Annotated in this window: 52 protein-coding genes and 1 pseudogene (2 of these 53 cut by a window edge); 40 read left to right on the top strand and 13 right to left on the bottom strand. The window is 65.8% G+C overall.

Translation table 11 applies throughout. From position 1 onward, the window contains the following. From yidC to metK, 19 genes are all read left to right on the top strand, one after another. Positions 1-1,098, top strand: the 3' portion of a protein-coding gene (gene yidC / locus C725_RS08975) for a membrane protein insertase YidC (RefSeq protein WP_008602124.1). 618 nt of this gene lie to the left of the window's left edge; only the last 1,098 of its 1,716 coding nucleotides appear in the window; the start codon falls outside the window, past its left edge; the stop codon is at positions 1,096-1,098. Further along, positions 1,099-1,791 carry a ribosome biogenesis GTP-binding protein YihA/YsxC gene (gene yihA, locus C725_RS08970; protein WP_008602122.1) on the top strand — a complete coding sequence of 231 codons (693 nt, stop codon included), beginning with the start codon at positions 1,099-1,101 and terminating at the stop codon, positions 1,789-1,791. Positions 1,792-1,804: 13 nt separating this feature from the next. Then, the gene (locus C725_RS08965) at positions 1,805-2,491 is read left to right on the top strand and encodes a glutathione S-transferase family protein (RefSeq protein ID WP_008602120.1); all 687 of its coding nucleotides are present in this window, start codon (positions 1,805-1,807) and stop codon (positions 2,489-2,491) included. Between the two features lie 65 nt (positions 2,492-2,556). Next, positions 2,557-3,504 carry a DUF2333 family protein gene (locus C725_RS08960; protein WP_008602118.1) on the top strand — a complete coding sequence of 316 codons (948 nt, stop codon included), beginning with the start codon at positions 2,557-2,559 and terminating at the stop codon, positions 3,502-3,504. Beyond that, the gene (locus tag C725_RS08955; protein WP_008602115.1) at positions 3,501-4,079 is read left to right on the top strand and encodes a universal stress protein; all 579 of its coding nucleotides are present in this window, start codon (positions 3,501-3,503) and stop codon (positions 4,077-4,079) included. The genes C725_RS08960 and C725_RS08955 overlap by 4 nt, the downstream gene beginning before the upstream one ends. A gap of 59 nt (positions 4,080-4,138) precedes the next feature. After that, positions 4,139-4,699, top strand: coding sequence for a NifU family protein (locus C725_RS08950; protein WP_008602112.1), 561 nt, complete (start codon positions 4,139-4,141; stop codon positions 4,697-4,699). 104 nt (positions 4,700-4,803) lie between these two features. Next, the gene (locus C725_RS08945) at positions 4,804-5,406 is read left to right on the top strand and encodes a malonic semialdehyde reductase (RefSeq protein WP_008602110.1); all 603 of its coding nucleotides are present in this window, start codon (positions 4,804-4,806) and stop codon (positions 5,404-5,406) included. A gap of 18 nt (positions 5,407-5,424) precedes the next feature. Next, positions 5,425-6,024: a tRNA (adenosine(37)-N6)-threonylcarbamoyltransferase complex dimerization subunit type 1 TsaB gene (tsaB, locus tag C725_RS08940; RefSeq protein WP_008602108.1), complete on the top strand. Its 600-nt coding sequence runs from the start codon at positions 5,425-5,427 to the stop codon at positions 6,022-6,024. Next, entirely contained in the window at positions 6,021-6,503 is a 483-nt protein-coding gene (locus C725_RS08935; protein WP_008602107.1) for a GNAT family N-acetyltransferase, read from the top strand. The genes tsaB and C725_RS08935 overlap by 4 nt, the downstream gene beginning before the upstream one ends. A gap of 82 nt (positions 6,504-6,585) precedes the next feature. Continuing rightward, on the top strand, positions 6,586-7,005 hold the full coding sequence (locus C725_RS08930) for a Ros/MucR family transcriptional regulator (protein WP_008602105.1): 420 nt from the start codon (positions 6,586-6,588) through the stop codon (positions 7,003-7,005). A gap of 166 nt (positions 7,006-7,171) precedes the next feature. Next, positions 7,172-7,594 carry a Fur family transcriptional regulator gene (locus tag C725_RS08925; RefSeq protein WP_008602103.1) on the top strand — a complete coding sequence of 141 codons (423 nt, stop codon included), beginning with the start codon at positions 7,172-7,174 and terminating at the stop codon, positions 7,592-7,594. A 185-nt stretch (positions 7,595-7,779) separates the two neighbouring features. After that, positions 7,780-8,403: a lysophospholipid acyltransferase family protein gene (locus C725_RS08920; RefSeq protein WP_160165721.1), complete on the top strand. Its 624-nt coding sequence runs from the start codon at positions 7,780-7,782 to the stop codon at positions 8,401-8,403. A 78-nt stretch (positions 8,404-8,481) separates the two neighbouring features. Continuing rightward, positions 8,482-9,783, top strand: a complete 1,302-nt coding sequence (gene miaB / locus C725_RS08915; protein ID WP_051051299.1) for a tRNA (N6-isopentenyl adenosine(37)-C2)-methylthiotransferase MiaB — start codon at positions 8,482-8,484, stop codon at positions 9,781-9,783. Positions 9,784-9,799: 16 nt separating this feature from the next. Continuing rightward, entirely contained in the window at positions 9,800-10,804 is a 1,005-nt protein-coding gene (locus C725_RS08910) for a PhoH family protein (protein WP_008602098.1), read from the top strand. After that, positions 10,797-11,327 carry an rRNA maturation RNase YbeY gene (gene ybeY, locus C725_RS08905; protein ID WP_008602096.1) on the top strand — a complete coding sequence of 177 codons (531 nt, stop codon included), beginning with the start codon at positions 10,797-10,799 and terminating at the stop codon, positions 11,325-11,327. The genes C725_RS08910 and ybeY overlap by 8 nt, the downstream gene beginning before the upstream one ends. A gap of 2 nt (positions 11,328-11,329) precedes the next feature. Beyond that, positions 11,330-12,205, top strand: a complete 876-nt coding sequence (locus C725_RS08900; protein WP_008602094.1) for a hemolysin family protein — start codon at positions 11,330-11,332, stop codon at positions 12,203-12,205. Next, positions 12,202-13,725 carry an apolipoprotein N-acyltransferase gene (lnt, locus tag C725_RS08895; protein WP_008602091.1) on the top strand — a complete coding sequence of 508 codons (1,524 nt, stop codon included), beginning with the start codon at positions 12,202-12,204 and terminating at the stop codon, positions 13,723-13,725. Before C725_RS08900 ends, lnt begins: the two co-directional genes overlap by 4 nt. A gap of 114 nt (positions 13,726-13,839) precedes the next feature. Then, positions 13,840-14,184, top strand: coding sequence for a helix-turn-helix domain-containing protein (locus C725_RS08890; protein WP_078056223.1), 345 nt, complete (start codon positions 13,840-13,842; stop codon positions 14,182-14,184). Between the two features lie 105 nt (positions 14,185-14,289). Next, positions 14,290-15,507 (top strand): methionine adenosyltransferase, encoded by a 1,218-nt coding sequence (gene metK / locus C725_RS08885; protein ID WP_008602086.1) that lies wholly within the window; start codon positions 14,290-14,292, stop codon positions 15,505-15,507. 147 nt (positions 15,508-15,654) lie between these two features. Here metK and C725_RS08880 read toward each other — a convergent pair whose 3' ends face one another. Then, a complete protein-coding gene (locus C725_RS08880) occupies positions 15,655-16,824 on the bottom strand; it encodes a GGDEF domain-containing protein (protein ID WP_008602084.1) in 1,170 nt (389 codons plus the stop codon). A 237-nt stretch (positions 16,825-17,061) separates the two neighbouring features. Between C725_RS08880 and trmB the strand changes: the two genes are divergently transcribed. After that, the gene (gene trmB, locus C725_RS08875; protein WP_008602082.1) at positions 17,062-17,757 is read left to right on the top strand and encodes a tRNA (guanosine(46)-N7)-methyltransferase TrmB; all 696 of its coding nucleotides are present in this window, start codon (positions 17,062-17,064) and stop codon (positions 17,755-17,757) included. 498 nt (positions 17,758-18,255) lie between these two features. Here the strand turns inward: trmB and C725_RS08870 are convergent, their stop codons facing one another. Continuing rightward, entirely contained in the window at positions 18,256-19,503 is a 1,248-nt protein-coding gene (locus tag C725_RS08870) for a PQQ-dependent sugar dehydrogenase (protein WP_008602080.1), read from the bottom strand. Positions 19,504-19,735: 232 nt separating this feature from the next. Between C725_RS08870 and rimP the strand changes: the two genes are divergently transcribed. The 12 genes and pseudogenes from rimP to C725_RS08815 all read left to right on the top strand — a co-directional run bounded on the left by rimP (position 19,736) and on the right by C725_RS08815 (position 33,720). After that, positions 19,736-20,251, top strand: a complete 516-nt coding sequence (gene rimP / locus C725_RS08865; protein ID WP_008602079.1) for a ribosome maturation factor RimP — start codon at positions 19,736-19,738, stop codon at positions 20,249-20,251. 16 nt (positions 20,252-20,267) lie between these two features. Further along, positions 20,268-21,887, top strand: a complete 1,620-nt coding sequence (gene nusA / locus C725_RS08860) for a transcription termination factor NusA (protein WP_008602077.1) — start codon at positions 20,268-20,270, stop codon at positions 21,885-21,887. Continuing rightward, on the top strand, positions 21,868-22,551 hold the full coding sequence (locus C725_RS08855) for a DUF448 domain-containing protein (RefSeq protein WP_008602075.1): 684 nt from the start codon (positions 21,868-21,870) through the stop codon (positions 22,549-22,551). The genes nusA and C725_RS08855 overlap by 20 nt, the downstream gene beginning before the upstream one ends. An 8-nt stretch (positions 22,552-22,559) precedes the next feature. After that, positions 22,560-25,286, top strand: coding sequence for a translation initiation factor IF-2 (gene infB / locus C725_RS08850; RefSeq protein ID WP_008602073.1), 2,727 nt, complete (start codon positions 22,560-22,562; stop codon positions 25,284-25,286). Between the two features lie 137 nt (positions 25,287-25,423). Continuing rightward, complete coding sequence (rbfA, locus tag C725_RS08845) at positions 25,424-25,843, top strand: 30S ribosome-binding factor RbfA (protein WP_008602071.1); 420 nt, start codon at positions 25,424-25,426, stop codon at positions 25,841-25,843. A gap of 37 nt (positions 25,844-25,880) precedes the next feature. After that, positions 25,881-26,150 (top strand): AbrB/MazE/SpoVT family DNA-binding domain-containing protein, encoded by a 270-nt coding sequence (locus C725_RS08840; protein ID WP_008602068.1) that lies wholly within the window; start codon positions 25,881-25,883, stop codon positions 26,148-26,150. Continuing rightward, a complete protein-coding gene (locus tag C725_RS08835) occupies positions 26,113-26,547 on the top strand; it encodes a type II toxin-antitoxin system VapC family toxin (RefSeq protein ID WP_008602065.1) in 435 nt (144 codons plus the stop codon). The genes C725_RS08840 and C725_RS08835 overlap by 38 nt, the downstream gene beginning before the upstream one ends. Positions 26,548-26,553: 6 nt before the next feature. Next, positions 26,554-27,018: pseudogene (gene truB / locus C725_RS15385) on the top strand (tRNA pseudouridine(55) synthase TruB); the annotation flags it as partial. Positions 27,019-27,285: 267 nt separating this feature from the next. Continuing rightward, positions 27,286-27,849, top strand: a complete 564-nt coding sequence (locus tag C725_RS16840; protein ID WP_078056232.1) for a hypothetical protein — start codon at positions 27,286-27,288, stop codon at positions 27,847-27,849. A 15-nt stretch (positions 27,850-27,864) separates the two neighbouring features. Further along, positions 27,865-28,134, top strand: coding sequence for a 30S ribosomal protein S15 (gene rpsO / locus C725_RS08825; RefSeq protein ID WP_008602061.1), 270 nt, complete (start codon positions 27,865-27,867; stop codon positions 28,132-28,134). A gap of 173 nt (positions 28,135-28,307) precedes the next feature. Beyond that, the gene (gene pnp / locus C725_RS08820) at positions 28,308-30,647 is read left to right on the top strand and encodes a polyribonucleotide nucleotidyltransferase (protein ID WP_038282578.1); all 2,340 of its coding nucleotides are present in this window, start codon (positions 28,308-28,310) and stop codon (positions 30,645-30,647) included. 244 nt (positions 30,648-30,891) lie between these two features. After that, positions 30,892-33,720 carry a TonB-dependent receptor gene (locus C725_RS08815; protein ID WP_008602058.1) on the top strand — a complete coding sequence of 943 codons (2,829 nt, stop codon included), beginning with the start codon at positions 30,892-30,894 and terminating at the stop codon, positions 33,718-33,720. 630 nt (positions 33,721-34,350) lie between these two features. On the opposite strand, the gene C725_RS08805 is transcribed toward C725_RS08815, so the two are convergent. From C725_RS08805 to C725_RS08790, 4 genes are all read right to left on the bottom strand, one after another. Next, a complete protein-coding gene (locus C725_RS08805; protein ID WP_008602052.1) occupies positions 34,351-34,554 on the bottom strand; it encodes a cold-shock protein in 204 nt (67 codons plus the stop codon). A 175-nt stretch (positions 34,555-34,729) separates the two neighbouring features. Beyond that, a complete protein-coding gene (locus C725_RS15380; protein ID WP_008602050.1) occupies positions 34,730-36,034 on the bottom strand; it encodes a GAF domain-containing sensor histidine kinase in 1,305 nt (434 codons plus the stop codon). Positions 36,035-36,100: 66 nt separating this feature from the next. Further along, on the bottom strand, positions 36,101-36,898 hold the full coding sequence (locus C725_RS08795) for an enoyl-CoA hydratase-related protein (protein ID WP_008602048.1): 798 nt from the start codon (positions 36,896-36,898) through the stop codon (positions 36,101-36,103). Then, the gene (locus C725_RS08790) at positions 36,895-37,752 is read right to left on the bottom strand and encodes an HpcH/HpaI aldolase/citrate lyase family protein (RefSeq protein ID WP_008602046.1); all 858 of its coding nucleotides are present in this window, start codon (positions 37,750-37,752) and stop codon (positions 36,895-36,897) included. The genes C725_RS08795 and C725_RS08790 overlap by 4 nt, the downstream gene beginning before the upstream one ends. A gap of 127 nt (positions 37,753-37,879) precedes the next feature. On the opposite strand from C725_RS08790, the gene C725_RS08785 reads away from it, so the two are divergent. The 3 genes from C725_RS08785 (at position 37,880) to C725_RS08775 (ending at position 40,084) form a co-directional block, all read left to right on the top strand. Then, complete coding sequence (locus C725_RS08785) at positions 37,880-38,857, top strand: NAD(P)H-dependent flavin oxidoreductase (RefSeq protein ID WP_008602045.1); 978 nt, start codon at positions 37,880-37,882, stop codon at positions 38,855-38,857. Between the two features lie 94 nt (positions 38,858-38,951). Continuing rightward, positions 38,952-39,674, top strand: coding sequence for a DUF1499 domain-containing protein (locus tag C725_RS08780; RefSeq protein ID WP_008602044.1), 723 nt, complete (start codon positions 38,952-38,954; stop codon positions 39,672-39,674). Next, positions 39,674-40,084, top strand: coding sequence for a DUF1499 domain-containing protein (locus tag C725_RS08775; protein ID WP_008602043.1), 411 nt, complete (start codon positions 39,674-39,676; stop codon positions 40,082-40,084). The genes C725_RS08780 and C725_RS08775 overlap by 1 nt, the downstream gene beginning before the upstream one ends. On the opposite strand, the gene C725_RS08770 is transcribed toward C725_RS08775, so the two are convergent. After that, on the bottom strand, positions 40,081-40,536 hold the full coding sequence (locus C725_RS08770; RefSeq protein ID WP_008602041.1) for a winged helix-turn-helix transcriptional regulator: 456 nt from the start codon (positions 40,534-40,536) through the stop codon (positions 40,081-40,083). The genes C725_RS08775 and C725_RS08770 overlap by 4 nt on opposite strands. Before the next feature lie 125 nt (positions 40,537-40,661). Between C725_RS08770 and C725_RS08765 the strand changes: the two genes are divergently transcribed. Together C725_RS08765 and C725_RS15375 are read left to right on the top strand one after the other, a co-directional pair. Beyond that, positions 40,662-41,411: an SDR family oxidoreductase gene (locus tag C725_RS08765; RefSeq protein WP_008602039.1), complete on the top strand. Its 750-nt coding sequence runs from the start codon at positions 40,662-40,664 to the stop codon at positions 41,409-41,411. 69 nt (positions 41,412-41,480) lie between these two features. Next, a complete protein-coding gene (locus C725_RS15375; protein ID WP_008602037.1) occupies positions 41,481-42,734 on the top strand; it encodes a phospholipase A in 1,254 nt (417 codons plus the stop codon). 29 nt (positions 42,735-42,763) lie between these two features. Here the strand turns inward: C725_RS15375 and C725_RS16410 are convergent, their stop codons facing one another. After that, positions 42,764-42,913: a hypothetical protein gene (locus C725_RS16410; protein WP_008602034.1), complete on the bottom strand. Its 150-nt coding sequence runs from the start codon at positions 42,911-42,913 to the stop codon at positions 42,764-42,766. 79 nt (positions 42,914-42,992) lie between these two features. After that, positions 42,993-45,137 (bottom strand): methylmalonyl-CoA mutase, encoded by a 2,145-nt coding sequence (scpA, locus tag C725_RS08755; protein ID WP_038282577.1) that lies wholly within the window; start codon positions 45,135-45,137, stop codon positions 42,993-42,995. Between the two features lie 156 nt (positions 45,138-45,293). Between scpA and C725_RS08750 the strand changes: the two genes are divergently transcribed. From C725_RS08750 to C725_RS08740, 3 genes are all read left to right on the top strand, one after another. Then, positions 45,294-47,534 (top strand): autotransporter assembly complex protein TamA, encoded by a 2,241-nt coding sequence (locus tag C725_RS08750; RefSeq protein ID WP_008602028.1) that lies wholly within the window; start codon positions 45,294-45,296, stop codon positions 47,532-47,534. Then, positions 47,534-51,748 carry a translocation/assembly module TamB domain-containing protein gene (locus C725_RS08745; RefSeq protein WP_008602027.1) on the top strand — a complete coding sequence of 1,405 codons (4,215 nt, stop codon included), beginning with the start codon at positions 47,534-47,536 and terminating at the stop codon, positions 51,746-51,748. Before C725_RS08750 ends, C725_RS08745 begins: the two co-directional genes overlap by 1 nt. 216 nt (positions 51,749-51,964) lie before the next feature. Next, entirely contained in the window at positions 51,965-53,176 is a 1,212-nt protein-coding gene (locus C725_RS08740; RefSeq protein WP_008602025.1) for a GGDEF domain-containing protein, read from the top strand. 31 nt (positions 53,177-53,207) lie between these two features. On the opposite strand, the gene C725_RS08735 is transcribed toward C725_RS08740, so the two are convergent. The 4 genes from C725_RS08735 to C725_RS08720 form a co-directional block, all read right to left on the bottom strand. Beyond that, the gene (locus C725_RS08735) at positions 53,208-54,152 is read right to left on the bottom strand and encodes a D-2-hydroxyacid dehydrogenase (RefSeq protein WP_008602022.1); all 945 of its coding nucleotides are present in this window, start codon (positions 54,150-54,152) and stop codon (positions 53,208-53,210) included. A gap of 56 nt (positions 54,153-54,208) precedes the next feature. After that, on the bottom strand, positions 54,209-55,345 hold the full coding sequence (locus C725_RS08730; RefSeq protein ID WP_008602021.1) for an acyl-CoA dehydrogenase family protein: 1,137 nt from the start codon (positions 55,343-55,345) through the stop codon (positions 54,209-54,211). A gap of 154 nt (positions 55,346-55,499) precedes the next feature. After that, positions 55,500-56,684, bottom strand: a complete 1,185-nt coding sequence (locus tag C725_RS08725; protein WP_008602018.1) for an acyl-CoA dehydrogenase family protein — start codon at positions 56,682-56,684, stop codon at positions 55,500-55,502. Positions 56,685-56,742: 58 nt separating this feature from the next. Next, positions 56,743-57,671: the 3' portion of an amidase family protein gene (locus tag C725_RS08720; protein WP_008602016.1), read on the bottom strand. It continues 394 nt past the right edge of the window; the window shows 929 of its 1,323 coding nt (coding positions 395-1,323); its start codon lies off the right edge, out of view; it ends in the stop codon at positions 56,743-56,745.

Below are 57,671 nucleotides of genomic sequence, written 5' to 3'. Positions count from 1 at the left end.
ACCGGCCCCAACCAGGACAGCTGGACGGCCCATGTGGGACCCATCAGTTCGTCCGGCGGCGAGACGAACTATGATCTCGGCTATGACGATCTGGTTGACGAGGGCGGCCGCGCATCCGCCGACGCCAATGATGGCTGGCTGGGCTTTACCGACACCTATTGGCTGTCGGCGTTGATCGCGCCGGAGGGGCAGAGCGTAAACTCCGCCTTCCGCACGGGCCGCACGAGCGACAGCTTCGAGGCCACGATGCAGGGGGAACCGCTCGCGGTTGCGCCGAACAGCGCACAGACCAGCAGTCTTCGAATTTACGCAGGCGCCAAGGAAATCGGCGTCCTGGAGAACTACGATGACAAGGTGGGCATCAACGGCCTGGAGGGCGCGGTCGACTGGGGCTGGTTCCGCGTGATCGCAAAGCCGATCTACCACCTTCTCAGCTGGCTTTACGGCTTTGCGGGTAATTTCGGCGTGGCTATCATCCTGCTCGTCGTGATCATCCGCATCGTGCTGTTCCCGATCGCCAACAAGCAATATGAATCGATGGCGAAGATGCGCCGCCTGCAACCGAAGATGAAGGCGCTGCAGGAGCGCCACAAGGACGACAAGCAGCGGCTGCAGCAGGAGATGATGAAGCTGTACCGGGAGGAGAAGGCGAACCCGATCGCCGGCTGTCTGCCCATGCTGCTGCAGATCCCGATCTTCTACGCGCTTTACAAGACGCTGCTGCTGTCCATCGACATCCGGCACAAACCCTTCGTCCTGTGGATCAAGGACCTGTCGGCGCCCGACCCTCTGACGCCGGTCAACCTGTTCGGCTTTTTGCCGTTCGATCCGCCGGGCTTCCTTGCCATCGGCGTCCTCCCCATCCTTCTGGGCATCACCATGTGGCTGACCATGCGCATGAATCCGACGCCGATGGACGAAGTGCAGAAGAAGGTCTTCGGAATCATGCCCTGGGTGTTCATGTTCATCATGGCGCCCTTTGCCGCAGGGCTGCAGCTTTACTGGACGATCAACAACATCTTCTCCATCGGGCAGCAGTGGATTCTCCTGAAGAAATATCCGCGCGAACCGGAGCCCGAAGCGGCAAAGGCGAAGTAAATGGCCGCTGAACAGGATGGGCAGTCCGGGGGTGATTCGACGAGCGGCGGGCCAGCGGGTGTTTCCGCCGGGGCGGCGCGCTATGCCCGCGACCTGTTCAAGTCGGGCGCCCATTTTTCCATGTCCGTCGGCCATCTGGATCAGTTGCCGGAAGACGGCGTCCCCGAGATCGCCTTTGCCGGCAGGTCCAATGTCGGCAAATCTTCCCTGCTGAATGCCCTGTGCGCCCAGCACGGCCTTGCCCGCACGTCGAACACGCCAGGCCGGACGCAGCTTTTGAACCTGTTCCCGGTTGGAAAACCGCCCGAGCTGCGGCTGGTCGACATGCCCGGTTACGGCTTTGCGAAGGCGCCGAAGAAGGTCGTCGACCAGTGGAAACGCCTCGTCTTCGATTATCTGCGCGGCCGTCCGACGCTACGCCGGGTCATGCTGCTCATCGACGTGCGCCGCGGCATCAAGGACGTGGACCTGGACGTCATGGCGATGCTGGACGAAGCGGCCGTGACCTACCAGATCGTCCTGACCAAGGGCGACAAGGTGAAGCAGACCGGCGCCGCATGGAACGTGGCAGAGGCCGGGCGGCAGATCGCTCGGCGTCCAGCGGCGTTTCCGCTTGTACTGGCAACCAGCGCGGAAAAGAACGAGGGTCTCGACGAACTGCGCGTTGCCATGCTGGATGCGGCGCGCGCCTGAAAGGAGCGCAGCCATGACAGCCCTATTGAAAATCGTCCTCGGGAATCGCCGCTATTCCAGTTGGAGCCTGCGCGGTTGGCTGGCCGTGAAGCAATCCGGTCAGGACTTCGAGGAGGTCGTCATCCCTATGGATACGCCGGAATGGCGGGAGAAGAAGACCGATCCGGCGCTGATGCCGTCCGGCAAGGTCCCGAGCTTGTGGTCTGGCGGGATCGCTGTCTGGGAAAGTCTCGCAATCATCGACTGGCTAGCCGACCGTCACGGCCAAGCCGCCTATTGGCCCACGGACGATGCCGCCCGCGCCTTCGCCCGGTCGATGGCCGCCGAAATGCATGCCGGCTTCACAGCCCTGCGCAGCCAATGCCCAATGGACGTCTGCGCCCGTTACGAGGGGTTTCGGTTCGAGGAGGCAACACGCGCCGACATCGATCGGATTGTGACCCTCTGGACCGAGGCCCGTGACCGCTTCGGCGCCGGTGGTCCCTATCTTTTCGGAGCGTTCGGCGCCGCCGACATGATGTTCGCGCCTGTCGTCATGCGGTTCGTCACCTATGGCGCGAAGCTGAGCGGCACAGCCGCTAGCTACATGAACGCCATGACCGCGCATCCCTGGATGGTGGAATGGTGCGCGGCGGCAGAAGCCGAACCGGCAAGCTGGCGCATCGGCAAATATGAGGACAAGGCCCGCGAATATCTGTGACAGGCGCCACGCGCTTGGACATCGAACGCCTTTTCCCGGCCGGGCAAGCTGATAAGACATAGCGCATGGCGGTACTGACGAGTCTGAGGAACAGGATCCGCGGCGGCACCGGCAATGCCGGTAAGGGCGCTGCGAACCTGAAACGGCGCACCTTGGTCGGCGCGCCCCTGTGGGCGACCGTTTTGGTCGCAATCGCGATCCTCACAGTGCTTTACTGGGGACTTCTTGGCTGGCTCATGAGCGATACCAGCGTAGACTTGTCCCTGCGACCCACGCCGGAGGCGCTGCCGCCGGGGGGAAGCGTGACCGCCGCCTATGCCGCGACGCTAACGGAAGAACAGCTGGGACGTGGCGGCTGGACGCCGAATGACAGTATTCTCGCGCCCACCGCGCTCCTGAACGAGATGCCGGCATTTCAGGAGGGGACGATCAGCGTCGTCGCCGCAACCGTGCAGGCGCTTGCCGACATCACCAGCAACAGCGACCTTGCTGACGCGGCGGAGGATTATGCCGTCGAACCCGCTCGCGGATTCTTCAACAGCAGTTTTCCATTCATCGGTGGCAGCGCGGGCGCGCATTACCGCAGCGGAGCCGAGACGCTGATCGCCTATAACAACGAACTTGCGACATCGGAGCGCGAGCACCCGCAGGGTGCCCGGCAGGCCCGCGCGCTTCTTGAGGCGGTATCGGATGCAATGCGTCCAGCCATGGACCAGATCGATCTGCGCATTCGCGGAGAGGAATCCGGCGCCAGCACCGCTGAACTGCACGCGCGTGTCCGCGGAGAGGCCTATGCCGCCGCCCTGATGCTGCGCGGCATCCGCAGCGATTTCGATCCTGTCCTGCGCGAACAGCAATTGGGCTCGGCCATCGTGGAGGCGATCGAGCAATTGGACCGTGTCGCGGAGACAGATCCGCTGATCGTCAGCGAAAGCGACCTGACCAGCCAGGGTTATTTTCTTCGGTCCGCGCAGGAGTCGATCGCGCGCATGTCCGCGGGTCTGGCGGGATGAGCCTGCCTGAACCGGACGCGCCGATCCCGCGTGGCAGCGACAATCCGGCGGAATGGACCCCGGATGCCCGCGGCCCCGGCTATCTGCTGATCGTCGACGGCAGCGAGGAAGCAGACCGCGCCCTTCGCTATGCTGCACGGCGGGCCAAGGCCATCGGCGGTCAGATCACGCTCCTCTACGTCATGGCGCAGGCGGAGTTCGTGCAATGGGGCGGCGTACAGGACATGATCCGTGCCGAAAAGCAAGACGCCGCCGAAGCAGCGCTCGCCCGCGCGGCGGATCAGGTCGTGAAGCTGTCTGGTATCATGCCTTCCCTCATCGTGCGTGAGGGTAAGCTGACCGAAGAAATTTCCGCCGTCATTGCAGAGGACGACCATCTCTCGGCCATCGTTCTCGGTGCCGCATCGAAGGGCGCGCCCGGCCCGTTGGTATCGCACTTCACGGGCGAGCGGGCGGGTGGGCTGCCTCTCGTGGTCATCATCGTGCCCGGAGCGCTGGCGGACAATGCGATTGACCGTCTGACGGGCGGCGAAGAGCCGGACACCGAACCGGACGCCGGCCCCGATTCAGTGTAATTCCCAAACGGCCCGGCAGTCCTCTTGATTGCTGCGCGGCACGGCCTCACATCGGTGCCATGCACATCCAGACTCAGACGACGCCCAATCCCGCCACGCTGATGTTCCGGCCCGGCCGCAGCGTCAGTCCGGAGGGAACCCATGACTTCGATACGCCGGAAGCGGCGGAGGCCTCGCCCCTCGCATCCGCGCTTTTCGCCCTCGGCGACGTGACCGGCGTCTTTTACGGCGAAGATTTCGTGTCCGTGACGAAGGATCCTTCAGGCGGGGACTGGAGCGCCCTTAAGCCCGACGTGATGAGCCTGATCGTCGATCATTTCGCGAGCGGCGCGCCGCTGTTCTTCGCGGGCGCGCCAGACACCGCGCCGCAGATCGACGAGAATGAGGAGGACGCCGATATCCGCCGACAGATCACGGAACTGCTCGACGACCGCGTGCGACCGGCGGTCGCGGGCGACGGCGGCGATATCGTCTTCCATGGTTTCAAGGAGGGTGTGGTCTATCTGCGCATGCAGGGGGCCTGCGCCGGCTGTCCGTCTTCGACCGCCACGCTGAAGAATGGGATCGAAAACCTGCTGCGTTACTACGTGCCGGAGGTGGAGGAAGTGCGAGCGGTCTAGCCGGCCGCACGACTTGTCCCGCGGGGGCCCCTGTGCCTTGCCGTTGTCCGGCGGCATCTGATAGCCGCCTGCCCCAAAGCCAAGGAAACGCAGGAGCCTAACCCATGTCCGCAAAGATCAACCATCTTCTCAGCGACCGTGACCTCGATCTGGTCTTTCGCGAAGCGCGCAGCTATTCGAGTTGGAGCGACAAGCCCGTTTCGAGGGTGGAGTTGGAAGCGATCTACGATCTGATGCGGATGGGGCCGACCTCCGCGAACTGCAGCCCCGCGCGCATCATCTTCTGCCAGTCGACCGATGCGCGCGAGAAACTGGCGGCCTGTGTCGATGCAGGCAATGTCGAGAAGGTACGCGCTGCACCCGTCACGGCTATCGTGGGCATGGACATGGAATTTTATGAGAAGCTTCCGCAACTGTTCCCGCACGCCGATGCGCGAAGCTGGTTTGCCGGAAATAGCGCCAAGATCGAGGAAACCGCGTTTCGCAATTCCTCCCTGCAAGGCGCATATATGATAATTGCAGCGCGCGCCGTCGGTCTCGATTGTGGCCCCATGTCAGGCTTTGACAAGGCGAAAGTCGACGCGGAGTTCTTTGGGGGAACCAGCGTCGAAACGAATTTCCTCTGCTCTCTCGGCCACGGTACACAGGAAAAGCTGTTCCCGCGCAGTCCGCGTCTGTCCTTCGAGGATGCGTGCGACATTCTCTAACGGCGGGATAGGCATTCCATGCTGCTGGCGATTGGAACCGCTCACCGTGCCTGCTCGCTGGCACTGATCGACGGAGAGCGGTGCGTCCGCAACGTGCACGAGTTGATCGGGCGGGGTCATGCCGAACGGCTCGTCCCGATGATCGCCGACCTGATGGACGGCCGCCGCGCCCACGGCATCCTCGTGGAGATCGGTCCGGGCAGCTTCACCGGAATACGCGTGGGCATTGCCGCCGCACGGGCACTGGCGCTCGCTTGGCGCGTTCCCGTCCATGGAATGAGCTCGATGCACCTTCTTGCAGCGCGTGCCTACGCCTCAGACCCTGCGCTCGGTCCGCTAACGGTCCTTCTGGACGGCGGCCGCGGGGAGGTGTTCCGACAAGACTTCGAGGACGGACGAGACTGCGGCGATGCCGTAGCGGTGACCGCCACGGATGTAAAAATCACGCGCGGGGCCGTCATCGGAACGGGCGCGTCGCTCGTGCCCGAGCTGGCGGCGCCAAAACTGGGCGAAGGACCGCCCGATGCCGCAGACGCACGGCTTCTTCGCCCCGAAGAGCGCGATCTGCCGCCCACCCCCCTCTACGTTCGCGCGCCCGACGCAAAGCGGCCGGGATGAACCTCAGCTTTCGGATGGCCGAACCGGATGATGTCGAGCTTCTCGATGCGCTCGCGCGCATGGCTTTCGATCCGCGCTTTGGCGAAGGCTGGTCCGGTGCACAGATCGTCGCCACGCTGATGCAACCGCGAAGTTGGGGCGAAATTGCTTTTCTCGACGACGATGCCGCTGGCTTTTCGCTTCTGCGGGCTGTTGCCGACGAGGTCGAACTTCTTCTGGTTGCGGTCAGTCCCGAAGCGCGCTCACAAGGCATTGGAAAGGCATTGCTGGGACGTGCGGGCCACGACGCCCTTCGCGCCGGGGGCCGGATTATGCATTTGGAAATGCGGGAAAACAATGAGGGCGCGCGACAACTTTACGAATATTTCTCCTTTTCTGCCGTGGGTCGGCGACGGGCCTATTATTGCGGCGGGAATGGAGAACGATTTGATGCCATCACGATGCAATCTTCATTGCCGCTAAAATATGCCGCAAATTAGGTTGAGTTTTATACTTGCCTCGCCCATATGAACGCCAACCCGTCATTAGTATATCGAATAAATTACCTCTCCAGGAGCACTCATGGACGACGACGCAAACCTTCACGAAGATATTATGGGCCTGACGGCAGAGATCGTATCCGCACATGTCGGCAACAATACGGTCGCCGTTTCCGATGTACCGGCGCTGATCGAGCAGATTTACAATACTCTGTCCCGCCTTGGCCCTGAAGCGGAAGAAGACAATACGCAGGAACCAGCGGTTTCGGTGCGCGCGTCGGTAAAGCCGGACTATATTGTCTGCTTGGAGGACGGCAAGAAGCTGAAAATGCTGAAGCGTCACCTGATGACGCACTATAACATGTCGCCGGATGAGTATCGTCGGAAGTGGAATCTGCCTGCCGACTATCCGATGGTCGCGCCGAACTATGCCAAGCAGCGCCGGGAACTCGCCAAGAAGATTGGCCTCGGCACCAAGCGGACGCGCGGGCGCGACAAATAAGGCTTTTGCGGAATCCGGAACGGGACGGGGACGGGCTTTGCTCATTTCCCCGCTCCCTGGCGCAAAGACCTGCCAGATGGTCTTGTGCGCACGATGGGCAGGTCGATAATAGAATGTTCATGCATATCGACATCCCTTCACTAGACCTCACCCGCGCGGTGGCCGTATGACAACCAAGATCGATATTGAGGCGCTGTGCGCCGAACGCGGCCTTCGCATCACGGAGCAGCGGCGCGTTATTGCCCGCGTTCTGTCTCAGGCCGACGATCATCCTGACGTGGAGGAACTCTACCGCCGCGCGTCAGCTATCGATGAAAAGATCTCGATCGCGACGGTATACCGCACCGTCCGGCTGTTCGAGGAGGCCGGCATTCTGGAACGGCACGATTTCCGCGACGGCCGCGCCCGCTACGAACCGACGCCGGAAGAGCATCACGATCATCTGATCGACGTCGAATCGGGAGAGGTCGTCGAGTTCCATGACGAGGAACTCGAGGAACTGCAGATGCGTATCGCTGAAAAGCTGGGCTTTGACCTCGTCGATCACCGTATGGAGCTTTACGGCCGGCGCCGGAAGCCGAAGTCCTGACGGCACGCGATCCGCACATTTCCGCTCATGCGGAACGGATACCCTGGGGGCGGGTCCTGTTTTGGAGCGCGCTGGCGCTTGTGCTGGTTCCCTTCAACATGCTGGCACTTCGCCTCCGCCCTGATCACCAGCCCCGCATTCCGATGCGTTTTCATGCGCTGATGTGTCATGCAGCCGGGATCAATGTGCACGTTCATGGGCGTCCGGCGACCGGAACCACGCTCTACGTGGTGAACCATTTAAGTTGGGCCGACATTCTTGTGCTTGGCCGCCTTCTTCGCGCGCGGTTTCTCGCAAAGTCCGAACTTGGCGATAGCAGTGCTCTGGCGTTCTTCTGCGCGCAGCAACGTACGCTGTTCGTTGATCGGCGCGATTCCCGCGGCGTCCGCGATCAGGAGAACCTGCTGACGCGCACGCTTGAAGCTGGCGATGCAATTGTAATCTTCCCAGAATCGACCACGGGCGACGGTCGGAAGCAACACTCCTTCAAGACGCCGCTTTTCGCCGGGATAACGGACGGAAGCCTTCGGGGCGTCGCCGTGCAGCCCGTCAGCCTTGCCTATACCCGCGTCCGGTCCATGCCGGCGCAGCGGTCGCGCTGGCCCTATCTCTGCTGGATGGGCGACTATGGCATCGGGGAAAGCGTACTCGCCTTCCTGCGGCTGCGGGCGGTAAGAGCCGACGTCGTCTTCCACGAGCCCGTGGATCCCGTGAACTTCGCCGGTCGCAAGGCTCTCGCGGCGCATTGCGAGCGGGCGGTACACAGGGGTTACAGGGCAGCGATGCGGCAGTATGTTCAGCCGCAATGATCGAATCGAACCTGAACCGCGCCGTCCGCTGACGTGACCCAGCCGAAAACCTACTTCGTGCGCAGCTATGGCTGCCAGATGAATGTGTACGATGCCGAGCGTATGGAAGAACTGCTCGGCGCGGACGGCATGACACGCGCCGAGAGCCAGGACGATGCCGACCTGGTCGTTCTGAATACCTGCCATATCCGCGAGAAGGCCGCCGAAAAGGTCTACTCCGAGATCGGCCGCATTAGAAAGAAGGGCGAGAAATCCGGCCGCAAGGCGATGGTGGCTGTCGCGGGCTGCGTCGCACAAGCGGAGGGCGAGGAGATCGCACGCCGCGCGCCGAGCGTCGATGTGATCGTCGGCCCGCAGGCCTATCACCGCCTGCCCGCGATGACGCGCACTGCCGCCGCCGGCACACGCGCGGTGGATACCGACCTGCCGACCCTGGCAAAGTTCAAGGCCCTCGGCACGGCGCGACGCGCCCGCCCGTCCAGCTTCCTCACCATTCAGGAGGGATGCGACAAGTTCTGCACCTACTGTGTGGTGCCGTACACGCGCGGCGCGGAAGTATCCCGCCCAGCGGACATTCTCCTCGAGGAAGCGCGCAAGCTGGCGGATGGCGGCGCGCGCGAGATCGTCCTTCTCGGCCAGAACGTGAATGCCTACCGCGACGAGCATGGCGTCGGCTTCGGGGATCTGATCGGCCGCGTTGCCGCGATCCACGGCATTGAGCGCATTCGCTATACCACCAGCCATCCGGCCGACATGACGGACGAACTCATCGCCGCGCATGGCGAGATCCAGGCGCTCATGCCCTATCTGCACCTGCCGGTTCAGTCGGGAAGCGACCGGGTGCTGAAGGCGATGAATCGTTCGCATACGGCAGAGAGCTACAGCGACACCATCGCGGCGCTGCGCAGGGTTCGTCCGGATATCGCCATCTCCGGCGACTTCATCGTCGGCTTCCCGGGCGAAACCGAAGCCGAGTTCGAGGAGACGTTGAAGATCGTGGACGCGACGCGCTACGCACAGGCCTACAGCTTTAAATATTCTCCGCGCCCCGGTACACCCGCCGCCACCATGGATACGCAGATCGCGGAATTGGTGAAGGCGGAGCGTCTGGAACGCCTGCAATCCGCGCTGAATGCACAGCAGATTCGCTTCAACCAGAACAGCGTCGGCCTGTGCGTCAACGTCCTGATCGAACGGCCTGGCAAGCGCGAAGGCCAGGTGGTCGGCAAGTCGCCCTGGCTGCAGTCGGTGCATTTCGATGCCGAGGGCGCCGCCATCGGAGATATCGTTGCCGTCGAGATCGAATCCGCCGGACCGAACTCGCTGGCCGGACGAAGACGAATGAGCGATGATAGGACAGGGAGAGGACAGGTCGCATGAGGGGAGACGCCCAGGCATGAAGCGCAAGGCGGCCGATGCGGCCCCGACGCCCGCGGACCGCGTCCGCCTCAGCGTGCAATTCGACCGGCCGGACCTCCTCGGTCCGTTGTTCGGACAATATGATCAGAATCTGATCGCGATCGAAAATCGTCTCGGAGTCTATATCGCCGCGCGCGGAGACCGCGTCACGATCGAGGGGCGCGCTGATGCCGCCGCACGGGCCCGGGACGTGCTGACCGAGCTTCACGAACAGTTGATGCGCGGCGGCGATATCGGGCCGGGCGAGGTCGATACCGCCATCGCCATGGGCGACGAGCCAATCCTGGATGGCCTGGAGATGGTCGACGAAAAACAGAAACGTCCCTCCATCGTCATTCGCACGCGCCGCAAGACCATTGCCCCGCGCACGCCGCGACAGCTTCATTATATGCAGGCGCTGTCGTCGGAGGAGATCATCTTCGCCCTCGGTCCGGCCGGCACCGGCAAGACCTATCTTGCCGTCGCCCAGGCCGTCAGCCAGCTTATCACCGGCTCCGTCGATCGCCTGATCCTCTCCCGACCGGCAGTGGAGGCCGGAGAGCGTCTCGGCTTTCTTCCGGGCGACATGCGCGAGAAGGTCGATCCCTATCTGCGGCCGCTCTACGACGCGCTTTACGACATGCTGCCGTCCGAACAGGTGGAACGCCGCATCGCATCGGGCGAGATCGAGATTGCCCCGCTCGCCTTCATGCGCGGCCGCACGCTGGCGAATGCCTTCGTCATTCTGGACGAGGCGCAGAACACCACGCCGCAGCAGATGAAGATGTTCCTGACCCGCTTCGGGGAGAATAGCCGCATGGTCATCTGCGGCGATCCCAAGCAGGTCGACCTGCCCGATCCCGGTCGTTCGGGCCTTGCGGATGCGGTAAACCGGCTTGACGGCATCGACGGCATCGCGACCGTGCGGTTCGGAACGGCCGACGTCGTCCGCGCCGCCATCGTCGCGCGCATCGTGCATGCCTATGAGGGCGGCGATGCTTAACGTCGAAACCAGCATCGAGGGCGACAGTTGGCCCGACATAGACTGGCGCGCGCTGGCTGAAACGGCAGCGCGCGCCGCCCTTCTCGCCAGTCCCTACCCGCACCTCGTCGAAGGTGCGCAGTGCTGCGAAATCTCCGTGAAACTGTCCGGGGATGAGGAGGTGCACGCCCTCAACCGGCAGTATCGCGGCAAGGACAAGCCGACCAACGTCCTCAGCTTCCCGGCCGTGCAGCGGGATTTGCTGCCGGCGATGACGAACTCCGACGATGGAGAGGTGCTGCTCGGCGACCTGATCCTGTCCTTCGATACCTGCGCTCGGGAGGCGCAGGAAAAGGCGGTGCCGCTTCGCGACCATGCCACACACCTGATCGTTCACGGGGTGCTGCATCTCGTCGGCTACGATCATGAGGAGGACGCGGAAGCGATCGAGATGGAGCGGCTGGAAACCGCGATATTGTCCGGACTCGGGATCGATGATCCCTATCAAAGACACGATGACGACGACCGGGATGCGAACGACTGACCATGGCTAGCCAGCCCGACAATCAATTCCGTCCGCTGATGCGCGTCATGAAAACGCTGCTGTTCGGACGCGGCGACGCCTCTCTGCGCGACGCGATCGAGGAAGCGCTCGAAGAACACGAAGGCGACACGGAGGAATCCTCCGTTGCCGGCGATCTCAGCGGTGCGGAGCGGCTGATGCTGCGCAATCTTCTGAACTTCGGTGAGCGCAAGGCCGGCGACATCATGGTGCCGCGCGGCGACATCATTGCCTTCGCGGCGGGCGGCAGCTTTCCCGATCTGGTCGCGGCGTTCGCCGAGGCAGGCCACAGCCGCATGCCGGTTTTCTCCACCGAACTGGATCGGATCCTGGGGATGATCCACGTGAAGGACGTCTACAATGTCCTGGCAGAGGAGGGCCGGGCCGCCGACCCGTCGCTCGAATCGCTGCTGCGGCCCGTTCTGTTCGTGCCCTATGCAATGCGGGTCCTGGATCTTCTCGCCCGCATGCGCGCAGGGCGCACCCACATGGCGATTGTGGTCGACGAATATGGCGGCACGGACGGGCTCGTCACGGTCGAGGACATCGTAGAGGAAATCGTCGGCGATATCGAGGATGAGCATGATGAGCCCGAGGATGAGCCGATTCATGCCCTGCCCGGTGGCCGCTACGAGGCCGATGCGCGCCTCGACATCGAGGCGCTGGAAGAAAGGCTCGACACCAATTTCACCGAAGCCGTTGACGGCGAGATCGATACCGTAGGCGGACTGCTCTTCATGATTGCCGGACAGGTGCTGCCGGTCGGAGAATCCATCGACCACCCCGCCGGCTGGCGCTTCGAGGTTCTTGCCGGGGACGAGCGGCGTGTCGAACGCGTCCGCGTCATTCCGGTCGAGTGACGGGTTTCTTCGACGCGGTTCCCCCGCGCTACGTGAAACCGATCGTCTTTGCCGCCGGGATCGCTGGCGGCTTTGCGTTCGCACCCTGGAACCTCTGGCCGCTGATGCTGCTGTCGCTGGGTGCGATGCTCCTGTTCGTGGAGAACGCGGAATCGCGAAAGCGCGCCTTCGGCATCGGCTGGTGGTGGGGTCTCGGGAATTTCCTGGTCGGTCAGTACTGGATCGCCCACGCCTTCCAGTATCAGGCGAACATGCCGGCATGGACCGGTATCCCGGCCGTCATACTCCTGTCGATGATCATGGCGCTTTACCCGGGCATTTCTGCGGCGGTGGCCGTGCGTTTCGGCAAGAGCCCAGCGGCGCGCGGGCTGGCATTCGCCGGTACGTGGATGCTGACGGAATGGCTGCGGGGCTATCTGTTCAGCGGATTCGGCTGGAATCCGCTGGGCGTCGTATCGCTGCCCATGGCCGGTCTCGCGCAGCTTGCAGCGGCCATTGGCGCGCTGGGCCTTTCCGGTATCCTCGCACTGGCGGCCTTTGGTCTTGCCCAGGCAGCGTATCGCCGCTGGAGGCTTGCGGCGGCACTGCTCCTTCCGACCGTCGCCGGCGCCCTCCTTCCGCTTGTGCTGACCGGACCCACGAAGCTGACGCAGACACGTCTCGATATCGTTCAGGCGAATATCGGACAGGACGTGAAGTACGGACCGGGCGCCGTCGAGGAAGCCGTACGCCGTTATGCCGCCCTTTCGCCATTGCCGGATGGATCGCCGCGCCTCCTCATTTGGCCGGAGGCCGCAATCGACGACGTGCTCGACGAGCGTCCAGCCCTGCGCGCCGATGTCGCACGCGCGCTGATCGGACCTCAGGATCTGATGCTCGTCGGCGCGATCAAAGCCATCCGGGCGAACGACGGCCGGGTCGAGGGCGCCTATAACAGTCTTTACGTCCTGGGGCCCGAGGGGGAGATTCGTGGCCGCTACGACAAACGAATACTCGTTCCCTATGGCGAGTATCTGCCCGCCCGTCCTCTCCTGTCGCTTATCGGCATTGCACGCCTCGTACCGGGGGCCATAGATTTCATTCCCGGCACCGGTCCGAAGACGCTCGATCTCGGCGCCTTCCCCGATGCTGGCGCGCTGATCTGCTACGAAGTCGTGTATCCGGAGGCGGCGGGCGACGTGGTGCGGCCGGGCTGGCTTCTCAACGTCTCGAACGACGCCTGGTTTTCCGACGGCGGGGCTTGGATGCATTTGGCGCAGGCGCGCATGCGCAGCATCGAGCAGGGCCTGCCCATGGCGCGGGCCACACCGACCGGCGTCAGCGCCATCATCGATCCCTGGGGCCGCGTGCTGCAGATGATCGGCCGGGGCGAGGCCGCGCATATGCGCGTAGCGCTGCCCGCGCCGCGGCCGGAGACGCTTTTCGCTAGGATCGGCACGCCGCTTCCCATCGGCCTGGCACTGTTGATGCTTGGCGCAGCGCTGCTGCTGCCCCGTCGGCGGGATGCAGAAATTCATTGATACCCTGATCGCCCGCCCACCGAAATCCGTTTCGGATGCATGTGATCGCCGAAACGCCCCTAGCCGACGCCCGCCGGCAATGACCCGCTCTCCCCGCGGCGGGTTGGCGCACGCATCGGACGGCGCCGGCGGCAGCTCGGCCTCAGCCAGACGGAACTCAGTGCGCGGATCGGCGTCTCGCACTCGCAGATCAGCAAATGCGAGGCCGGAACGAACGCCGTGCCCATGCTGCGCCTGTCGGCCATCGCCGGGGCGCTCCGCACATCTTCCGACACATTGATGGCTGCTTCGTCCGGCAGTCCGCCGTTCAGGCTCGCGGAAGAACAGGCCCCCTACAGCGCGGAAAGCGAACATGAGCGCACGCGCCGGCTTATCGCCCTGTTCAAGGCGCTTTCGCAACACCGGCAGGGCGCTCTTCTTGCGCAGCTGACGACAGAGGCCGCGGAAACCCAGTCTTAGGCATGGGCATATAAACCTTGCTTTATATCCTCCTTGCACGGCTTCCGGTGGACGGTTAGACCACTCGTTAGACCCGTTTCCCGCTTTGCCGAAGGAAGTATCCCTATGGCCCGCCAAGATTATCTGTTCACGTCCGAGAGCGTGTCCGAAGGACATCCCGACAAGGTCGCCGACCAGATTTCCGACGCGATCGTGGACCTGATGATCTCCAAGGATCCGGAATCGCGGGTGGCCTGCGAAACGCTGACGACGACGAACCGCGTGGTTCTGGCCGGCGAAATCCGCTGCCGGGCCATGTACGACCAGGAAACGCACAAGACGACGCATGGCTGGGCGCCGGGTGCGCTGGAGGAAATCGAGGATGCGGCGCGTTCGGTCGTGCGGCGGATCGGCTACGAGCAGGATGGCTTTCACTGGCAGACGTTCGATTTCGCGAACTATCTGCACGGCCAGTCGGCACACATCGCACAGGGCGTCGACGAGGCGGGCAACAAGGACGAGGGCGCCGGCGACCAGGGCATCATGTTCGGCTATGCCTGCGACGAGACGGAGGAATTGATGCCGGCGACGCTGCATTATTCCCACCGGATCCTGCAGCGGCTGGCCGAGGACCGCCGCAGCAAGATCGTCGACTTTCTCGAACCGGACTCGAAGAGCCAGGTGACGCTGGAATATGCCGGTCGCCAGCCGCAGCGGGCCACGGCGCTGGTGGTGTCGACCCAGCATGTTCCGGGCTATGACGAGGGCGAGAAGGGCAAGGCGCTGGCGGACTATGTTCGCGGCGTCTTCGCCGACGTGCTGCCGGACGGTTTCGTCGACGAGCGGACCGCCATCCATATCAATCCCACCGGCAAGTTCGAGATCGGCGGGCCGGACGGCGATGCTGGGCTGACGGGCCGCAAGATCATCGTCGACACCTATGGCGGCGCGGCGCCCCATGGCGGCGGCGCCTTTTCGGGCAAGGACCCGACGAAGGTCGACCGGTCGGCCGCCTATGTCAGCCGCTACATGGCCAAGAACATCGTCGCCGCCGGTCTGGCGCAGCGCTGCACCATCCAGCTGAGCTATGCCATCGGCGTCGCCGAGCCGCTGTCCCTCTATGTCGACATGGAGGGCACCGGCGAGGTCGATCCGATCAAGCTGGAGGGGCTGCTGCCGCAACTGGTGCGGCTGACGCCGAAGGGCATTCGCACGCACCTGGGGCTGAACAAGCCCATCTATGCCCCCACGGCTGCCTATGGTCATTTCGGCCGCACGCCGACGGACGACCTGTTCCCATGGGAGCGGACCGACTTGGTGGACGAACTGAAGCGGGCCTTCTGATCGCCGGGTCCTATTCCGCCGCCACGGCCGCGTAACCGACGACGCCGAAATCCCGCCGCGCGGGCACGACACGGTCGCGGCCCTCCTCTTCGCGCAGAAGCGACGGCCTGATGGACGAGCTGAAGCGGGCCTTCTGATCGCCGAGCCTTATTCCGCCGCCACGGCCTCGTAACGGGCGATGCCGAGATCCGGCCGCGCGGGCACGACACGGTCGCGCCCCCCCTCCTTCGCGCAGTAGACGGCACGGTCGGCGTGCCGCAGGGCGGCGCGGATGCGCCGCTGCGAGACGCCCGCCACGCCGAAACTGCCGGTGATGTTCCAGGACACCCCCGCAAAGCGCTCACGGGAAATCGCGGCGCGCAGATCCTCGGCGATGTGGAGGCCCGCCTCCAGCGTGGCCGCGAACACGAGGACGGCGAACTCCTCCCCACCGATCCGCGCCAGATTCCCGCGCCCACCCAGAGCCTGCGACAGCACACCGGCGGCCTGGCCCAGAACGGCGTCGCCTGTGTCGTGGCCGCATGTGTCGTTGACGCGCTTGAAATGATCGAGATCGATCATGATGACGGCGCCATATTCCGTCTCGCCATCCCGCGCCGCATCGATCCAGCGTTCGAAGGCGCGCCGATTGGGAAGGCCGGTCAGAATATCCGTTTCCGCAGCCTGATAGTGACGATGGATGAGGTCGCTGCCGATTGCGATCAACAGCAGGACGGCGTTCATCAGCGAAACCAGGCCCGTCGTCAGATAGAAGGTCAGATTGTAGAGGCTCCAGAACCCCTGCCCCGTCTCGATGACGGCGACATCCTGCGGCAGGAACAGGGCCGCCCTCAGCGAATAGCACAGGGCCGCAAAGAGGAAGGTGCCGAAGATGAGCGTGTCGAGAAGCGTGCCGCGCTTCCGTGCGAGGACAGGAAGCGCGAGAAACTGAATGGCGGCGCCGATCAGATTGGCGTTCGCGACGCCCAGATTGGGGCTGCGGTCGATGAAGCTGCTGTGAAAGAGAACGGCAAGCCCGATCACATACACAGCGGCCAGCGGACGCAGCGGAAGGCCGCGCCCGTGCCGGACCAGAAAGGCCTGCGCGATGGCGGCGAGCGCGGGCCAATGCAGCGCCGTCGCCGTGGCCATCAAGACGAGGTCCGATGGCGCCCGCAGCGTGTCGATGAGCAGCGAAACGAGACCGATGAAGAAGCCGAGCGAGGCCCAGCGCGCCTCTGGCGCGTAACCGTCCTGCTGATAGGCAACGAGCGCAAAGGCCGCAGCAAAGATCAGCAGGACCGTCGGGGCCAGCCAGAAGAAGATCGCGTCGCTCACACCCATTCCCCCTTACCGCCGCACTGCCACGTGCGCGGTATGCCGGCCCCCATCCGGCAGCCGCGTCCGCATGCCCTGGCCCCGGGCGGACGCTGACCGGCGCTGCCTATGCCATGACGCCGCGCGACTCCTCAAGGACGGATTCGATCCAGACTGCGCGGAACCGCTGAATACGGCGCCTGCGCTCCCCCCGGGGAAGGCTTGCGGCGGGCGGCGGGGCGATTAAGGGCGCGCGGCATGACTGCTTTCAAGACAGGCGACCCGACGACGCTGGGGCGGCTCTACGGCCGCACCAAGGGGCACAGGCTGCGGCCGGTGCAGCAGGCGCTGCTGGACGAACTCTACCCCGCCCTCGCCGTCCCGGAAGACGGTCCCGTGACCGCCGCGGCCGTGTTCGGCGAGGACCGGCCGCTGCATTTCGAGATCGGCTTCGGCGGCGGCGAACATCTGGCCTACCGCGCGGACCTGCTGCCCGACCACCGCTTTATCGGCGCCGAGCCGTTCGAGAACGGCGTCGTCAGCGCGCTGCAGCACATTCGCGATCAGGGGCTGAGCAATATCCGCCTTCATATGGGAGACGCGCTGGAGGTGCTGCGGCGCGTACCGGACGGCACGCTGTCCTTCCTGTACCTGCTGCACCCCGATCCGTGGCCGAAGGCGCGGCATGCCAAGCGCCGAATGATGAACCCCGGCCCGCTGGACCTGTTCGCCGCCAAGCTGAAGCCGGGCGGGATTTTTCGGGTGGCGACGGACGACCCGACCTATTGCCGCTGGTCGCTGATGCAGATGGCGCGGCGCGACGAGTTCGAGTGGCTGGCGAAATCGGCGGACGATTTTCGAAAGGCGCCGGGCGGCTGGCCGCTGACCCGCTATGCCGAGAAAGCGCTGCGCGAAGGCCGCGAATTGTGGTTTTTCCAGTATCGGCGCCGCTGAGGCGCCCGCGATGGCGAAAAGGGCGGGTTTCTGCGGAAGTGGACAGGTCGCGCGGGCCGCGAAGTTGACAGTCTGGACACTCGTGGCGCGCGCGGGCGCGGGACGCCGGCCGGTTCTGCGGATGCAGGCCAGGGGATGAAGGGATGAGGAGAGGCCCATGGCATTGGGGTCTCCTGAAAACTCCTATTTTGCAAGCGGGCGGTGCTGAAGAGAGCTGCCTTCGGGCCGCTGTCCGGATGCGGACCGCTTCACCCTCCCCCGGCCCCTCCCTATGAGGGAGGGGAGGTTGCGGCCGTGGATGCGGCCTCGGTCCCGGCGGCCCCGGCCCCTCCCAATGAGGGAGGGAGGTTGCGGGCCGTGGATGCGGCCTCGGTGCCGGCGGCCCCGGCCCCTCCTATGAGGGAGGGAGGTTGCGGGCCGTGGATGCGGCCTCGGTGCCGGCGGCCCCGGCCCCTGCCTGGGAGGGAGGGGAGGTTGCGGGGCCTCCCCCTTTGGAGTTCAGGGTTTGGGGGTGAGTTTCAGGAGGCGGCCGCCGCTGCCGTCCCGTTCGTCCTCAAGGACGTAGACGAGGCCGTCCGGGCCCTGTTCCAGTTCGCGGATGCGCTGGCCCATGTCGTAGCGGGCGACCTCCCGCGAGTTCGCGCCGTCCAGCGACACCTGCACGATGGCCTGTGACGACAGGCCGCCGATGAGGCCCGTGTCCTGCCAGTCCGGATAGGCGTCGCCCGAATAGATGACGAAGCCGGCCGGAGAGATGACCGGGTCCCACCAGGTTTCCGGCGCGTTGAACTCGGGCCGCGTGTCATGATCGGGAATATCGCCGCCGTCATAATGAACGCCGTTCGAAACCTCCGGATAGCCGTAGTTCGCGCCGCGTTCGATGATGTTGAGCTCGTCGCCGCCCTTCGGTCCCATTTCGTGCGTCCAGAGCGTGCCGTCCCCGGCGAAGGCGATGCCGAGCGGATTGCGGTGGCCGAGGCTCCAGATCTGCGCGGTGACGCCGCCCCGATCCGCGAACGGATTGTCGGACGGCACCGATCCGTCCGCGTTGAGCCGGATGATCTTTCCAAGGTTCTGCTGCATGTCCTGCGCCGGATCGAATTTCTGCCGCTCGCCCGAAGTGATCCACAGCTTTCCGTCCGGTCCGAAGGCGAGCCGGTGGCCGTAATGGCCGCGCCCCTCCACCTTCGGATCCTGCCGCCAGATGACCTGAAGCCCGTCCAGGCTGCACTCGAGCGGCTGCGCGCAGTCGAGCGTCGCCCGCGCCAATGCGGCGCCGCGCGTATCGCCGTCCCCCGCCTCCGCATAGGACAGGTAGACGACATTGTTCTGAGCGAAATCCGGATGGACGATGACGTCGCCGAGACCGCCCTGCCCGCCATAATCCACCGCCGGAACGCCGGAGACATCGCCGGTGCGCAGCGCTCCATCCTCGATCCGGGCGACCTTGAGCGTTCCCGGCCGCTCTGTCACCAGCAGGCGCCCGTCCGGCAGGAACGTCATGGCCCAAGGCTCGTTGAAATCGCCGAGCGCCTCCGCCGTGAAGGGCGTGTCCGCCGGTTTCGCCTCCGACCGCTCGCCGCCCGCATCCACGGCGGGGCGCGTCGTCTCTACGGTCTCCGCGCCTGCCGCATCGCTGTCAGGGCGGTTCTGAACGGCCTCGCCGCCCTCTTCCGCGCTGCCCCCGGCGGCGTTGCAGGCGGCAAGCGCCAGAATGGCGGCGGCGCCGAAATAACGGTACATCATAGCATATCCCTTTTTCCTGTCGTGGCGGCGGACCCGCATGACCTTGTTCGAAAAGCCGGTTCACCGGCATCCGCGCCGTCACGCCGGCCACTGCCCCCTCTTGTGGTCGAGAACGCCGCGCATTATAATCAGTTCATCTTCCACATGGTCAGCCCTTCTGGAAGTCGGTTCGGGGTTCCGATCCGGCACCGCGGGGACATGCCCATATTTGAACGCGAATCGGAGCATTGTCTTGGCGAACATCGCCGCGATCCACGAGTTGATCGAACCCATCGTACGCGAACAGGGTTTCGACCTCGTGCGGGTGAAGATGATCAATACCGAGGTCGGACCGACGCTGCAGGTGATGGCGGAGGACCCGGCGACCGGGCAGATGCTGATCGACCAGTGCACGACGCTGAGCCGCGCCATTTCCGAGATGCTGGACGAGGAAGATCCCATCGAGGAGGAATACAGCCTGGAGGTCTCCTCCCCCGGCATTGACCGGCCGCTGACCCGCGCGAAGGATTATGCGCTGTGGGCGGGGCATAAGGTGAAGATCGGCCTGACCGAACCCATGGACGGGCGAAAGAAATTCCAGGGCACGCTGCTCGGCCTCGAAACCGCAGACGGCGGTGAGGCGGTTCGGGTGAAGCTGGAGGACGGCAGCGGCGAGGATGTGCTGCTGCCGATGAACCGGATCGACAGCGCGAAGCTCGTGCTGACAGACGAACTTTTGGCGGCCACGCAGCCGCAGCAGATGAACTAGGGAAGCGACAGACATCATGGCCACCGCAGTCACCGCAAACCGCGCCGAACTCCTCGCGATCGCCGACGCCGTCGCGCGCGAGAAGTCGATCGACCGCATGATCGTGATCGAGGCGATGGAAGACGCCATCCAGAAGGGTGCGCGCGCCAAATACGGTCAGGAAAACGACATCCGCGCCAAGATGGACCCGCAGTCCGGCGAAGTGCGCCTGTGGCGGGTGCTGGAGGTCGTCGAGGCGGCGGAGGACCAGTTCACGCAGGTGTCGCTGACGAAGGCGAAGACGATGGACGGAGAGGCCGAACTGGGCGGCTTCGTTATCGATCCGCTGCCGCCCATCGAATTCGGCCGCATCGCCGCGCAGGCCGCCAAGCAGACCATCGTGCAGAAGGTCCGCGACGCCGAGCGCGACCGGCAGTTCGAGGAATTCAAGGACCGTATCGGCGAAATCACCACCGGCATCGTCAAGCGCGTCGAGTTCGGCCATGTCGTCGTCGACCTGGGCCGCGCCGAGGGGGTCATTCGCCGCGACGAGCAGATCCCGCGCGAGCTGCTGCGCGTCGGCGACCGTGTCCGCTGCTACATCAAGGACGTGCGGCGCGAGGTGCGCGGGCCGCAGATCTTCCTGTCGCGCGCGGCCGGCGAGTTCATGAAAAAGCTGTTCGCCCAGGAAGTGCCGGAAATCTACGACGGCATCATCGAGATCAAGGCCGTCGCCCGCGATCCGGGCAGCCGCGCGAAGATCGGCGTCATTTCCTATGATGGCAGCATCGACCCCGTCGGCGCCTGCGTCGGCATGAAGGGCAGCCGCGTGCAGGCCGTCGTGCAGGAACTGCAGGGCGAGAAGATCGACATCATCCCCTGGTCGGAGGACACCGCGACCTTCGTCGTCAATGCGCTGCAGCCGGCCGAGGTGGCGAAGGTCGTCATCGACGAGGACGAAAGCCGCATCGAAGTCGTCGTGCCGGACGACCAGCTGTCGCTGGCCATTGGCCGCCGCGGCCAGAACGTGCGCCTGGCCAGCCAGATTTCCGGCCACCAGATCGACATTCTGACCGAGGACGAGGAATCCGAACGCCGGCAGAAGGAATTCACCGAGCGCTCCGACCTGTTCATGGAAGAACTGGAACTGGACGAGACGCTGGCGCAGCTGCTGGTGGCGGAAGGCTTCGCCGAGCTGGAGGAAGTCGCCTATATCGAGCAGGAGGAACTCGCTGCCATCGAGGGCCTGGACGAGGAGATCGCCGAGGAGCTGCAGAGCCGTGCGGTCGAGGCGCTGGAGCGGCGCGAGGCGAAGTACCGCGAGGAGCGCCGCGCGCTGGGCGTCGACGACGCGCTGGCGGAGATCGAGGGTCTGAGCGAGAAGATGCTGGTGACGCTGGGCGAGAAGGGCATCAAGACGCTCGACGATCTGGGCGACCTCGCCACCGACGAGCTGGTCGGGCGCGGCAATCGCAATGCCGGCATCGAGGAAGGCTTCCTGCGCCAGTACGACGTCAGCGAGGAGGACGCCAACCGCATCATCATGGCCGCCCGCGCGCACTGGTTCGACGACGAGCCGGCCGCCGAAGACACTGCCGCCCAGAATACCGCCGATGCGGCGGATGGGGAGGTCGCGGATGCGGACAGCGACCAATGATGCCGAGCGGACGTGCATATTAACGGGCGCTAAGGGCGAGCGGGCCGGCTTCATCCGGCTGGCCCTGTCGCCCGACGGCGCGATTCTGCCCGACCCGGGTGCGAAGGCGCCGGGCCGCGGCGCCTGGCTGGGCGTCGATGCCGCCGCGCTGCGCGCCGCGCAGGGCTCCGGCAAGCTGAAGGGCGCGCTCGGCCGCGCCTTCAAGGGCGAGGCGCGCGAGGTGCCCGGCGATCTGGCCGGCGAGATCGAGGCGGAACTGGAGCGCCGGACACTGGCGCTGCTGGGCCTGGAAATGAAGGCCGGGCATCTGGTGCTGGGCTTTGAACGGCTGCTGTCTGGCGTGCGTTCGGGCACGGTTCGGCTGATCCTGCATGCCGCCGATGCGGCAGGCGACGGACGCCGCAAGCTGGACGGTGCCGGACACGGCGCCTTGCAAAATGGCCTCGCAAAGCCCAAATCGCTGGTCCTGCCGGTGGACCGGGGACGTTTGTCCATGGCGGTGGGACAGGGCAATGTGGTACACGCCGGGATAAGCGACCCTGGCGCGGCCGCACGAATAGAGGCGGCTGCCATGCGCTGGCGCGCCTTTTGTGGTCTTGATGGAAATGACGACGCGGCCGAACCCCGGAATGCCGGGCCGGGCCGCGGCGATGAAGGTATGTGAAGGACTGTATGAGCGACGAAAAGAAAACCCTCGGCACCCGCAAGCCCCTCGGCGTCAAGAAGACGGTCGATGTGGGCAAGGTGCAGCAGCAGTTCTCTCACGGCCGCAAAAAGTCCGTGGTGGTGGAGCGCAAGCGCCGCTTCGTGAAGAAGCCGGGCGAAGACGCGCCGAAGGAAGAGGTGCAGGACACCGCGCCGCCGGCCGCGCCCGCCGCGCCGGAAAAGCGCGCCATGCCGCCGATCCCGCCCATGCCCACGCCGCCGCCGCCCGCCCCGGCGCCGACCCCCGCGCCCGCCGCGAAGAAGGCGGAGCCGAAGCCCGAGGACACGACGGCCGAGGAACCGAAGGTTGCCGAGGACGCGAAGCCGGCCGAGACGGAAGCCCCCAAGGCGAAGGCGGAGCCCGCCCCAGCCCCGGCGCCGACCCCTGCGCCGGCCGCTCCGAAGCGCGCGGCCGCGAAGCCCGCCCGGCCCGCGCCGAAGCCGACCCCTGCCCCGCCGCAGACGCCGATGAGCCGCAAGGAGCTGCAGGCGAAGCTGCTGCGCGAGGCGGAGGAAGACCGGCTGCGCATGGCGGAGGAAGCACGCCGCCGTGAGGACACGGCAAAGCAGAACGCCATCGAGGAAGAAGCGCGCCGTGCGGAGGAGAACCGCCGCCGCGAGGCCGAAGAGGCGCGCCTGGCGGCCGAGCGCGAAAAGGCGGAGCGGGAGGCCGAGAAGGCCGCCGCTGCCGCCCCGCAGACCCCCGCCACCGCCGCGCCCGCCAGTGACGGCGCAGCACGCCCCGGCCTGCGCAAGGACAAGGACGACAAGCGCAAGGCTGCCGCACCGACACGCGGCCGCGGCGGCGAGCGCAAGTCCGGCAAGCTGACCATTTCGGCCGCCACGCGCGGCGAGGACAGCCGCGTGCCGTCCATGGCCCGCCTGCGCCGCATGCGCGAAAAGGAAAAGCGCGGCCAGTTCAACCCGGCCGAGGCGAAGCGCCAGGTGCGCGACGTCGTGGTGCCGGAGGCGATCACCATTCAGGAACTCGCCAACCGCATGGCCGAACGCGGCGCCGACCTGGTCAAGAAGCTGTTCGCGCAGGGCGAAATGGTGACGGTCAACCAGACCATCGACCAGGACACCGCCGAACTGCTGGTGGAAGATTTCGGCCACCGCGTGAAACGCGTCAGCGAAGCGGACGTCGAAATCGGCCTGACCGGGCAGGAGGACGACGAGAAGGACCTGAAGCCGCGTGCGCCCGTCGTGACCATCATGGGCCATGTCGATCACGGCAAGACCAGTCTGCTCGACGCGCTGCGCGGCACGGACGTGACCGGCGGCGAGGCCGGCGGCATCACGCAGCATATCGGCGCCTATCAGATCCAGCCGGAGAATTCCGGTCCGATCACGTTCCTCGACACGCCGGGCCACGCGGCCTTTACCGAGATGCGGTCGCGCGGCGCGAACGTCACCGACATCGTCATCCTGGTGGTGGCGGCCGATGACGGGCTGATGCCGCAGACCATCGAGGCGATCGCGCATACGAAGGCGGCCGGCGTGCCGATGATCGTGGCGATCAACAAGATGGACAAGCCCGGCGCCGACCCCACCACGGTGCGCACGCGCCTGCTGGAGCATGAGGTGATCGTGGAGGAAATGTCCGGCGACGTGCAGGACGTGGAAGTCTCCGCCCTGAAGAAGCAGGGCCTCGACAAGCTGATCGACGCGATCAACCTGCAGGCCGAGCTTCTGGAGCTGAAGGCCAACCCAGACCGCGACGCCGAAGCGACCGTGATCGAGGCGAAGCTGGACAAGGGCCGCGGCCCGGTCGCCACCGTGCTGGTCAACAAGGGCACGCTGAAGCGCGGCGACATCTTCGTCGTGGGCGCCGAGCAGGGCAAGGTGCGCGCGCTGGTCGACGAACACGGCAAGCAGGTGAAGGAAGCCGGTCCCTCGAAGCCCGTCGAGGTGCTGGGCCTCAGCGGTGTGCCGATGGCCGGCGACAATCTGACGGTCGTCGAGAGCGATGCCCGCGCCCGCGAGGTCGCCGAGTACCGCGCCGGCGAGATGAAGAAGAAGCGCCTCGCCACCGCACCCACCAGCGTTGATGCGCTGTTCGGCGCCCTGTCCGACAAGGCGCAGGAATATGCCGTCGTCGTCAAGGGTGACGTACAGGGTTCGGTCGAGGCGATCGTTTCCGCCCTGCACGGCCTGTCGACGGACGACATCAAGGTCCGCGTGCTGCATTCGGGCGTCGGCGCGATCACGGAAAGCGACGTCACGCTGGCGGCCGCGAGCGGTGCGCCGATCTATGGCTTCAACGTCCGCCCGAACGCGAAAGCCCGTGAAGTGGCCGAGCAGAAGGGCGCGGAACTGCGCTACTACGACGTCATCTACGACCTGATCGACGAGACGAAGCTGGCCATGGCCGGCCAGCTGGGTCCGGAGCGGATCGAGAACGTCGTCGGCCGCGCCGAGGTCAAGGAGGTGTTCCCCGCCGGCAAGACGGGCAAGGCCGCCGGCCTGCTGGTCACCGACGGCATCATCAAGCAGGGCATCCGCACCCGCCTGACGCGCGACGACGTCATCATCTACAACGGCAAGGTCGCAAGCCTTCGCCGCTTCAAGGACGACGTTCAGGAAGTGCGCGCGGGTCTGGAATGCGGCGTCGTGTTCGACAGCTTCAAGGACATCCAGCCGGGCGACTATCTGGAGACCTTCGAGGTCGAGGAGCGCGAGCGGGTCCTGTAAGGACGTCGTTCCGGCCCGCATGGCCCGTTTGCCGCGCCGTACCGCCGCTCTCGTCCGAATGAGAGCGGCGGCGGCACGGCACGGCATGTCCGGGATCTTTCCGCTCTGGCGGACATGCGCAAGAACTGGAAGCGAGCATGAAACACACGGAATCCGCCGAGGGGAAATCGGTCCGCCTGCTGAAGATCGGCGAGCAGATCCGGCACCGGCTCGCCGAGGTGCTGCAACGTGGGGAAGTCAACGATCCGGTGCTGGACGGCATGATCGTTTCGGTCAGCGAGGTGCGCGTGTCGCCCGACCTGCGCCATGCAACCGCCTTCGTGAAGGCCATCGGCAGCGACGATGAAGCGATGCTGAAGGCGCTGCGAAAGAATGTCCGCTTCCTTCGCGGCCAAGTGTCGCGCGCCCTGTCGACGAAATACACGCCGGAACTGAAATTCCGGCTGGACGAAAGCTATGCGGAGGCCAGCCGCATCGACGCGCTGCTGCGTTCCCCCGACGTCGCCCGCGATCTGGATGACGACACTGAAACCAAGGCGGACGATAACGAGCCGTAACTTGACGGCGGCCTGTGTAAGACGCATCTTACACCCCATGGTCATTCAGACGAAATTATCCGCAAAGGGACAAGTGGTCATTCCGAAGGACGTCCGTGACCGGCTGGGCCTTCGCCCCGGCGATGCCCTGACCATCGAAATGACCCCCAATGGGCTCCGGCTTCGCAAGGCGAGGACGCGGCAGGCCGTCCCCTTGGCCGAGGGGCTGCGGCAGCTTGGGCGTCTTAGGCTCTACAAGGGGCCGCCCGTCAGTGACGACGAGATGCGCGGTGCTGTCCGCACACGCGCAGCCCGCCCGTTCCGCTGACTTGAGCCGCTCGCTCGACACCAACATCCTTGTGCGGCTGCTTGCACGCGACGATCCGGGCCAGATTGCCGCGGCGGAGGCGGCCGTGTCGGCGCCGTGCCTCGTCACGGCGACCGTGTTGGTGGAGACGATCTGGGTCCTCGAAAGCATCACTCAGGCGGCGCCGGGCGACCTTGCCGGCGCGCTGCGGCTGTTCTTTTCGCTGGAAACGGTGGAGCCTCCATTCCCGGAGCAGATCGACTGGGTTCTGGACCGCTATGCCGCCGGCGCCGATTTCGCCGATCTGATGCATCTTGCCGCCTCCCGCGGGGCGGAGACATTCTTGACGTTCGATCGCAAATTATCGCGGCAGGCCGGCAAGTCCGCGCCCGTCCGCGTGGAAACCCTGGGCGCATAAATGTCCCTGCACGGCTGGATCATTCTGGACAAGCCGCTGGGCATCACCTCCGCACACGGCGTGGCGAAGGTGAAGCGGCTGATGCGCGCGGCGGGGCTGAAGAAGCCCAAGGTGGGCCATGGCGGGACTCTGGACCCGCTGGCGACGGGCGTTCTGCCCATCGCGCTGGGCGAGGCGACCAAGCTGACCGGGCGCATGCTGAACGGCGACAAGAGCTATGATTTCACCATAGCCTTTGGCACCGCCACGGAAACGGACGATGCCGAGGGCAGCGTGACCGCGACCTCCTCTGCGCGGCCGACGCTTGCAGAGATTGCCGCCGTGCTGCCGCGCTTTACCGGCAGCATCGAGCAGCAGCCGCCAGCCTATTCCGCGCTGAAGGTGGACGGCGAGCGCGCCTACAAGCGTGCGCGGGCCGGGGAGACGGTGGACCTGGCGATGCGTGCGGTGACGGTGCACGATTTGCGCGTGGTCGAGGCCCCTTCCCTGCCCCCCTTACCGTCGACCCTGCGCAATCAAAGGCCCATCGGTGCGGAGGCGCGCGGCGGCACGGTGGATGATGACGCCGGCGCGGTGGGCCCCTGCCTGCGCAGGGGCGACGATGGTTTTGTGAGGGAGCATGGGGGGGCTGCGGGGCGTTCCTCGTCTTTCGGTGTGGGGGCTGGTGCGGCGGCGTCCTTGTCCTCAACGTCACCCTCATCTTCCTCCTCTTCGTCGCCCCTGCGCAGGCAGGGGCCCATGGGTGCGGAGGCGCGCGGGGGGGCGATGGATGGCGGCGGCGGCGCGGTGGACCCCTGCCTTCGCAGGGGTGACGGGCTTGGGGGCCACCGGGGCGAAGGTACTCGCGGCGCTGCGACCTCCGGTGCGAATGTGGCTGCGGCTGCGGACGAAGATGGACTGGACAGCATCACCCTGTCCGCGCGGGTGACGAAGGGTACCTATATCCGGTCGCTGGCGCGCGACATTGCGGAGGCGCTGGGGACGGTCGGGCATGTGGCGATGCTGCGGCGGACGGTGTGCGGTCCCTTCCCGCTTGAAACGGCGATAACGCTGGACAATCTGGAGGATGCCGCTAAGACCCGCGGCCTTGGGAGCGTGTTGCTTCCCATGACGGCAGGGCTGGACGACATCCCGGCTCTATCCGTAACCCCCGAAGAGGCGCACCGGCTGAAACACGGCCAGGGTCTTTTCGGACGTCCCGAACCGGACGGTTCCTATATCGCGATGGACGAGAATACGCCCGTTGCGCTGATCTCGCTGAGTGCGGGAGAGGGCCGGATCGATCGGGGCTTCAATTTTTGACATAAGGAGTGGGCGATGTCGATTACCGCCGAGCGCAAGGAAGCGCTGATCAAGGAACATGCCCGTGAAGAGGGCGATACCGGATCCCCGGAAGTGCAGGTTGCGATCCTGACGGAGCGCATCGCCAATTTGACGGAGCACTTCAAGGACCACCACAAGGACAACCATTCGCGTCGCGGTCTGCTGATGCTTGTGAACAAGCGCCGCAAGCTGCTCGACTATCTGAATGGCAAGGATGAGGGCCGCTACAAGGACCTTATCCAGAAACTGGGTCTGCGCCGCTAAGCGCATGTCCATCCGGCGGGCGCCTTCCCAGCGTGAGGAGGCGCCCGCTTCGTAAGAGGGATCACGCAAGTAAGGCCGCGGGCGCGATGGGCGCGCTTCGATAACGCGGCAGTAGGCAGCCGGGCGGGCATATGGGCTTCGTTTTCCGGCTAATGAGGAAAGACGAAACCGATATGTTCAATATCCACAAAGTCGAGACGCAGTGGGGCGGCGAGACGCTGACCCTGGAAACCGGGCGCATCGCGCGCCAGGCCGACGGCGCCGTTCTGGCGACGCTGGGCGAAACGGTCGTCCTGTGTGCCGTGACCGCCGCGAAGTCGGTGAAGGAAGGCCAGGACTTCTTCCCGCTGACGGTTCACTATCAGGAAAAATTCTCCGCGGCCGGCCGCATTCCCGGCGGCTTCTTCAAGCGCGAAGGTCGCCCGACCGAGCATGAAACGCTGACCAGCCGCCTGATCGACCGGCCGATCCGTCCGCTGTTCCCGGAAGGGTTCTACAACGAGATCAACGTGATCTGCCAGGTCATGTCCTATGACGGCGTGAACGAGCCGGACGTGCTGGCGATGGTCGCCGCCTCCGCCGCGCTGACCATTTCGGGCGTGCCCTTCATGGGTCCGATCGCCTGCGGCCGCGTCGGCTATGTGGACGGCGAATATGTGCTGAACCCCTCGCGCGATCTGGAGGGCTCCTCGCTCGACCTGGTGGCCGCCGGAACGCAGGACGCCGTGCTGATGGTGGAATCGGAAGCGAAGGAACTGCCCGAGGACATCATGCTGGGCGCCGTCATGTTCGCGCACGAGCATGGCAAGGGCGTCATCGATGCGATCATCGAGCTTGCCGAGAAGGCCGCGAAGGATCCGTGGGAACTGGATGCGGTGGAGGACAAGTCCGCGAAGCTGGAAACGCTGCGCAGCGTCATCGGCGACGATCTGGCCTCCGCCTACAAGATCACCAATAAGAGTCAGCGCCAGGATGCGGTGAACGCCGCGCGCGAAAAGGCCCGCGATCATTTCGCCGATCTGAAGGAATCCGATCCTGCAGAATATTTCGGCACGCTGAAGCTGGTGAAGAAGCTGGAAAGCGACATTGTCCGCAAGGCGATCATCAAGGACAAGACGCGCATCGACGGCCGCACGCTGGATCAGGTCCGCCCGATCGAGGCGGAGGTCGCCGTCCTGCCCCGCACGCACGGCTCCGCCCTGTTCACGCGCGGCGAGACGCAGTCGATCTGCACGACGACGCTGGGCACCGCCGACAGCGAGCAGATGATCGACGCCATCTACGGCGTCAGCCACGAGCATTTCCTGCTGCACTATAATTTCCCGCCCTATTCGGTGGGCGAGGTCGGCCGCTTTGGCGCGCCGGGCCGCCGCGAGGTTGGGCACGGCAAGCTGGCCTGGCGCGCGCTGCACGCGGTTCTGCCGTCCAAGGAAGAGTTCCCGTACACGATCCGCGTGATTTCCGACATCACGGAATCGAACGGCTCCTCCTCCATGGCGACGGTCTGCGGCGGTTCGCTCGCCATGATGGACGCCGGCGTGCCGCTGAAGCGCCCGGTTTCCGGCATCGCCATGGGCCTGATCCTGGAAGACAGCGGCGAGTTCGCCGTGCTGTCCGACATTCTGGGCGATGAGGACCACCTGGGCGACATGGACTTCAAGGTCGCCGGCACGTCCGAGGGCATCACGTCCCTGCAGATGGACATCAAGGTCGCCGGCATCACCGAGGAGATCATGCGCGTCGCGCTCGACCAGGCGAAGGGCGGCCGCGCCCATATCCTGGAGCGCATGGAAGACGCGCTGGGCGGCGCCCGCGAAGGCGTCTCCAAGCATGCCCCGCGCATCGAGACGATGACGATTCCGAAGGACAAGATCCGCGACGTCATCGGCACGGGCGGCAAGGTCATCCGCGAAATCGTTGCGGAGACGGGCGCCAAGGTCGACATCGAGGATGACGGCACGATCAAGATCTCGTCCTCGAACGGCGACGAGATCGAGGCGGCGATGAACTGGATCAAGGGCATCGTCGAGGAGCCGGAAGTCGGTCACATCTACACCGGCAAGGTGGTCTCCATCGTCGATTTCGGCGCCTTCGTGAACTTCATGGGCCAGAAGGACGGCCTGGTTCACATCTCCGAGATCAAGAACGAGCGCGTCGGCAAGGTGACCGACGTTCTCGAAGAAGGTCAGGAGGTGAAGGTGAAGGTGCTGGCCGTGGACGACCGCGGCAAGGTGCGCCTGTCCATGCGCGTCGTCGATCAGGAGACGGGCGAGGAGCTGGAGGACACGCGTCCGCCGCGCGAAGAGGGCGAGGGCCGCGGCGACCGCGGACCGCGCGGGCGCGGCCGTGACGGTGGTCGTGATGGCGGCCGTGGCAGCGATCGGGGCGGCGACCGCGAAGGCGGTCGGGGCGGACGCAACCGCCGGGGCCGTGGACGCCGCGAAGACGGTGGCAGCGACGAAGGCGGCGCCTCCGAGCTGCCGGACTTCATCGCCGGCGGCAACGACGACTGACGCCGGTCCAGCACTTATGACCGAATGAGAGGGGGGCCGTTCACGGCCCCCCTTTTCGTGCGCGGAAGGGCGATTCCCGGCCGCGACACAAAAGAGCGGCTCCCTGTCACAACCGGAAAGTTACTGTTGCAACGTCGCTACGAAGGCTCCCGAATCGCTTGAAAGCTCTCACTTTTGCGCTTGCGTCGTCGCAATCCTGTGCGAGAGGTCATGACATCAAATTCTTGGGGAGTTTGGAAATATCATGAAATCCGCGTTGCTTGCGTCCGCCTGTGCGCTCGTTGTCATTTCGTCGGCCCCGGCCCTGGCCCAGCAGGAACCGAGTACGCAGCCGCTCGATGCCGCCGATGTGGCGGATCCGGGCGTCACCGGCCAGAACGAGGAGGGTGCCGACGCGGCGCAGGTGGACGTGGTGCCCTCGCCCCGCGCCCAGGCCGATACCATCGTCATCACCGCTCAGGGGCGCGAGCAGCAACTGTCGGACGTTCCGATCTCCGTATCCGCGGTGTCCGCCGAGCAGCTGCAGAATTCCGGCGCCAACGACATTCGCGAACTGAACCAGGTCGCCCCCTCCCTGCTCGTGTCGTCCACGGGCAACGAGGCCAACGGGTCCGCCCGCATCCGCGGCATCGGCACGGTGGGCGACAATCCCGGTCTGGAAAGCTCGGTCGCGGTCTTCGTCGACGGGGTTTACCGATCCCGCTCCGGCGCCGCGCTCAACGAAATCGGCCCGGTCGACCGCGTCGAGGTGCTGCGCGGCCCGCAGGGCACGCTGTTCGGGCGCAACGCCTCTGCCGGCCTGATCAACATCGTCACCGCCGCGCCGGAATTCGACTTCGGCGCCTATGGCGCGGGCACCTACGGCAATTACGATTTCTACCGGCTGGAGGGCGGCGTCACCGGCCCGCTGACGGACACGATCGCGGCCCGGATCGACGGCGTCTATTCGAAGCGCGACGGTTTCTACGACGACGTGGTCAACGACACGACGGTGAACAATCGCGACCGCTATCTGGTGCGCGGGCAGGTGGCGTTCGAGCCCACGGAGGATCTGCAGTTCCGCCTGATCGGCGACTATTCGAAGAAGGACGAGGCGTGCTGCGCCGCCGTCTTCATCGATGGCGGCACGCCGGGCGCGAACATCCCGCTGTCGGGCGATGCCGCGAACCCGCAGGGTTATGGCGATCCGCTGATCAGCGCGGCGAATCCAATCATCCCGGTTCTCCTCGACCTGGGCCAGGATCCGCGTGCGTTCACGGACGACATGTACGACCGCAACATCTATCCGACCGCCGGCCGTTCCTATGAGGGCAAGACGGAAGATTGGGGCGCATCGCTGCAGGCGGACTGGAATCTCGGCGGCATCGAGCTGACCTCCATCACCGGCTACCGCGAATATCTGAACCAGCAGGGCGGCGATACCGACTATACCACGGTCGACATTCTCTATCGCGAGCCCGGCCCGGACGCCGGATCGCGCAAGTTCGAGACGTTCAGCCAGGAGCTGCGCCTGCAGGGCTCGCTGTTCGACGACCGGCTGGACTGGCTGGTCGGCGGCTATTTCGCGAACGAGGACCTGACGGTTCGCGACAATCTGAAGTTCGGCACCGAATATGGCCGCTTCGCGACCTGCCGCGTTTCGCGAACCTCGCTTGCGCCGCTGTTCGCCGGATCCCCCCTTGCCGGGATTTATGATCCGACGGCAGCGGGCTGCCTCAACCCGGCGCTCGCCCCGGCCCTCGCCGCGCCCGGCATCTCGCCGTTCGGCGCGGACGGTGCCGCCATCGTCGCGGGCTTTAACCGCCTCGACAGCGTCAACGATGTGGGTTCCAACGGTTCGCGCTACATGCAGAACAGCAAGAACTTCGCCGTCTTCACCCACAATATCATCCACGTCACGGACACGGTCGATCTGACGCTGGGCCTGCGCTACACCAACGAGACGAAGAAGCTCGACACCGAGTTCAACAACACGAACACGATCTGCCCCGTGCAGCGTGAGGCGCTGTTGCCGTTGACGCAAAGCGCCAACCCCCTGACCAGCGGCATCGCCGCCGGCCTGATTTCGCTCTCGTGCCAAGGCAATTCCACGTCGGAGCTGAACGGCCTCGACGTCAGCGACAAGCGCGACGAAAGCGAGTTCACCGGAACGGCCGTGCTGTCGTGGAAGCCGACCCCCGATCTGATGACCTATGCCAGCTATTCGCGCGGCTACAAGGCGGGCGGCTTCAACCTCGACCGATCGGCGCTGAACGGTCAGGCCGCCAACGCCGTCGTTCTGGGCCCGCTGGCCCTGGCCGATCCGGCGAATCTGCAGTTCGACCAGGAGGAGGTGGACGCCTATGAAATCGGCGCGAAATACGCCGCACGCGGCATGTCGTTCAGCGTCGCGGCGTTCCGGCAGGAATTCTCGAACTTCCAGCTGAACACGTTCAATAGAACGGTCTTCCTGGTGCAGAACATCAATGGCTGCGACGAGTTGGACGGCGGCGACGATGCCGACACCGATGCGAGCGCGGCGACCGGCGCCTGCGCCGGCGATACCGAGCCCGGCGTCATTTCCCAGGGTGTCGAGCTGGAAGCGTCGATCAATCCGGCCGACTATCTCAACCTGACGGCGGCGCTGACCTATGCCGACACGACTTACGAGGACAATCTGGTGGGCAATGACAGCGGTATCGCACTGGATCCGGCGCTGCGCCTGCTGCCGGGTGACAATCTGTCGAACGCGCCGGAAACCGTCGTCACCAGTTCCGTGTCCTGGGCGCCGCCGATCGGCAATAGCGGCCTCAGCGGCCTGTTCTATCTGAACGCCCGCGTGACCAGCGATTATAATACCGGTTCGGACCTGCTGCCGGCGAAGGAACAGGATGGCTTCGTCCTGGTGAACGGACGCATCGGCATTCGCGGTCCCGAGGAGGCCTGGGCCGTCGAATTGTGGGGTCAGAACCTGTTCAACGAGGATTATACGCAGGTCGGCTTCAACACGCCGTTCATTGCGCCGAACCAGACCTATTCGGCCTTCCTCGCCGAACCGCGCACCTATGGCGTCACCGTTCGCGGCCGTTTCTGAGGAGGCGTCTGCATAAAAGGGGGAAGAGCCCGGTGGATCGATGTTCCGCCGGGCTCTTTTTTCTGCGGATTCGGTGAAACGCCCTCTGGCGGCGACAGATCAATCGCCCGCCGCCGATCGTTTCGGCAGCGACAGCGTCTTTCCGGACGTTCGCGCGTTTTGAGGATCAGCGCAGTGGTTTCGGCGCGACGTTTTCAACCACGCCGCACCGCCGCGCGCACCCGAGAGGGTCAGGGGTCCTGCGGCGGGGCCGACTTGTCGCAGGGCCTTCTCTCTTGCCTGGCGAGGAAAGACTCCAACGAACGGCGGTTCATGACGACCGTTCGCCGGGGTTTCACGACCCCTCCATCGAGGTCTGGCTTTCCATATCCAAGCCTGGAGAAGCGACCGCTCCTCCTCTTCCGGCGTGAACGGCGGGCGGACGGCGGCAATGCGCCGGCGGCCGACGTGAACGCAGGCGGTCCGCGGCCCGCCTTTCGCGAACATCTCGGACGCAAGGACGAGGTCTGTCGTCAAGCTGACGGTCTGCGAAAGGGCGGTTCTACCGGCTGATGCGCCGCGCCCCCGGACAACAAAAAAGGGGGAGAGCCGCGGCCCTCCCCCTTTCAGTCCCGATGGCTCGGGCGGATCTTAAGCGGCGCTGAGGTTCGCAGCGGCGGTCTTGCCGCGCTCCTGAACCAGATCGTAGGATACGCGCTGGTTCTTATCGAGCGTGCGCATGCCGGCCGCCTCGACCGCCGTGATGTGCACGAACGCGTCGTCGCCGCCATCTTCCGGCGCGATGAACCCATAACCCTTGTCAGCGTTGAAGAATTTTACGGTGCCGATAGGCATAATTGTCTTCCTTGTATCAAATCATATTCCCGGGCCGCGTGTTCAGCCGCAGGTAGCCTCTGGTAGCGATAGAAGGAAGAAGGGCCGCAAAGCGCCAAAAACCGTCGAATTGCGACTTTAGCTGACCGCTATATACACGATCCGCCCGAAGAATTAAAGAGGCATACGCGTTTTTCTAGGCGGCTGCGGGAATATTGAGCGTAAAGACCGTCTCTTGCTCATCCGATTTCACGCTGAGCGCGCCGCCATGCGCAATGGCGACCTGTGAGGCGATATAAAGGCCGAGACCCAGGCCGTCGCCGCTGCTGTTGCCCTGCCCCCCGCGCTTGAAGGGTTGAAACAGGCGAGCGCGCGCGCCGTCCGAAATGGCGGCGCCGCCATTGGCGACCGACAGGGTGAACCCATCATTCTGCTGGCAGACCACGCGCACGGGTTCGGCAGACGATCCATGCGTCAAGGCATTGCCCAGCAGGTTCGACACCAATTGCGACAGGCGGCGCGGATCACAGTTCAGATAAAGGTCGCGGGGGCAATCGAGGCGGATCTGGCGGTCCGGGTGGGACGAACGATGTTCCTCGACCAGTTCCGCCAGCAGCGCCGTCATGTCGACCGGCTGCCGATCCAGCGAGATTCCACCGCCAAGACGGCCACGTGCGAAATCGAGGACATTGTCGATCAGGCCGCTCATCCGCGATGAACTCTGCCGCATCAACGTCAAAATCTGACCGGATTTTTCGGACTGCGGCTGACGAGCGAGGATGGAAATGCCGGACGTCAGCGCCGAAAGCGGAGAGCGCAGATCGTGGCCGAGGACGGCAATGAACTGCTCGCGCAGTTCGGGCGTCGCCCGCTCGTCCGTCAGACTGGCCTGACTGGTGGCGAGGTTCGCCTCACTCGTTGCAAGGTTCGCCTCACTCGATGCAAGGTTCGCCTCGCTCGTTGCAAGGTTCGCCTCACTCGTTGCAAGGTTCGCCTCGCTCGTCGCGAGACGTTCCTGCGCATCGAGATGATGGCCGATCAAATCCGCGAACAGCCGAAACATGTTGACGATCTCGGGCCGGTCTATGGCGCGCGGATGAACGTCGATCGCGCATAAAGTGCCATAAAACGCGCCGCCCGGCCGAAAAATCGGCATGGATATGTAGCTTTGAAACCCGTAGCGGGCCGGCGTCGGATGCGCGCTCCAGTGCGGACTCTGAGCGACATTCTCGATGAAGACCGGATCGCGCGAGGCACGCACTTCCTTGCAGATGGTCGTATCGATATCCAGCTCGTCGCCGGCGGACAACCCAAAGTCGATGTCGTCCTTCACCATGGCGGCGACCCATTCGTGGGCCGTGACACGGGCGACCGCTGCAAAGCCCATCCCGGTATTGCGACAGACGACCTCCAGAATGCTGGGGAGAAAGCCGGCGTCAAGGGTGAAATCGGACGCAGGCGCATCCGCCGGCCTTTCCGCCGCGTCACTCGTTTCCAACATGTAAGACCGCTTCTCCCTTTGCCCGCACAAAGTAGGGAGTGCGGCCCGCAATCGCAATTAACGAGATTAGCGCCCCTCGAAGCTCGGCTTTCGCTTTTCGAGAATCGCGGCCACTGCCTCCTGATGATCGGCGGCCTGTTGCAGGACGCCCTGCATGACCGCCGCCTCCGCCAGACTGTCCGCAAGGCTCTGGGCGCGCGCCTTCAGCATCAGGCGCTTCGCCTCCCGCGTGGCGGCGGGCGGCTGGGCGGCGATGGCGGCGGCAAGCGCCTGCGCGCGGGACAGAAGGTCCGCATCGGATGCGATTTCCGTGACGAGGCCCCAGTCCAGCGCCCGCTTCGCCGTCACACCCTCCGCCGTCAGCAGCATGTGCATGGCGCGGGCATGACCCACGATGCGGGGCAGGAGCCAGGCGCCGCCATCGCCCGGAATGATGCCCACGCGCAGGAAACTCTCCGCAAAGCGCGCACCCTCCCCGCAAATGCGGATGTCGGCCATGCAGGCGAGGTCGCAGCCGGCGCCGATGGCGTGGCCGTTCACCGCGGCGACCACGGGGACGGACAGAGTTTCAAAGGTCAGGGGGATACGCTGGATGCCGTCCCGGTACCAGTCCGCGATTTCGAGCGGCGTCTTTTCGGCGGACAGCTTGCGGATCTCGTTGAGATTGCCGCCGGCGCAGAAGCTCTTGCCGGCGCCGGTCAGGACGACGCAATGGACGGCCTTGTCGCCCTCCGCCCTCAGAAGCGCGGAGATCAGGGCGGCGATGACGTCCTCCGCCAGCGGATTGCGCATGTCCGGCCGGTTGAGCGTGATCGTGACGACGTGGCCGTCCTGTTCGTAGAGGACGGGGTCGGCGCTGGTCATGAAGACATCTCCTGATCGGATTGGCCAATGGCGGCGGCGAGCGCGTCGATGCGCTGCGCCTCCGCCAGATGAAGCCGCTCGGTCATGCGGCCGTCCACCTTCAGAACGCCGGCATCCGGCTGCGCGGCGAAGGCGGCGATGACGGCGCGGGCATCCCGGACGGCATCCGCGTCCGGCGCGAAGGCCGCGTTCGCCGCCGCAAGCTGCGAGGGGTGGATCAGCGTCTTGCCGTCGAAGCCGAGCGCGGCGCCCTCAGCACATTCCGCCGCCATCGCTTCTGCATCCCCGATGTCGTTGAAGACGCCGTCGAGCGCGGTGCGGCCATGCGCGCGGGCGGCGATAACGAGGCTCTGCAGCGCCGTTTGCAGCGCGGCGCGGCCGGGTACCAGCGGCGCGCGCAGATCCTTGGCGAGGTCGTTGGTGCCGGCGATGAGGACCGGAAACGCCGCCGCAGCGATCCGCGGCAGGGCGAGAATGGCGCGCGGCGTTTCCACCATCGCCCAGAGCGGCAGGCCATCCGCCTCTATGCCCGCCGCATCCGCATCCTCCACCTTCGGCAGGACGACGGCGTCGGGCCTCGCCCCGCGCACCATGGCGAGATCGCCCTCGTGCCAGGGCGTGCCGATGCCGTTGATGCGGACGGCAAGTTCTCGCCGGCCATAGCCGCCCGTCCTCAGCGCCTCCGCCACTTGCCGGCGGGCCAGGTCCTTCGCGTCGGGCGCGACGGCATCCTCAAGGTCGAAGATCAGCACGTCGGCGGGAAGGCCGCGTGCCTTTTCGAGGGCACGGGCATTGGCACCCGGCATGTAGAGGGCGGAGCGCCGCGGGCGCGGCCGGTCGGCGGGGTCTGTCATGCCCCCCTCTCTATCAGGGGGGTCGCCGCAGCCGCAATCCGCGCCCGCCCCGCAGAATATGGGAGTAGCGGCGGGCGCGCCGCTGCGGGAGGACGGAACGGGAAATGACCGCGGGGAAGGACCGAGCATGAAGACACGCATCACGGAACTGTTCGGCATCGAGCACCCGATCATTCAGGGGGGCATGCACTTCGTCGGGCTGGCGGAACTGGCCGCCGCCGTGTCGAATGCGGGCGGCCTTGGCACCATTACCGGGCTGACGCAGGGCACGCCGGAAAAGCTGGCGGCGGAGATCGCGCGCTGCAACGACCTGACGGACAAGCCCTTTGCCGTGAACCTGACCTTCCTGCCCAGCTTTTCCGAGCCGCCCTATGCAGAATATATCGACGCGATCATCGCCGGCGGCGTGCGTATCGTCGAGACAGCGGGCCGCAATCCCGAAAAATGGATGCCGAAGATGAAGGATGCCGGCATCAAGGTGATCCACAAATGCACCAGCGTGCGGCACAGCCTGAAGGCGGAGGCCATCGGCTGCGACGCGGTGTCGGTCGACGGCTTCGAATGCGGCGGCCATCCGGGCGAGGACGACGTGCCGAACATGATCCTGCTGCCGCGCGCGGCGGACGAGCTGACGATCCCCTTCGTCGCATCGGGGGGCCAAGCGGACGCGCGCAGCCTGGTCGCCAGCCTGGCCATGGGCGCGGAGGGCATCAACATGGGCACGCGCTTCATCGCCACGAAGGAGGCGCCGGTGCACCAGAATGTGAAGGATGCCATCGTTAAGGCCAGCGAACTCGATACGCGCCTTGTCATGCGGCCGCTGCGCAACACGGAGCGCGTGCTCGACAACAAGGCGGTCGACGAGATTCTGGCGATCGAGCGCGAGAAAGGCGCCGACCTGAAGATCACGGACATTCTGGAACAGGTGGCCGGTGTCTATCCGAAGATCATGCAGGAGGGCGAGATGGATGCGGGCGCCTGGAGCTGCGGCATGGTCGCTGGCCTGATCGACGACGTGCCGACGGTGAAGGAACTGGTCGACCGGATCATGAAGGAAGCGGACGAGATCATCGCCGGGCGGCTGGCCGGAATGCGCAGCGCCTGAAGCCCCGCGCTGGCGGCGGCGGCCTGCCACTCGCATTGCCAAGCGCCCGAGTCTGCCGCAAAGCGAAGAAGCACCGGCGAGCGGGGAGGTGGTCATGAGAGGCAATGGATTTGCGCGGTTCATCCTGCTGGGTGCCGCGCTATCGGCAGCGGCGGTCCTGTTGGCGGGGCCGCTTCACCGCATGGGGGTCGATTACCGCGCCGCCCTGTCGCTGCTGCGATGGGGTGCCATGGCGGCGGGCCTCTTCACGCTGCTTGCCGCCGCCGCGCTGGTCGTCGCCCTGATCCGGGCCAGACCGAAGGGAATGCCGCTTGTTGCACTGGCGGTTGGGGGCATTGCCTTTGCCTGGTCATTGTCGCTGATGATGACGGCCCGCACCGTCCCGCCCATCCACGATATTTCCACGGACATGGACGACCCGCCCGCGTTTCGGGATGTGCTTCCCGCCCGCGTGAATGCGGCCAATCCGGCGGACTACGATCCCGCAATATCCGCGCAGCAGCGGGAGGCCTATGCCGATATCCGGCCGCTGACGCTGGACGCGGCGCCGGACGACGCGTTTCGCCGCGCCCTGGCGCTGGTGGACGCACGCGGCTGGACGCTGGTTGGCGCGGACGAGGCGGCCGGACGCATCGAGGCGACGGCGGAAACGCGCTGGTTCGGATTCAAGGACGATGTGGTTATCCGCATCCGCGAAGACGAAGCCGGGTCGCGCGTGGACATGCGCTCCCTCTCCCGCGTCGGGCAAAGCGATCTGGGGGCGAACGCGGCCCGTATCCGCGCCTTTCTGCGGGATCTGCAGCAAGGCGCCGGCTGATGCTGAACGACATCACGACCGACCTGACCGATCCGCCCCGGTTCGTGCTGCAGCGAAACGGACCGGCACATTTTGATCCCGCAAAAACGGCGGCGCATCGAGATGCCTATCCGGGCCTGGCCGGCGGTGCCGTCCTTGCCATGCCGCGAGACGAAGCCTTCCGCCGCGCGGTAGAGGCATGCGAAGCGGCAGGCTGGCATATCGTGGCCCGCGACCTCGGCGCCGGTCAGATCGAGGCGGTGGCAACCACACGGCTGCTCCGCTTCAAGGACGATATTGCCGTGCGCCTGCGCAGCGCGGGCGATGGGCGGACGCAGGTGGATATGCGTTCCCGCTCGCGCGTCGGGCGCAGCGACCTCGGCACGAACGCGCGCCGGATTCGGCGCTTCCTCTCGCAACTGACCGGCTAGGCGACGGAGCGGGAGGCCTGCCCATCCTGCCGGGCGTCGAAGTCGCGGCGAGCCGCCTCGATCGTTCCGAGATGGTCCTCCGCCCAGATCCAGACGCCGCAAAAGGCGCGGCCGAGGCTGCGGCCGAGATCGGTCAGCCGGTATTCCACCCTTGGCGGAATGACCGGGTGGACGGTGCGGACGATCAGGCCGTCGCGCTCCATGCGGCGGAGCGTCTGGGTCAGCATCTTCTGGCTGATGCCAGCGACCTTCTCGCCCAGGCGCGTGAAGCGAAGCTCGCCATGCTCCTCCAGCACCTCCAGGATGACCATCGACCATTTGTCGGCGACGCGGCCGATCATGTCGGCAACGAGGGCATCCACGCGTGGGTCGATTTCGGCCGGGGGCTCCGTTTCCCTTATGGCCGCGGCCCGCACACGGTCGGCCGGCGTATAGTCGCCCAGCTTGGTCATCGCCTCAGCTTCCCTTCGATTACGCTCTCTTTTGGGTAAGTATAGATATTTCAGGTGCCTTCTTCCAATCGGAACGCGTTTTCATAGATCCGGAGCCTGAACCCCAACCCTTGAGGAGCAAGCCCATGCTGAAGAGCGGAAACACCATTCTGATCACCGGCGGCAATGCCGGCATCGGCCAGAAGCTGGCGGAGGAATTCCACAGGCGCGGCAACAACGTCATCATCACCGGCCGCCGCGAAGACGCGCTGAAGGCGGTCGCGGACGCCAATCCCGGCATGGAATGGGCGCAGCTCGACATGCAGGACGCCGCCGCCATCGAGGAGACGGCGAAGCGGCTGACACGGGATTATCCCGATCTGAACGCGGTCATCCACAATGCCGGCATCATGAAGGCGGAGGATATGAAGGCGGCGCCGCAAAGCCTGGCCGATGCGGAGGCAACGGTGACGACCAACCTGCTCGGCCCCATCCGGCTGACGCAGCACCTGCTGCCGCATCTGCTGTCGCGTCCCGGCGCCTATATCGTCACGGTTTCGTCCGGCCTTGCCTTCGTCCCGCTGAGCGCAACGCCGACCTATGACGCGACGAAGGCCGCGATCCACAATTATTCCGTGGCGCTGCGCGAACAGCTGCGCGGCACCAGCATCGCGGTTCACGAAATCGTACCGCCGGCCGTGCAGACGGACCTGATGCCGGGCCATGCCGAGAACCCGAACGCGATGCCGCTGGACGATTTCATCGCGGAGACGATGGGGATCATCGATGGAGACGCGGTGCCGGACGAGATCTGCACCGAGCGGGTCGGCTTTCTGCGCAATGCCGAGCGCGAGGGACGCTTCGCCAAGACGCTGGCGGCGCTGAACGGGGGCTGATAGCATGGGCGCGCGCACCCGAACGGACCTGCGCGCCCTTTTCCCCGAATGCTGCTAGGTCTGGGCCCCGTGACGATTCGCATCTCTCTCGCAGCGGCGCTGCTTGCCGCCGCCCTGCCGCAAGCGGCCAACGCGGAAACCCTCGTGAAGCCGGACCTGATCGTCTCGCCCGCCGGCGCCTCCGTCACACTCGTCTTCCTGAACGAGACCGCCGAGCGGCTGGTGCCGCCGCCGCGCATCGATGCGGACATGACGATCGGCGGGCGGACCGTACCCGTGGTGCTAACCCGGCGCGACGGGACGGAGGGTGTGCCGCCAAGCGCCTTTGCCCGGATGGTCTACGACATCTCCGGTGCGGCGCCGGAGCCGGGCACGACCGTCTCCCTGACGCTGCCCGCGCCCTGGCAGACGGCCGCGCAGCTTACCGCCGTTGCGGCACCCGCCGACGCCACAAACGAGGCCCTTGCCGCCGCCCCGGATGCGGGCATGAGGGGCGAAATGGCAACAGGGCCCGCGCCAGAACTGGCCGCAGCGCCCACCAGCATCGCAACGCCGGCCGCCGAGGCGCTGGCGGTGACCACCCCCGAAGAGACGTTCGAGGAACGCAGCTATTTTTCGACCTACCAGCCCGTTTACGCGGTGCTGGGCCTCAGCCCCGCCAATGCGAAGCTGCAATTCAGTTTCAAATATGCGCTGGTCGATCCGGACGGGGACGCGGCCATGCGCTGGTCATTCCTGCGCGGCGTCTATTTCGGATATACGCAGACCATGTTCTGGGACCTGGCGCAGGAAAGCAGCCCGTTCCGGTCCATCGATTTCAAGCCGGAGCTGTTCTATCGCTATCGCAGCGACCGGTTCCTGCAATCGCTGGAACGGCCGGCGCTGAACGTGCAGGCCGGCATCCGCCACCAGTCGAACGGCCGGGAAGAACCGGCGTCGCGCAGCTTCAACGAAACCTATATCGAACCGTCGGTGACGCTGCCCGTCGGGGGCGGCTATCATCTGACCGCCGCCCCCCGCGCCTGGTTCTATTTCGGCGATCTGGAGGACAATCCGGACATCGACGAATTTCGGGGCAATACGAGCTTCCGCCTGTCGCTGCTGCGCGAGGATGGCGCCCGGCTGGAAGCGCGGGCCATCGGCTTCGTCGGCACCGGCCGGGGCAGCCTGCAGACGGATGCCAGCTATCCCATCACCGGCGGTTTCATCGGCAATCTGAACCTGCGCGCCCATGCACAACTGTTCACCGGCTATGGCGACAACCTCCTCGAATATGATCGCAAGGTGACGCGCCTGCGCATCGGCATCAGCCTGGCCGATTAAAGCGGCGGTCCGGCCGGGGCGATCTAAATTCATTCGATCAGATCGGAATCGAGGCCGTCCTCGTCGACCTCGCAGCACGGCAGAGGTTCGCTGCCAAAGGCCCCCTCGCCGTCGAAATCGTAGAAATCCGCGACGTCGTAGTCCTCCTCGCCGCGCTGGTTGGTTTGGGGCCTGCCCACAGGTACGCAACTCCTCTACGCACCCCGCATGGTAAAAACCCGCGGGATACGCGGCCGGTTCCTGCGCGGGAACGTCCGGCTATTCCGCGGCCTCGTCGAGGCCCTCCGGCGGCAGATTGTGGCCGAGAAGACGCAGCACGTCGCCGGCCGCCGCGACGATGTTGGTGCCGGGGCCGTACACGCCCGCAACGCCCTTGTCGTAGAGGAAGTCGTAGTCCTTTGCCGGAATGACACCGCCGGCGATAACGCGGATGTGCGGCGCGCGGCGTTTCAGGATCTGGATGAGTTCCGGGATCAGCGTCTTGTGACCCGCCGCCAGGCTGGACGCGCCGATGACATCGACATCCCGTTCGATGGCGAGATCCGCCGCCTCCTCCGGCGTCTGGAACAGAGGACCGGACACCACATCGAAACCGAGGTCGCCAAAGGCGGAGGCGATCAGGTTGGCACCCCGGTCGTGCCCATCCTGCCCCAGCTTCGCAACCATCAGGCGCGGAGCGCGGCCCTTTCGCGCGGAGACAGCCTCGACACCGTCGACGACGCGCTGCCAGACCGGATCGCCCTTGTAAGCGCCGCCGTAAATGCCCTTCACAGGGGCCGGCTGTGTATCGTAGCGGCCGAAGACATCCTCCATGGCCTGGCTGATTTCGCCGAGCGACGCGCGGGCGCGGGCGGCCTCCACGGCCAGGGCGAGCATGTTGCCGTCCCCCTTCGCGCCGTCCCGCAGCGCATCCAGGGCGGCGCGGCACGCATCCTCGTCCCGCCCCTCCCGATTGGCTTCCAGCCGGCTGATCTGGCCGGCGCGCACGCGCACATTGTCGACCTCCAGCGTTTCGAGGTCGTCCTCCTTTTCGAGGCGGTATTTGTTGACGCCGATGACGACGTCCTCGCCGCGGTCGAAGCGGGCCGCGCGCGCGGCGGCGGCCTCCTCAATATGGCGTTTGGGAATGCCGGCGGCGACCGCCTTTGTCATGCCGCCGGCCGCCTCCACCTCGTCGATCAGCTCCAGCGCCTTGTCGTAGAGGTCCTTGGTGAGCGCCTCCACATAATAGGACCCGCCGAGCGGATCGGCGACGTTGGTGATGCCCGTCTCCTCCTGCAGGATGAGCTGCGTGTTGCGCGCGATGCGGGCGGAAAAATCGGTGGGCAGCGCGATCGCCTCGTCGAAGCTGTTCGTGTGCAGCGACTGCGTGCCGCCGAGCGCGGCGGCCATCGCCTCGAACGCGGTGCGGACAATGTTGTTATAGGGGTCCTGCTCCGTCAGCGACGCGCCGGAGGTCTGGCAGTGGGTGCGCAGCATCTTCGACTTCTCGGTCTGCGCGCCGAGGTCGGTCATCGCCTTGTGCCACAGCTTGCGCGCGGCGCGCAGCTTCGCGATCTCCATGAAGAAATTCATGCCGATGGCGAAGAAGAAGCTGAGGCGCGGGGCGAATTTGTCGACGTCGAGGCCGGCTGCCTTTGCCGTGCGGGCATATTCGATTCCGTCGGCGATGGTATAGGCCAGCTCCTGCACCTGCGTCGCCCCCGCCTCCTGCATGTGATAGCCGCTGATGGAGATGGAGTTGAAGCGCGGCATGTGGTCGGACGTGTAACCGATGATGTCGCTGATGATCCGCATCGAGGGCGCGGGCGGGTAGATATAGGTGTTCCGGACCATGAACTCCTTCAGAATGTCGTTCTGAATGGTGCCCGACAGCTTGTCCTGCGAAACGCCCTGCTCCTCCGCCGCGACGATGTAGAAGGCGAGGATGGGGATGACCGCTCCGTTCATGGTCATCGACACGGACATCCGGTCGAGCGGGATCTCGTTGAAGAGGATCTTCATATCCTCGACCGTGTCGATGGCGACGCCCGCCATGCCGACATCGCCCGCGACGCGCGGATGATCGCTGTCATAACCGCGGTGCGTGGCGAGGTCGAAGGCGACGGACAGCCCCTTCTGCCCCGCCTTCAGATTGCGGCGGTAGAAGGCGTTCGATTCCTCGGCGGTGGAGAAGCCGGCATATTGGCGGATGGTCCAGGGCCGGCCGGCATACATGGAGGCATAGGGTCCGCGCGTGAACGGCGCGAAGCCGGGCAGGCCGGGATCAAGCCCCTCCGTATCCTCCGCCGTGTAGAGCGGCTTCACGGTGATGTCCTCGGGCGTCTGCCAATCGAGATCGCGGCCCTTCACTTCCTTGTCGGCCGCCGCCTGCCAGTCTTGGGTACCGGGCTTGTCGGTCACGCGAATGTCTCCTTCATGTCCGTCCCTATGCCTGAACCGGCGAATTGGTGCCACAGTCAGCCGGGCGGGCGTTTCGAAAGAGCGGCGTGCCCCATCGGTGATTGCAGCACAGAAAAAATTCCTGCAAAAGCAGGAGTGGGGGCCATGTTTTAGGAAGTGCAGCGTATTTCTCGCCACCTGCTGTCCGTAAGCCTTGTCGCGCTCGCCCTGACGAGCGGGACCGCCGTCCCTGCCCGCGCGCAGGACAGCGCCGGCGAACAGGTGCAGCCGGATGGCGTGGAGGCGGCCCCGGATCAGAACACCGGGCAGGCCGTTCCCTTCGAGGCCGAGGAGGAGCCGGTCATCGCCGACGACGCGTTCGAGGCGGCGCTACCGGAACTGGACGAGAACGCGCCGCCCGCCCCGGCAATTCCCCCCATTCCCGGAGAGGTGGGCGCGAATGCGCCTGCCGACGCGGCGGCGCCCGACACGCTGGATGCGGACGATGCGCATACCACAGCGCCTGCGGCCGGTCCGGCAGCGCTGCCCCCGGCGCAGGACCAGGCGCAGGACCCGGCGGCGCCGCCCATCGATGATGCGGCACTGGCACAGCCCCTGGCCCCGCTCGAGACCTATGACCTGGAACCCGTCGCGCCGCCGACCGAGGAGCGCCCCGGGCCGGTCGAGGAAATCCGTTACTACACGGTGGTGGAGGGGTTCGAGAAGGTCGGGATGCGGGGCGAATTCCTGGGTCTGTCCGCCCTGGAAGAGGGTGGCGGTTCGGCCGAGAACGGTGCCATGCTGCGCGCCCGTGCCGATTCCGATGCCGAACTGGCGGTGCGGCTGCTGCGCTCCAGAGGCTATTACGACGCCATCGCCGCGGCCGACGTGGCGCTGCCGGCCGAAGAGGATGGCCGCTACCGCGTCGACGTGGTGGTGACGCCGGGCCAGCAATACACGTTTTCGGATATCAGCATCGTCGGTGAGGACGAGGCGATCCCGCCGCATCTGGTTTCCGACAATATCGGACTGGAGGTCGGCGATCCGGTGGTCGCGGACGATGTCGTGGCCGCCGAAGCGTCGATCCAGCTGATCTTCCCGTTCAACGGCTACCCGTTCTCGGAAATCGAGCAGCGCGGCATTCTGCTGAACGAGGCGGACAAGACCGCCGATTATGTGCTGCCGGTCGACCTGGGACCGCGCAGCCGGTTCCGGAATATCCGGACGGAGGGCGACCTCGCCTTCGATGCGGAGCATGTCGAACTGCTCAGCCGTTTCGAAGAAGGCGATCTGTACGACGTACGCATGCAGGACGATCTGCGCGAGGCGATGGTCGCCACCAGCCTGTTCAACAGCGTTTCCATCGAGCCGGTCAACACCGGCGAGTATAATGAGGACGGCACGATGGACGTCGACCTGCTGGTTCGCCAGCAGCAGGGCCCGCCGCGTTCCATCACCGGCGATGTCGGCTATTCGACGGGACAGGGCTTCCGGGCGGAAGTCGCCTGGCAGCATCGCAACCTGTTTCCGCCAGAGGGCGCGTTGCAGCTGGGCGCCGTCGCCGGAACGCGGGAACAGCAGATCGGCGCAACCTTCCGCCGCTCGAACGCGGGCCAGCGCGACCGCACCTTCCTGCTGAACGCCAGCGTCGGCCGCCGAGACTTCGAGGCCTTCCATGCCAACACGGCCATCGTTCGCGCGCGCCTGACGCGCGAATCCACGCCCATCTGGCAGAAGCGGTGGACCTATGCGCTGGGCGCCGAATTCCTCGCCACCAGCGAAACGCGCGTCGGCGCACCGACGATCTTCGGGTCAGAGGACACCTATTATATCGCCGCGCTGCCCAGCCAGATCGGCTATGACGCCAGCGACAGCCTGCTCGATCCGCGCAGCGGCTGGCGCGCCACCGTGCGGCTGAGCCCGGAGGCGTCGCTGAACGACGGCGCCTTCGACCCCTATCTCGTCTCCCAGCTCGATTCGAGCGGCTACCTGCCCATCGGGGAAAGCTTCACGCTCGCCGGCCGCGTGCGCCTCGCCAGCATCAACGGCATCGACCGCGACGATCTGGCACCGTCCCGCCGCCTCTATGCCGGCGGCGGCGGATCGGTTCGCGGCTACGGCTTTCAGGACATCGGGCCGCGCGATGAGGATGGCCCGCTCGGCGCCCGCAGCCTGAACGAAGCGGCGGTCGAGGGTCGCTACCGTTTCGGCAATTTCGGCGTCGTGGCGTTCCTCGACGCGGGCCAGGCCTATACCAGTGTCGCGCCCGATTTCAGCGATCTGCAATACGGCCTGGGCGTCGGCGGGCGCTACTACACCAATTTCGGACCGTTCCGCGCCGACATCGCCATCCCCCTCAACCGCAGGACCGGACAGGCGAGCTTTGCCTTCTATGTCTCGGTCGGGCAGGCCTTCTGATGGTGAACGAAATGGACCCCGCGCCCGTCGAGCAGGACGACGAGGACCGCAGCCGCGGCGTGGTCCTGAAATGGATCGGCATCGTGCTTGTCGCGCTGCTCATCCTTCTGGGCCTGCTGATCGCGTCGCTGAACACCGGACCGGGGCGGCGCTTCCTCGCCCAGCAACTCGACGGCTTTTCCACCGCCAACGGGCTGACGATCAACATCGGCGCCATAGACGGCTCGATCTGGGGCGAAATGGTGCTGCGCGACCTGGCGCTGAGCGACCCCCAGGGCGTGTTCCTGACCGTGCCGGAAACGACACTGGACTGGCACCCCTTCTCCCTCGCCAGCAAGCATGTCGACATTGATTCGCTGAGCATTCCGTCGGGCGAACTGATCCGCCTGCCGGAGCTGCTGCCCTCCGACGATCCCGACGCCCCGCTGCTGCCGGACATCGACATCGATATCGACAGGCTGGATCTCGGCCGCCTCGACATCGGTCCGGCGGTGACGGGTACGCGCCATGCCGTGTCGCTGAGCGGAGAAGCGCATATTGCCGACGGCCGCGCGCAGATCGATGCGGATGCGCAGGCGCTGACCGGGAACGGCATCGCCGGCGGCGACCGCCTGAGCCTGGTCATCGATGCGGTTCCCGACGACAACAAGCTGGACATCGACCTCGATCTCGATGCGCCGGCGGACGGGCTGGTCGCGGGTTTTACCGCCCTGCCCCGGCCGCTGAGGCTGCGGGTCGACGGCAGTGGCACCTGGCAGGCCTGGCGCGGAACGCTGGCGGCGGCAAGCGGCGAACAGGCGCTGGCGGAACTGGACCTGGTTGCAAGCGACGGCACGTTCACCGTGCGCGGCCCCTTCGATCTTGGCGCGGTCATGGAAGAGAGCATGCTGACGCAACTGCTCGGCCCGCAGGCGGACATCAACCTGACGGCGGCGCTGGAGGAGCGGGTCGCCGATTTCGACCTGGAGCTGCGTTCCGATGCGCTCGCGCTGGAAGGCGCAGGCATTCTCGACATGGGCGAGAGCCAGTGGCGCGACACGGCCTTCGATTTCCGGCTTCTTGAGCCCTCCGTCCTCAACGAGACGATGAGCGGTGAGGACGTGCGCGGCACGGCAACGCTGGAGGGGATGCTGTCTCAGCCGAACGTCGCCTACCGCGCGGATGCGGCGCGACTTGCCGTCAGCGAGACGAGCTTCGTCAATATGGCCGCGCAGGGCACGATCACCTTTGCCGAGGGCGGCGCCATCCTGATCCCGCTGCAGGCGCGCGCCGACCGGGTCGAGGGGCTGGCGGACCTTCTCGCGCCGCTCGCCGACGATCTGCGGATCGAGGGGATGCTGCGTGTTGCGGACGGACGCATGACGGCGGACGATGTGGCGCTGGCCTCCGACACCATGGCGGGCACCGCCGACCTGTCCGTCAACTTCGCGGATGCAAGCTATAGGGCCGCCGTGAAGGCGCGCGCGCCGCGCTTCCCCTGGGATCCGTTCGGCGTCTTCGACATTCGCGCGGACATCAACATCCGCTCTCTGCCGAACGGCAGCTTTGCCATGACCGGCCCCATCCGTGCGGAATCGCGGCGCCTGGACAATGCCGTTCTCGACATGCTGACGGGCGGCCGCGCCGTGGTGACCGGCAATCTGATCGCACCGGGCAATGGCATTTATGGCCTGGGCGACATGCAGATCACCGGCCCCAGCGTCCGCGCGACCGGCACCGCGCGCATGCTGGCGGACGGCTCGCTCGACGTGGTCATCGAGGGGACGAGCGAGGACTATGGTCCGTTCGTCGCGCGCATTTCCGGCACGGCCGAGGCGCCGGTCATCGACGTGGAAGCGGAGTCCCCCACGCTGGGCATCCCGTTCGAGAACGTCGTGGCGCAGATCCGCGGCACGCCGGAGGGGTATCTGATCACCGCAAGCGGCGGCACGCCCTATGGCCCCGCCAGCGCGGAAATTCTCTATACCAATGCCGGCACCTACGAGATCCGCAGGGTGCAGCTTGCCGAACTGATTCTGTCCGGCGAGATCGCACCGACGGAGAGCGGCGTCTATGCTGGCACGCTGCGCGCCAACGGCAATGGCATCAGCGGCACCATCGCCCTTTCCGACCGGGGCGGCGACCAGTTCGTCGCCATCGACCTGACCGGCCGCGACATTGCACTGGCCGGCGATCCGGCCATCTCGCTGGACCGCGGCGATGTCGACATGACCGTCCTGATGACGGGCGAGGTTCCGATCGTCGAGGGCACGGCCCAGTTCGCCGCGCTGCGCTATGGCGAGTTCCGCATGGATGCCGGACGCGCGAGCTTCTCCTACGAGAACGGGCGCGGCGCGGCGCGCATCGTGGCCGAGGGCCGGATGCCGACGCCGTACGAGGTCGCAGTCAACGGACGCTTCACCAGCGAGCAGCTGATCGCCGCCGTCAAGGGGGAGGTCTCGGGCCAGCCCTTCCAGACGGTCCAGCCGATGCGCGTCGCCATGACGGACGGAGCCTATGTGCTGTCCCCGGTCACGATCCGCATGCGGGAGGGCGACGTGCGCCTTGCCGGGCGGTTCGGGGACGAGACGCAGGTACAGGCGCGATTCGAAGAATTCGGTCTCGAGATCCTGAATGCCTTCATGCCGTCCGGCGGCTTCAGCGGCAGCGCAACCGGCAGCCTCGACTACGCCCAGGCGAATGCGACCGCCGTACCCCGCGCCGATCTGCGGCTGCAACTGGACGATTTCCAGCGCTCCGGCACCGTCAACGTCTCGCAGGCCATCGACGCCACCTTTGTCGGCCATCTGGACGAGGCGGGTGGGCGCATGAACGGCGCGATCCGCCAGCGCGGACGGCAGGTGGGCCGTGTGCAGGTTTCTCTGGCGCCGCTCGGCGAGGGAGGAACATGGTCGGAGCGGCTGATGGCTGCCCCGCTGGGCGGCGGCGTGCGCTATAACGGCCCGGCGAGCGCGCTTTTCTCCTTTGCCGGCCTCGCCGGACAAACACTGCGCGGACAGATGGCGGTGGGCGCCGATTTCGGCGGGCGGCTGCAAACGCCCTCCATCACCGGCCGGGTGCGCGCCGATGGGCTGACATATGAAAACGAAACCTACGGGACGCGCATCACGGACATGGTGCTGGATGGCCGGTTCACCAACGACTCCTTCGAACTGCGTCAGTTCCAGGGCAATGCGGGCGAGGGCACCGTTGCCGCCAGCGGCAATGTCAGCCTGTCGGCGGTGGACGAGTATCCGATCGACATCCAGGTGACGCTGGACAATGCGCAGCTTGCGGATGGCGACGACCTCGCGGCGCGCGTCTCCGGCACGCTCAATATCGAGAACAGCCCGCAGCAGCAGGCCATGATCAGCGGCGAGCTGATCCTGCCGGAAGTGCGCTACCGCCTGGTCCGCAGCGGCGAGGAAGAGATCACCGAGCTCGCGGGCGTGCGCCGGCGACCGCAATCGCTGGAACCGGTGGAGAGCGCCGCCGGCGGCGAGGAGGCCGCGCCGCCCAGAAACTGGGCGCTCGACATCGATGTCAGGGCGGACAACCGCATCTTCGTCAGCGGCATGGGTCTGGAATCGGAATGGGAAGCGGACCTCAACATCGGCGGCTATGCCACGGCCTACACCGTCGGGGGGCAGGTCGAGCTGGTACGCGGCACGTTCGGTTTCGCCGGCCAGCGGTTCGACCTGACGCGCGGGCGGATCGAATTCCTGCGCGAGAATGAGATCAATCCGGTCCTCGACATTCGCGCCGAAACCGACGTCGACGATATCACCGCCATCATCAATATCGGCGGGCGGGCGTACAATCCGCAGATCAGCTTCTCCTCAAGCCCGGCCCGGCCGGAGGAGGAGATCCTGGCGCTGATCCTGTTCGGCGGCCCGCCGTCGGAACTGGGCGCGCTGGAGGCGGTGCAGCTTGCCGCGTCCCTCAACAGCCTGCGCGGATCTGGCGGCGGCCTCAATCCGCTCGGCGAACTGCGACAGGCCACCGGCTTCGACCGGCTGCGTATTCTCGGTTCCGACCAGGCAACCGGGCGCGGCACGGCGCTGGCCGTGGGTCAATATATCGGCGACGACATCTATCTGGAGGTCATCACCGATGCCGAGGGCTTCACGGCGACGCAGATCGAAATCGCCCTCAGCCGCGCGTTCAGCGTGCTGTCGAGCGTCTCGACCACCGCCGGACAAAGCGCCAACCTGCGCTATTCGAAGGACTATTGAGGACCCTGCCGACGGTAGCGCGCCTGTGTGCGCCGAGAGACACTCCGCCGTTCACGGAGCGGTCCGCAAGGGCCGCTCCAGCGCCTGCCCCACCCGGACCGTTTCAGAGGCGTCCACGTGGGTTCCCCATGAGATCTTCTCGATCAGAGGCGCTGGGTAAGGCTTTGTTGAGGAACTGCGCTTACCGAGCCGGGTAGCTGCCGCCTAGAAAGACCTATGACCGTCGACCCCTTCACCATGCTGATCCTGACCATGGGAATTGCGTTCATCACGGCGTGTTTTCTGGCCGTGGAATGCCGCGCCCTGAAGGACGCATCGCTGGGCTGGTGGAGTGCCGGCTTCGCGTCGATCGCGCTCGGCTGCAGCCTCTCGCCGCTACGGGAAAGCTACTCCGTCCTTATCGGCCTGTGGTTCGCAAATGGCCTGCTGATCGCCGCGCATCTCTGCTTCCTGCACGGTGCGGGCGCGTTCGTGGGGCGGCGTATCGATCCCCTGTGGTGGAGCGTCTTCCTGCCGTGGACCGCGATGCTGGCAGTGCCGGATACGCAGATCCGTATGGATGCACTTGCCGCGTTCAATGCCGCGGCCGTGGCCATTCTGGCCCTGAAGACGGCGATGCTGTTCTTCAGCCTGCACGGCAACAAGTCCGAACGGGTCGCGCACAGCCTGGGAGTCGTCTTCCTGATCCACGGCTTCTGGTATGTGGGCAAGATCGGACTGGTCTTCACAGCCGGCGCCTATACGGACCTGACACGGTTCCAAGGCTTCGCCATCGGGGTTTCCCTGCTCGAGGGGGTGATGGTGGCCGTCCTTCTCGGCCTTTTGATGGCGGCGTCCGTGCGGCGGCGGCAGGAGCAGGAAATCAAGCGGCTTGCGGAGCGCGATTCCTTGACCGGCATCCTGAATCGGCGCGCGTTCGAAAAACAGGCCCACGCCGCCATCACCGAGGCCGCAGCGCAGCAAAGGGCGTCAACGCTGATGCTGCTCGATTTCGATCATTTCAAGGCGATCAACGACAATCATGGTCATGGGTTCGGCGACCGCATGCTGACGAAGTTCACCGGTCTGACGGAAAGCCTGTTGCCGCCGAACGCCATTTTCGGGCGCCTTGGCGGAGACGAATTCGCCATGCTGATCCCCGGTATCCAGGAGGAAGAAGCACGGCACCTGGGCACCACGCTATGCATCCGCTTTGCTGAGCTCACCGGGACGTCCGGGGAGATTCCGGGCGGAGCAAGCGTCAGCATTGGTGCGGTGACGTTTTGCGGAGATAGCGACCTGACCGGCCTTCTCGCGGCCGCGGATGCGCGCCTTTACGAGGCGAAGCGGCGCGGACGGGGTCAGATTCGAATGGGCACCATGGGGGCGGTTTCGCCGCTCCATGGAGACGATTGGGAGCAGCCCATGCTGCGGGCGGCCGCGGGATGACCTGCCCGCAGGACGAACCGCTGCTCCAGCGTCAGTAGCCGCGTTCCGTATCCACGACGTTTATGAGGTCCTGACCGCCGCGGAAGCGTTCGAGGTTCTTGAGGAGAAGATCGGTCACGCGGGCGGGCATGGTCGTCTGGCTGCGACCGGACAGGTGCGCCGTGACGATGGTATCGGGCGCATCCCACAGCGGATCGTCCGCGGGAAGCGGCTCCGGCGTCGCGGGATCGAGGAGGGCGCCGGCGATTTCCTTCGCGTCCATCGCCGCGCGAAACGCCGTCTGATCGATCAGCGACCCGCGGCCGATATTGACGAGACAGGCGCTCTTTTTCATCGCCTTCAGCTCGTCCGCGCCGATCATCCCCTCATTCTCCTCGGTGCCGGGCGCGGCCAGAATGACGAAATCATAGTCTCCCAGCGTTGCGCGCCAATCGTCCGGCCCCAGCACACCGGTCGTCGGATCGGGCTTTGATCGGACCACCGTCACGTCGGTACCGACCCCGCGAAGCTGGCGGGCGATTTCCGTACCGATATGACCGTATCCGATCAGGAGCGCCTTCGAGGAGGAAACCTCCACCGTGCCATAGGGCGACTGACCCCACTCCTTGCGGTCATGCATGCGCACCACGTCGGGAAACCCCTTGGCGAGCGCATAGACACCCATGACCGCCCATTCCGCCACGGGCACGGCGACGAGGCCGACGCCGTTGGTGAAGGCGATGCCGCGCCTTGCCATCACATCCAGCGGATAGCGGTCGACGCCCGCGAAGCAGACGGCGATCCATTCCAGATCCTCGCCCGCCTCTATGACGCGGCGGATATCGCGTTCCGGTGCCAGCAGGTCGAGCTGCGCCATCTTCGCGCCCCGTACCGCCTCCACCGCCTCATCGACGGTCTGGAACCAGGCGGGCTCGACATCGGCTGGCAGGCGGGGCTCCATCTCGTGACGCCAGAAGGAGGAGAGGGCGATCTTCATTCGGTCACCTTTCGAGCTACGCCGGAACGGAGCGCGGTTCGCATTGCTGCGCGCTGTCAGTAGCCGGCCTCGCGCGCCAGACGGTCGGCGTGGTAATTGGCGTCACCGAACAGTTCGGCGAGCGTGCGCCCGCGCTTCATGTAAAGACCGATATCATATTCGTCGGTCATGCCGACGCCGGCGTGCATCTGCACCCCCTCCTGCACGGCCAGCGTCGTCGTCCAGCCGGTCATGGCCTTGGCGACATGCACGGCCTTGTGCGCCTTCTCCGAGCCTTCGTCGAGAAGCTGCTGCGCCTTCAGCACGGCGGCGCGGGCGACTTCCAGCTCCGCATAGAGATGCGCGGCGCGATGCTGCAGTGCCTGAAAGCTGCCGATGGGAACGCCGAACTGCTTGCGTTCTTTCAAATAATTGACGGTGATGTCGGCGGCGCCCTGCCCGACGCCGAGCATTTCGGCGGAGGCGGCGGCGCGGCCGGCGCCGAGCAGCGCATTCAGCGGTCCCCAGCCGCCATCCACCTCTCCGATGACGGCGTCGGCCGTGACCTCCACATTGTCGAACTCCAGGCGCGCGGCGATGCTGGCATCGGCAAGGCGGCGCGGGTCCGCCTTCAGCCCCTTGGCGCCCTTCTCCACGGCGAAGAGGGTGATGCCGTCGGCGTCCCCCGCGCTGCCGCCGGTGCGCGCGGCGACGATCAGAAGATCCGCGACATGGCCATGCGTAACGAACGTCTTGCGGCCGGACAGCTTGAACCCGTTGCCGCTGCGCGCGGCCGTCATGGCGGTGGCGGCGGGATCGTGCTTCGCGCCCTCGTCGACGGCGATGGCGGCAACGGCCTCTCCGGCGGCGATCTTCGGATACCATTTGTCCCGGTGCTGCGCGCCGCCGTGCTTCAGGGCCGCGACCGCAGCGATACCTGTCGACAGGAGCGGGGAGGGGGTCAGGTTCTTGCCGATTTCCTCCATGACCACGCCCGCCTCGACATGGCCGAGGCCGAGGCCGCCCTCGTCCTCCGACATCAGGATGGAGGTGAAGCCCATCTCCGCGAACTCGCGCCACAACGCCGGATCATAACCCGTGCCGTCATCCGCATCGCGCAGCTTTCGCATGTGCGCGACGGGCGCCTTTTCGCGCACGAAACCCTCGGCGCTGTCACGGAGCATTTCCTGGTCTTCGGTGAGGTAGAGGGGCATTCGGGGTCTCCGGGTATCTGGTGCTGGGCCTTGCGGCGGGATTTTGTAGGCGAACCGGGGAGGACCCTCCCCTAACCCCTCCCTTTCAGGGCGGGGAACGCGCCGGTCTTCTCCCCTCCCTGAAAGGGAGGGGCCGGGGGAGGGTCAGCGGCGGTCAGGACGGCAGTTCGAGGATCCGCTTCGAAATGATGTTCAGCTGAATTTCGCTGGTGCCGCCCTCGACGCTGTTGCCCTTCGAGCGCAGCCAGTCGCGCGCCTTCTTGCCGCCGCCCGATTCCTCGCTATCCCATTCGAGAGCGTCCGAGCCGCCCGCTGCCATGACGAGTTCGTTGCGGCGCTTGTTCAGTTCCGTGCCGTAATATTTCATCATGGAGGGCTGGGCGGGATTGCCGCGCCCGGCCTTGAATTCGTCGGCGAAGCGCTCCGCCTGCGCGCGGTAGGCGGCGGAGCGCACCTCGAACATGGCAATTTCCGCGCGCAGCAGCGGATCGGCGAGGCGGCCGTCCGCCTCCTCCCCCACCGCATCCTTTGCCATGGCGGGGAGCGGTTTGCCGCCGCCGCCGCCAAGGCCCATGCCGGAAATCATCTCGCGCTCGTGACCCAGCAGATATTTTGCGACGTCCCAGCCCTTGTTCTCCTCGTAGACGAGGTTCTTCTTTTCCGCGCGGGCGTCGGTGAAATAGGTTTCGCAGAAGAAGCTGTAGCCGGAAATCAGCTTGATCGGCCGCGCCTCCACACCGGGCTGGTCCATATCGAACAGGACGAAGCTGATGCCCTTGTGCTTGGGTGCGGACGGGTCCGTGCGCACGAGGCAGAAGATCCAGTCCGCCTGGTCGGCATAGCTGGTCCAGACCTTCTGACCATTGATGATGTAATGATCGCCCCGGTCCACCGCCTTCGTCTGCAGGCCGGCAAGGTCGGAGCCGGCGCCGGGTTCGGAATAGCCCTGGCACCAGCGAATCTCGCCGCGCACGATGGGGGGCAAATGCTCCTTCTTCTGCGCCTCCGTCCCGAATTTCAGGAGCGCCGGGCCGAGCATCCAGATGCCGAAGCTGGACAGCGGCGGCCGCGCGTTGATGCGGGCCATTTCCTGCTGTAGCACCTTCGCCTCCGCGGCGGACAGGCCGCCGCCGCCATAGTCGGCCGGCCACATCGGCGCGGTCCAGCCCTTCGCGGCCATGCGCTCCAGCCACTGCTTCTGCGCATCCGAAGAGAATTCGAACTTTCGTCCACCCCAGCAGGCGTCGCCGTCGCCGCGCGCCGGCTGGCGCATTTCGGCGGGGCAATTCTCCTCCAGCCAGGCGCGCGTGTCGGCGCGGAAGGTATCAAGATCGGACATATCGGGTTCCTCCATTTGCCGGCACGATAGCGCGGCCGGCCGCCCGGCGCCCCCTCCCCTATTTCGTAAGCGCGTCCGCGATCCACCGGGCCGCGGCCAGCGTCAACCGGTCGCCGAAGCGCGGGCCGATCACCTGCATGCCGATGGGCAACCCTTCGCGTGACCGGGTCAGCGGCATCGCCGTCGCCGGCAGACCTGGATAGTTGGCGAGGCCCGCCCAAGCGAGCTGCGGTCCCCAGGGCTCGGGCCGGCCGTTCACCGAAACCATGCGGCTGCGGCTGTCACCATCGTCGTGCGGGAAGGCAGTGATACCGGCGATCGGCGCCAGAAGAACACCGACGCCCTCGAAGAATGCGGCCCATTGGCGGCGGTAGCGCGCCTGTTCGTCCAGCATCTGCCACCAGCTTTCAAGATCGACCGGTTCGACGCCCTCCGGTAGCGGCTGGCGCCGCCCGATGGTCGTCAGAAGCAGACGGATATAGGCGGCGTGCATGGCGGCAAGGTCCGGCAGCGGTTGTGGCGGCCGATGCACGATCACGGCGCCGTCCCGCTCGGCCTGCCGCGACGCCGCCACCATCGCCGCGCCGATCTCATCATCGAGACCCGCCGCCGGATGCGCCTCGAGAACAGCGATGCGCAGCCCGGAGAACGTCTGGCGGTGCGGCCCCGCCAGCGGATGCATCAACGTCAGATCCAGCGCGAGCGACAGGTCCTCCGGCGTTCGCGCCATCGGTCCGACAACCGACATTTCGGCCATGTGACCGTCGGTGCCCGGCAGCATCTGCCCGTCCGTGGACACGATCCCATAGCTCGGCTTGTGGCCCCACACGCCGCAGAAATGCGCTGGCACGCGGATGGAGCCGCCAATATCGCTGCCATATTCCAGCGGCACATATCCGGCCGCGAGCGACACGGCCGACCCGCCGGAGGAGCCGCCGGGCACGCGCGACGGATCGTGCGGGTTGCGCGTGACGCCGTAGACGGGAT

Source organism: Pacificimonas flava, assembly GCF_000342165.1.
Taxonomy (GTDB): Bacteria; Pseudomonadota; Alphaproteobacteria; order Sphingomonadales; family Sphingomonadaceae; genus Pacificimonas; species Pacificimonas flava.
This window is presented reverse-complemented; position numbering and strand designations above follow the sequence as displayed.

What these genes read in the sequence shown, in the direction of transcription:
- C725_RS08785 (WP_008602045.1), top strand. Translation starts at nt 37,880, where the DNA reads ATGAAGACACGCATCACGGAACTGTTCGGCATCGAGCACCCGATCATT.
- C725_RS08950 (WP_008602112.1), top strand. Translation starts at nt 4,139, where the DNA reads ATGCACATCCAGACTCAGACGACGCCCAATCCCGCCACGCTGATGTTC.
- C725_RS08910 (WP_008602098.1), top strand. Translation starts at nt 9,800, where the DNA reads ATGAAGCGCAAGGCGGCCGATGCGGCCCCGACGCCCGCGGACCGCGTC.
- C725_RS08945 (WP_008602110.1), top strand. Translation starts at nt 4,804, where the DNA reads ATGTCCGCAAAGATCAACCATCTTCTCAGCGACCGTGACCTCGATCTG.
- C725_RS08955 (WP_008602115.1), top strand. Translation starts at nt 3,501, where the DNA reads ATGAGCCTGCCTGAACCGGACGCGCCGATCCCGCGTGGCAGCGACAAT.
- C725_RS08840 (WP_008602068.1), top strand. Translation starts at nt 25,881, where the DNA reads ATGGTCATTCAGACGAAATTATCCGCAAAGGGACAAGTGGTCATTCCG.
- C725_RS08740 (WP_008602025.1), top strand. Translation starts at nt 51,965, where the DNA reads ATGACCGTCGACCCCTTCACCATGCTGATCCTGACCATGGGAATTGCG.
- C725_RS08900 (WP_008602094.1), top strand. Translation starts at nt 11,330, where the DNA reads ATGGCTAGCCAGCCCGACAATCAATTCCGTCCGCTGATGCGCGTCATG.
- C725_RS08765 (WP_008602039.1), top strand. Translation starts at nt 40,662, where the DNA reads ATGCTGAAGAGCGGAAACACCATTCTGATCACCGGCGGCAATGCCGGC.
- C725_RS08855 (WP_008602075.1), top strand. Translation starts at nt 21,868, where the DNA reads ATGCGGACAGCGACCAATGATGCCGAGCGGACGTGCATATTAACGGGC.
- C725_RS15380 (WP_008602050.1), bottom strand. Translation starts at nt 36,034, where the DNA reads ATGTTGGAAACGAGTGACGCGGCGGAAAGGCCGGCGGATGCGCCTGCG.
- pnp (WP_038282578.1), top strand. Translation starts at nt 28,308, where the DNA reads ATGTTCAATATCCACAAAGTCGAGACGCAGTGGGGCGGCGAGACGCTG.
- rbfA (WP_008602071.1), top strand. Translation starts at nt 25,424, where the DNA reads ATGAAACACACGGAATCCGCCGAGGGGAAATCGGTCCGCCTGCTGAAG.
- C725_RS08925 (WP_008602103.1), top strand. Translation starts at nt 7,172, where the DNA reads ATGACAACCAAGATCGATATTGAGGCGCTGTGCGCCGAACGCGGCCTT.
- C725_RS08795 (WP_008602048.1), bottom strand. Translation starts at nt 36,898, where the DNA reads ATGACCAGCGCCGACCCCGTCCTCTACGAACAGGACGGCCACGTCGTC.
- C725_RS08805 (WP_008602052.1), bottom strand. Translation starts at nt 34,554, where the DNA reads ATGCCTATCGGCACCGTAAAATTCTTCAACGCTGACAAGGGTTATGGG.
- C725_RS08935 (WP_008602107.1), top strand. Translation starts at nt 6,021, where the DNA reads ATGAACCTCAGCTTTCGGATGGCCGAACCGGATGATGTCGAGCTTCTC.
- C725_RS08870 (WP_008602080.1), bottom strand. Translation starts at nt 19,503, where the DNA reads ATGATGTACCGTTATTTCGGCGCCGCCGCCATTCTGGCGCTTGCCGCC.
- C725_RS08960 (WP_008602118.1), top strand. Translation starts at nt 2,557, where the DNA reads ATGGCGGTACTGACGAGTCTGAGGAACAGGATCCGCGGCGGCACCGGC.
- C725_RS16840 (WP_078056232.1), top strand. Translation starts at nt 27,286, where the DNA reads ATGGGTGCGGAGGCGCGCGGGGGGGCGATGGATGGCGGCGGCGGCGCG.
- C725_RS08735 (WP_008602022.1), bottom strand. Translation starts at nt 54,152, where the DNA reads ATGAAGATCGCCCTCTCCTCCTTCTGGCGTCACGAGATGGAGCCCCGC.
- infB (WP_008602073.1), top strand. Translation starts at nt 22,560, where the DNA reads ATGAGCGACGAAAAGAAAACCCTCGGCACCCGCAAGCCCCTCGGCGTC.
- C725_RS08930 (WP_008602105.1), top strand. Translation starts at nt 6,586, where the DNA reads ATGGACGACGACGCAAACCTTCACGAAGATATTATGGGCCTGACGGCA.
- rpsO (WP_008602061.1), top strand. Translation starts at nt 27,865, where the DNA reads ATGTCGATTACCGCCGAGCGCAAGGAAGCGCTGATCAAGGAACATGCC.
- C725_RS08730 (WP_008602021.1), bottom strand. Translation starts at nt 55,345, where the DNA reads ATGCCCCTCTACCTCACCGAAGACCAGGAAATGCTCCGTGACAGCGCC.
- tsaB (WP_008602108.1), top strand. Translation starts at nt 5,425, where the DNA reads ATGCTGCTGGCGATTGGAACCGCTCACCGTGCCTGCTCGCTGGCACTG.
- C725_RS08780 (WP_008602044.1), top strand. Translation starts at nt 38,952, where the DNA reads ATGAGAGGCAATGGATTTGCGCGGTTCATCCTGCTGGGTGCCGCGCTA.
- C725_RS08965 (WP_008602120.1), top strand. Translation starts at nt 1,805, where the DNA reads ATGACAGCCCTATTGAAAATCGTCCTCGGGAATCGCCGCTATTCCAGT.
- yihA (WP_008602122.1), top strand. Translation starts at nt 1,099, where the DNA reads ATGGCCGCTGAACAGGATGGGCAGTCCGGGGGTGATTCGACGAGCGGC.
- trmB (WP_008602082.1), top strand. Translation starts at nt 17,062, where the DNA reads ATGACTGCTTTCAAGACAGGCGACCCGACGACGCTGGGGCGGCTCTAC.
- C725_RS08775 (WP_008602043.1), top strand. Translation starts at nt 39,674, where the DNA reads ATGCTGAACGACATCACGACCGACCTGACCGATCCGCCCCGGTTCGTG.
- ybeY (WP_008602096.1), top strand. Translation starts at nt 10,797, where the DNA reads ATGCTTAACGTCGAAACCAGCATCGAGGGCGACAGTTGGCCCGACATA.
- C725_RS08725 (WP_008602018.1), bottom strand. Translation starts at nt 56,684, where the DNA reads ATGTCCGATCTTGATACCTTCCGCGCCGACACGCGCGCCTGGCTGGAG.
- miaB (WP_051051299.1), top strand. Translation starts at nt 8,482, where the DNA reads ATGAATGTGTACGATGCCGAGCGTATGGAAGAACTGCTCGGCGCGGAC.
- nusA (WP_008602077.1), top strand. Translation starts at nt 20,268, where the DNA reads ATGGCCACCGCAGTCACCGCAAACCGCGCCGAACTCCTCGCGATCGCC.
- C725_RS08790 (WP_008602046.1), bottom strand. Translation starts at nt 37,752, where the DNA reads ATGACAGACCCCGCCGACCGGCCGCGCCCGCGGCGCTCCGCCCTCTAC.
- C725_RS08745 (WP_008602027.1), top strand. Translation starts at nt 47,534, where the DNA reads ATGGTGAACGAAATGGACCCCGCGCCCGTCGAGCAGGACGACGAGGAC.
- C725_RS08770 (WP_008602041.1), bottom strand. Translation starts at nt 40,536, where the DNA reads ATGACCAAGCTGGGCGACTATACGCCGGCCGACCGTGTGCGGGCCGCG.
- C725_RS08815 (WP_008602058.1), top strand. Translation starts at nt 30,892, where the DNA reads ATGAAATCCGCGTTGCTTGCGTCCGCCTGTGCGCTCGTTGTCATTTCG.
- metK (WP_008602086.1), top strand. Translation starts at nt 14,290, where the DNA reads ATGGCCCGCCAAGATTATCTGTTCACGTCCGAGAGCGTGTCCGAAGGA.